Here is a 54520-nt window from a genome sequence, read left to right on the forward strand (position 1 = left end):
GCGCGCCCCGCCGCCCGCGCCCCCCCCCCCCCCCCCCCCCCCCCCCCCCCGCCGCCGCCCCCCCGCCCCCCCCCCCCCCCCCCCCCCCCCCCCCCCCCCCCCCCCCCCGGCTCGGTCGCGATCGGCGACCGGACCGGTCGAGGCCGGCGGCCGGAACGCACCCGTCAGGTACCGGGCTTGCTCCCGTACACGTACACCTCGTCGCCCGTGCGCAGCAGATCCCAATACGCCTGGGCGTCCGCCGGCCGCATGTTGACGCAGCCGTGCGACCCGGGCGGCGAGCCGATCGAACCGTCGATCGCGTGGAACGCGATGCCGCCGTCGAAGAATTGGCTGTACGGCATCGCCACGTCGTAGAGCGTGGACCAGTGGTTCTTCGCGCGGTAGTAGACCTTGTGCAGGCCGGTGCGGGTCTCGAAGCCGTCCCGTCCGGAGCGGATGGCGACCGGTCCGTGGATCCGCTTCGCGCCGTCCTGGATCCAACTGACCTGCCGGCCCAGGTCCACACACGCGATCCGACCGACGTCGGTCGGGCAGCCGCCCTCGCCGCCCTTGCGCCGAAGCGCGCCGTAGGTGACGGGGCCCGCGTAGCCGGCCGCCGGGCGAATGCCGTGCTGCTGTTGGTAGGTCCGGATCGCCCGGCAGTCGGCGGTGGACTGCCGACCGTCCTCCGCGAGCCCCAGCGCCTTCTCGACCTGGCGCTGATACGGCCCGGTCCGCGCGGTACACGCGGCGGGCGCCGCGCTCGCGGGCGCGGCCACGACGACGCTCAGCGGAACCACCACGGCGGCCGCGGCCACCGCCGCACCCGCTCGACGACACACACGCGTGAATACACTCATCGGTCTCCCCTCTGGTCGTACGCTCGCCCGCACGCTCGTGCGGTACGCCCGTACGTCGGTCACCGGCGGGTGCGCAGGCTTCTACGCTCCGTCAGTCTGACGCAGAGTCAACAAGGCCGCACCCCGGTCCGGCGCACCGGTTGGTCACAAACCGACGCGACGGGTCGAAAGAGGCCGATATGTGCGACGCGGCAGCCGAGTTCGCCGACCCGACCGGCGCCGACAGTGACCGACGGCACACCCTTCCCGGCCCGAAGCGCGCTCTGCTGCGACCACCTCGCGACCGGAAAGCCCCTGCTCACCCACCCACTTGGCTTCCCCGCCCACCCGAGGCAAACCCGAAATCCGCGCCGCCGAGAGCAGTTCACGAATCCCCGGGCGAGCACCGGAAGGTGAACCACGCAACACCCGGCGGCTCGCCGTACCCAGGCCCGTCTTCGGTCCCCCACCGAGCACCAGATGCGGGATTGCCGACAGACCTCAGGCCGTGTCCGGCGGATCCTGGTGGGGTCGCGCCGCCTGGCACCGCGCCTCACCGCGCGCCTCGGTGCCCGCCTGCCGGCGGTGGGTGAGCAGGTCGGCCAGTGCGCGGCTGACCGGGTCCGCCCCGGTGCGTCGCTCGATCGCGGCGAACATCGGCGACGGATTGCACTCCAGGAGCGCGAAGCCGCCATCCGCCCGACGCCGGATGTCGATGCCGGTGAACGTCATCGTGCACGCCCGGGCGGCGGCGCGGCACGCGTCGTGTTCGGCCGGGGTGAGTACGGTCGGCAACACGGCGGTCTCCGCGCCCCGATAGTCGATGCGGTCCGCGACGATCTCGTAGCTCGCGGCCACCTCGTCCGCCACGACGTAGACCCGAATGTCGGTCCCGGGAATCTCCTCCTGGAAGAGCACCGGCGCCGAGGCGAGCAATCGCAACCGTTCGGGCCGCAGATCCTCAGCGGTGATCCGGCGGCACAACGCGCCGCCCGCGAGCGGCTTGTAGACGATCGGGCCGTCCAGTTCCCGGGCGAACTCCAGGACCGCGTCGGGGTCGTTGGAGGCCAACGTGCTCGGCACCGGTACCCCGGCGTCGCGCAGCGCCCGGAGTTGCTCCAGTTTCAGGAAGTGCTGGGCGAACGTGCCGGGCGAGTTGACCAGCCGCGCACCGTCCCGCTCCAGCGCCGCCAGGAAGCTGAAGCCGAACGAACGCCGTTCCCGACCGGCGGCATAGGCCACCCGCAACTCGCGGTCCCGCTCCACCGCCGCCTGCGGTCCGCCCTCGCCGGCATCGGCGCCGCGCCCACCACCGCCGGGAAAGAACGGCAGCGGCAACGGCATCGAGCGCACGTACCAGGTCCGCACCCGAGCGAAACCGGCCGGTTTCGGCAACCACGGCACACCGTCCCGCAGCGACAGTGCCGTGCGGGCAGGGAACTTCGACAGATCCAGGTGGACCGGATCGACCCCGCGTTCGCGCAGGCACCGCCGCACGCTCGCGACCTGCTCGTCGCCCGGCCGGCCGACGATCCCGCAGCGGGACTCGACGTCAGTCGTCGTCCTCACCCTCCTCGCCCACCGCGAGCGTGGTCGGGTCGTCCTCCCCGCCCTCCTCGCCCACCGCGAGCGTGGTCGGGTCGTCGGAGGCGTGGCCGGGCGTCGGCGTCGCTATGCCTCGGGTCGGGAGCGGTACGAGGGTGAGCCCGTCGGGCAGATCGGTGATGAACAACTCTATCGATGCCATGGGTTCATCTCCCTTCCTCCTTTCGGTTGTAGCAGGTCCGTAGTCGATGCGTCGCTCAACGTGAATGATCGGTTGCCGCGGGGGACCCGTCTCCGGTCCGCACGCCGCCGATCCTCGCCGGGACCAGCACCAGCGCGACCACCGCCGCCAGCACGAGCAGGCCGCCCGCCGCGCCCAGGGCGACCGCGTACCCGTGCGCGAGTTCCCGCTTCGAGGCGTCGCCGTTCGGGCCGGTGACCGATGCGGCCAGGGTGACCAGCGCGGCCAGGCCGATCGAACCGCCGATCTGCCGCGAGCTGTTGATCAACCCGCCCGCCATCCCCGCCTCGTGCCCGGGCACCCCGGCGGTCGCGGCGGTGCCCAGCGGCACGAAGCACAGGCCGGCGCCGATGCTCGCGACCAGCGACGGGCCCAGGATCGAGCGCGCGAACGTGCCGTCGACGTCGAACGCGAGCCCGAACCAGGCGAAGCCGACCGCCGCGAGCGCCCCGCCCAACCCCAGCAGCCGACCGAGGCCGAGCCGGGCCACCGTCCTGGTGGCCAGCACCGAACCGATCACCACCCCGCCCGAGAACGGCACGAAGGCCGCACCGGCGGCGGCCGGTCCGTAGTCGAGCACCTGCTGGAGGTAGAGCGAGGTGAAGTAGAACGCGGCGAACTGGCCGGAGAACAACAGCATCATGAACAGATTCGCGCCGAGCACGGGCCGATGGGTCAGCAGACCCATCCGCAACAGCGGTTCGGCGGAGCGCAGTTCGACCAGCACGAAGGCCGCGAGCAGGACCGCCGCCGCCGCGAGCGTACCGATCGTCGCGAACGACCCCCAGCCCTGCCGCTCGGCCCGCACCACGCCCAGGACCAGCGTGGTCGCCCCCGCGGTCACCAGCAGCGCACCGGCCGGATCGAGGCCCGGCGCGCGGCCGGGTTCGGGTCGATCGGCCGGCAGCCGCAGCGCGGCGAGCAGCGCGAAGGCCACGATCGGGACGTTGATCAGCATCACCGCCTGCCAACCCACCGACTCGGTGAGCAGCCCACCGATCAGCACCCCGAACGCGCCGCCGGCCGCGGCCGTCGCCCCCCACCACCCGAGCGCCCTGGATCGGGCGGGTCCGGCCGGGAACGTCACCGTGATCAGCGCGAACGCCACCGGCGCGAGCGCGGCGGCGCCGATCCCCTGCACCGCGCGCGCGGCGATCAGCGCACCGGGCGAGGTCGCCAGGCCGCCTGCGAGACCGGCCAGGCCGAACACGGTCAGACCCGCGACGAGCGTACGGCGGCGCCCGATCAGGTCACCGACCCGGCCGCCGAGCATCAGCAGTCCGCCGAAGCTCAGCGCGTACGCGTTCACCACCCACGGCAGCCCGTCGACGCCGAAGCCGAGGTCGTCCCGGATGTCCGGCAGCGCCACGTTGACCACCGACATGTCGAGCGCGACCGTGAACTGCACGGTCAGCACCACGACCAGCAACATCCGGGTGGCGCGCGGCATCGGGACCCGGTCGGCCGCCGCTTCGATCGTGGCGGTCATGCCCGCCCCCGCGAGGTCTCCGTGCGCCCTTCCAGGCGGGTCCCGCGGCGTTGGGCGATCGACATCAGGTCGGCGGGCTCGGCGAGTTCGAGTCGGTGCCACCGCCCCCGCGGCACCACGAACGCGGCCCCCGACCGCAACGTGATCGGCGGCTCCTCGCCGACCCCGTCCGCGGCACGCAGGATCATCCGTACCGCGCCCGTCCACACGCACACCACCTCGTCCGACTCCGGGTGCGTCTCCCATCGGTCGGCGTGCAGGTCGGCATCCGTCCCGACCCGGAAGGCGGCCACCTGCCAGTCGGCCGAGGCACCGTCCATCCGGCGCTCGCCGGCACTGATCCGGCCGCGGTCGGCCAATCGGAGGGCGAATTCGAACAGGTCGACGTGCGTCATCGAAACTCCTTGTCGCATGGGGAAGTCGGGCGCGTTCGGGCGCGCCCGGCAGTCCGGCGAGGGCCGCCGGAATCGCGTTGACGTACTCTGTACGTGAACAGCATCAGTCGAACACGTACGTTGTACGTACGTCAAGGAGGAGCATCGTGCCCGCACCCCGGAAGTTCAGCCGCGAGCAACTGCGCACGGCGGCCCTGACCCTGGTCGACGCCCACGGCCTGGCCGCGCTGACCATGCGCAGCCTCGCGGCGGCGCTGGGCACCGGGGCGATGACGATCTACAACTACGTGGACGGGCGCGAGGGCCTGGAGGGGCTGCTCGTCGAGGCCGTGCTGGCGGATGCGCTGCCGGCGGTCACCGACCACCCCGAGGACGCCGACTGGCGGGTCGAGACCCGCCGGCTCGCCGAGGCGAACTGGCGTGCCGTACGCGCCCATCCGGACGTCATCCCGCTGATCCTCACCCGCCGGATCACCGACCCGGCGACCCTGGCGCACGGCGAGGCACTGCTGCGTGCGCTCGCCCGCAGCGGCCGACGCGGGGCCGACCTGCTGTACGCGTTCCGCGCCGTGACCGGCTTCGTCACCGGCTTCGCCCAGGCCGAACTGGCCGGCCCGCTGTCGATCGCCCCGGACGAGGACGTCCGGGCGATCACCGACCGGGCCCGGGCGCTGCCCGCCGAGCGTTTCCCGTACCTGATCGAGATCGCCGGCGCCGCCGCCGCGAGCACACCCGAGATCGAGTTCCACGCCGGTCTGGACGTGCTGATCGCCGGTCTGGAAAGCCGTGCCGCCACCGGGAACCCGCAACCACCCGCCGGACAAGACAGGGTGTGACCATCACCCCGATATGCGATCGCGAGTTGTGGGAGAGGGCGTGCGCAGGTGATCCCGAGTCGTTCGGGGCCATCTTCGATCGGCACTCCCGCGCGGTCTACAACTTCCTCTGCCGCCGCACCGCTTCCTGGGCCGAGGCCGAGGACCTGACCTCGGCGGTCTTCCTGGAGGCCTGGCGGCATCGAAGCGCCGTCACCCTGGACCGGGACAGCGCGCTGCCGTGGCTGCTGGGCATCGCTCGCAACACCGCCGCCAACGGTGGGCGGGCCCGGCGGCGCTATCAGGCGCTCAAGGAACGCCTGCCCACCCCGTCGCCGGTGCCCGACCACGCCCAGGACGTCGCCGATCGCCTCGACGAGGAGCGCGCCCTGGTCGCGCTGCGCGCGTCCGTCGGCCGACTGCCCGCGCACGAACGCGAGGTGATCGAGCTGTGCGTATGGAGCGGCCTGGACCAACAGGCCGCCGCCACCGCGCTGGGCGTGGCCGTGGGCACCGTCAAATCGCGCCTGCACCGCGCACGCCGCCGACTCGGCCACGACCTGCGCGAATACGCACCGTCCTGCCCCGACCGCCGCGTCATCGCCGAGGAGACCTCGTGATGCCCTCGAACCCGATCCCGGCCGAGCGCGATCTGCCGCACGGCGCCGCTCGCCGCGCCGAGTTGCTCGCCCTCCTCCCGCACGCCGACTCCCCGGCGCCGGCGCCGCCCACGACCCGCCGGCGAACCCTGGGCCGGCTGACACCTCCGCGCCGGGTACTGCTCCCGCTGGCTGCCGCGGCGGCGGTCGCCGGCCTGGTCACCGGGGTCCTGCTCGGGGTCTCCGGTGACGACGGGGCCGCCCGGGTCCCGGGGCCGGCGAACTCGGGGTCGATGCCCACCCTCGCGCCCTCCCTGACGGATCGCCCGCTGCCACTGACGCAGGTGCCGGTCCCGGCCGAGGTCGCGGTGTCCGACGCGGACGCCGCCCGGTTCGTCGCCGCATGCGCCGCCGGCAGGTTCGACCCGGCCACCGCGAGCGGATACCGCCCGTATTTCGCGGTGCGCAGCCCGCGGCCCGCCGAACCCGGGAACATCTTCGCCGTCGCGGTGGACGTGGCCGGACGCAACGCGTTGGAGTGTTCGGGCTCGGACCTGCCCTCGCCGCACCGGGTCCGGGAGGACTTCGATCTGCTCACCGGGGTCGTCCAGGTGGACCACGACGGCGGCACCAAGTCCGGTACGAGCTGGACCGATTACTCCGCGGGCCGCTACAACGCCCCCGTGGCGCGGATCACCATGGATCGGGGCACCGGCGAGCGCCCGGCGATCATGGCGGGCGGGGTCTGGTACGCGGCGGAGAGCGTCGGGTACACCCGCGAGGCGGCCGATGCCTTCCAGGCCGGCGGGGGCCCCCGGATCCGCGGCTACGACGCCGCGGGCAAGCTGGTGTGGGACTCCGCCCGAGACGTGCCGAAGCCGGGGTCGACCGAATGTGTCCGCACCCCCGACGGTCGGGTGCTCGACTACGCGGGTCGTACCGAACCCGATCCCGCCACATGCCGCCCGGCCCTCCCGTGGACCGCCGGCGCCCGGTGAGCATCCGTCGGCCGACCTGATCCCGGCGGCCTGATCCCCGCCGGCCCGGCCCGACCGGTCGGGCCGGGCCGGTAACCGGTCGGGGCGAATCGGCCGGCCGGGGGCTTCGGTCGATCGATTCGAGCGGTCGATCGATTCGAGCGCTATGCCGGGAATGCTTGCCCGGGTTCGCTCGTTGTACCGGACAGTCGGTGAACGGGTGTCCCCGGGCCCAACCTTTGCCGCCGCGAATTACCGTTCGGCTGGAGTCGCGGCGTGCCCCCCGCCGAGAGGTGATCCCGCTCACCGACGCCAAAGCGACGGCGCCGCCCCCTCCCCCCGAGGGCGGCGCCGTCTTCGTCGTGCTCCGACCGCTTCGTCCGCGCCGCCACGGTGCGGCGCGCCTCGTGACGAAGGCCATACCCGGAGCAATCCCCCGCGCTGCAACCATCGTGTGCGGTATGCCGTCCGTTTCCCCTGAGGCTGCCGTTCCGAATGGTCCGCAGCCGGCACATGTACGGTCCGTTCCGGCCGCCCGGTACGGTGTCGAGCCGATCCGCGGCGACGCGGCATCGGTCCGACGACAGCACTCGGGGAGTCGTTTTGAGTTCCGCACCGGAGTCCGGTCGTCGCCGCCGCGCCGACGCGGCGCCGCAATCGCCCGCCTCCGACGCGACTCCGACCACCGCCGCGACCGACACCGGCCCCGAATCCACCGGCCCCGACACTCCCGTGGTGCCGCGCGCCCGTCGGGGCGACGGCGCATCGGGCGGCCGGGCCGCGCGCCGGGCCAAGCGCACCGGTCGCGGCAAGCCGCGTCGGTTCCGCAAGCTCAAGATCACGGCGCTGGTGATGGCGGTCGTGTTCGTCGCGCTCGGCATCACCGGCTATGTGATCTGGGAGAAGCTCAACGCGAACATCAAGCACAGCAAGCTCAACACCAGCGATGTCGACGTGCCCAAGGAGGGGCCCGACGCGTTCGGCCGCACTCCGCTGAACATCCTGATGATCGGCTCGGACGGGCGGAACGACCCGGTCGACTGCAAGCTCGGCGGAGCCTGCGACGGCGGCGCGCCGCGGGCGGACGTACAGATGTTGCTGCATGTGTCCGCGGACCGCAGCAACGCGTCGGTGATCAGCATTCCGCGCGACACGCGCGTGCAGATCCCGGCCTGCACCGACCCCAAGACGAAGCAGAAGTTCGCGCCGATCAACACCACCATCAACGAGAGCCTCGGCCGCGGCGGTCCCGGATGTGTGGTCGGCACCTGGCAGTTGCTCACCAAGATTCACATCGATCACTTCATGATGGTGACCTTCTCCGGCGTGGTGTCGATGGCCGACGCGGTCGGCGGCGTCGAGGTGTGCGTGCAGTCGAACATCCAGGACGAGCGGGTCGAGTACGTCAACGGCGAGCGGCACCTGGTGGGTTCGCACCTCAAGCTGACCGCCGGCAAGCACACCATCCAGGGCGAGGACGCGCTCAAGTGGCTGCGCACGCGGCACGCCTTCGAGGACGGCAGCGACGTCGGGCGCACTCACGCGCAGCACATGTACCTCAACTCGATGGTGCGCACGCTCAAGTCGAACAGCACCATCACCAACCCGATCAAGCTGTTCAAGGTCGCCGACGCGGCAACCAGGTCGCTGACCGTCGACGACGACCTCAACGGTCTGCAGAAGCTGACCTCGCTGGCGACCACGCTGAACAAGGTGAACACCAACCGGATCACCATGACCACGATGCCGCACGACGCGGATCCGCAGGCGCCCGAACAGCACCTGGTCCCGGCCGCGTCCGCCGAGACGTTGTTCAAGATGGTCCGCTCGGATGTCGCCTTCGACAAGAACGGGCCGCCGCCGGGTACCGAGACCACTACCCCCGGCACGACGCAACCGCCGCCGCCCGCGTCGAACGTGGACAAGGCCGCGATCCGGATCACCGTGGTCGGCGCGACCGGGAGCACCCAGTCGGGTGCGGTCGCCGAGGGCCTGGTGGCGCAGGGCTTCACCAAGGCCGCCAAGGGCCCGGCTGCGGCCAAGCGGCAGACCAGCGCGGTGATCTTCCCGGCCAAGGACAAGGACCAGGCCCAGGCGGTCGCCGATGCCCTGGGGCTGCCCGCCACCGCCCTGTCCCCGCAGGCGAACGCAACCCATGTGACGGTGCAGATCGGCACCGACTGGGGTTCCGGCCCGACCTTCAAGGGCGCCGGCAAGAGCGGCGCCACGACGGCTCCCCCGTCCACGCCGCAGGCTCCGCCGGCCGGTCAACTCCCCAGCGGCTCTTCCGCCTTGAACGCGTCGGAGGAGGGTGCCTGCATGAAGGTCTACACCGAGGCCAAGGACCGCAACGGCAAGCCGGTCTACACCTGGTAGTCCGCGACTGCGCACGGCTGCCCGCGACTCCTCTTGGGATGTCCGCGACTCCTCTTGGGATGTCCGCGACTCCTCATGGGATGTCCGCGACTCTCCGAGAAATCCGCGGCTCTTCAGCAAAAGTTCGCGGCTCCACATCCGGCGGCCCGCGACGGCCAACCGCCGTGCGGCGCCTGGGGACGGACCGGCCGGGCCACCCGCCCGCCGGGGTGCCCGGAGGCTCAACTCGGCGGCGAATAAGGCCGTTTCCGACCCAATCGTCCCGACGCCGGGTCGGCGGTGCGTCGGAAAGACGGTAAGGTGGCCCTACCGAAGACATTTCGCACGTCGGCTTCCGCGCCGACGCCGTCCTCGGTGGGCGAGGACGATCGGCCGCGTCGGCCGGGTCCCCAGGATGCGTCGCCGGGCTGCCCGGGACCACCGTTCGCCCACCGACCGAGCGCACCGCGCCACTTGCGCCACCGCCCGTCGTGGGCCGCCACGCCCACGACGAACCCTCGGCCCCACCGGCATCCGCCGGTCCGCTCACCGGCACCCGCCGGCCGAGCGGCTCGGGCGCCGAACTCCCGCCGCCCCGCCGGGGCGTGTCGTCCCAAGTCGGTGCGCGCACGGTCCGACCCGCAGCCGGTCCCCCGGCCGCGGCCCCCAAGACCCGAACCACCGGCGACCGGGCCCAACCCCCGGATCCGGACGACTGGAAACCAGGTGCCCTCGATGACCGCCATCCCCCACCATCGCACCGCCCGCCCGGCGACCCCGGCCGGCCCGCTCACCGTCGCCCAGGCCATGCAACCGGCCGAGCTGCGGATCGACACGAACACCATGGTCGACAAGGCCGTCGACATCATCCACGCGGCCGACGCCGACCACGTGATCCTGCACGCCGAGGACGGCCGCTGCCTCGGCATCGTGCGCCGCGCGCAGCTCGCGCCGTACCGGACCCGCTCGTGGTACACCGCGCGCACGCCGATCGGGAACATCAGGCACGACCAAGGCCCGTTCGCCCGCCCGGAGATGTCCGCCGCCGAGGCGATGGCCACCATGCGCGCCCGAGGCATGCGGGTATGGGCCGTGACCGACGAGGCCGGCCGAGCCGTGGGCCTGCTGACCCCGGACACGCTGCGCACCGCGCTCACCGGCACCGCCGACCCGCTCGACGCCGCGGCCTGAACCCCCGAGTCCTGATCCCGGTCCCTGTCCGGCGCTAGCCGACCTTCGCCGAGGCCGCCGGATAGTCCACGTAGCCACGCGCGCCGCCGCCGTACACGTGTGCCACCGGCGGCGCGGCGAGCGGCAGTGCCTCGGCGATCCGCGCGGGCAGGTCCGGGTTGGTGATGAACAGCCGGCCGAAGGCCACCACGTCGGCGAGTTCGGCGGCGAGCAGTCGCTCGGCCGTCCCCGGGTCGACCGGTGTCGGGCCGTTGTGGTTCGCGATCAACGTGCCGGACCAGCGCGGGCGCAGGTCGGCGAGCGCGTCGTAGTCGCCGCGCTCCAACACGTGCAGATAGGCCAGACCGAGCGGGTCCAGCGCGTCGACCAGCGCCCGGTAGGTCTCGCGCGGGTGCGACTCGCGGATCTGGTTCTCCGGATTGTCCGGCGAGATCCGCAGGCCCACCCGGTCCGCGCCGATCTCGGCGGCGACCGCGGTCACCACCTCCAGCACCAAACGCAGTCGGTTCTCCCGTGAGCCGCCGTAGCGGTCGGTACGCAGATTGGTGTTCTCGGCCAGGAACTGCTGGAACAGGTATCCGTTGGCGCCGTGGATCTCGACCCCGTCGAACCCGGCCTCGATCGCCCGGCCCGCGGCGCGCGCGAACGCGGCGACCACGTCCCGGATCTCGGCGATGGTCAGCGCACGCGGCGTGACGTGCGGCAGCAGGCCCTCGCGGGTGAAGATCGGCGCGTCGGTGATCGGCACCGCCGACGGGGCGGTCGGCGTCGCGCCGTCCAGGGTCACCGGGTGCGTCATCCGGCCGACGTGCCACAGCTGGGCGAAGATCCGGCCGCCCGCGTCGTGCACCGCGGCGGTGATCTCGCGCCAGCGTGCGACCTGTTCGTCGGTCCGCAGGCCCGGGATGCCCGGGCCGGACTTGCCCAGGGGGTGGATCGAGATCCCCTCGGTGATCAGCAGACCGGCGCCGGCCCGCTGGGCGTAGTAGGCGGCGGCGTGTTCGCTCGGTACGCCGGTGGTGTCGTCCGCGCGGCCCCGGGTCATCGGGGCCATCGCGATCCGGTTGGGCAGGTCCAGCACGCCGTGCCGGTACGGGGTCAGCAGCGGATTCGTGGTGGGGGTCAACGCGGCTTCCGTTCGTCGGTGTGGTCGATGTGGTCGGTCGCGCGGGGCGCGGATCGCGCGGTCAGCGGTCGAGTGCGGTGACCTCGACCTCGATCAGCCAGTCCGGCCGGGCGAGCGAGGAGACCTCCAGGAGGGTGTCCGCCGGGTACGGCAGGGACAGGAACTCCTCGCGCAGCACGATCACGTCGTCCAGGTTCTCGGCCATGTTCCGGACGAAGATGCCGACCTTGACCACGTCGGCGAGGGTCGCTCCCGCCTCGGCGAGCACCCGTTCCACGTTGCGGAAGGCCTGCCGGCCCTGTTCCAGGAAGCCGCCCTCGACGGTGCGCCCGTTCTCGTCGAAGCCCGCCTGCCCGGACACGAAGATCAGGCCGCCGGCCCGGATGGCCTGGGAAATCTTGTACGGCTCGTACCAGTCCGGCGTGGTGGCGACCCGGCGGATCGGGGCGGCGGCGTCGAGTGCGGTGGAGATGGTCACGATGGCTCCCGGATTCAAGAGGTGCACACCCTCAAGAAGGTGCATGCACATACATTGTTTGCTTGCGCATGCATAATCTGGCACTACATGTAATCTGCTGTCAACAGCGCTCTCCCGCCATGTCGCTCCGCGGCCGACGGGAGCTCGACCGGGCCGGTCACTCGACCGAACCGCACTGGTTCGACTCGACCGAACCGCACTGGTTCACTCGACCGAACCGCACTGGTTCAATTTGACCGAACCGCGAAAGGGGACGGTGCCATGGACGCCAAGCTCTGGGAGCAGGTCGTCGTGCTGCATGCGCGCGTCGAGCACGACCTCGGCAGGGCCCTGCAACGGCGGCACGGGATAGGGCTGTCCGAGTACCGCGCGCTCTCCCGGCTCGCGGTCGCCCCCGACGGTGAGCTGCGCATGCAGGAGCTCGCCGACTCGATCGGCCTCAACCAGAGTTCGGTCAGCCGGCTCGCGGTCCGCCTGGAAACCGACGGCCTCACCCGACGCGACCTGTGTCCCAAGGACCGCCGAGGGGTGTACAGCGTGATCACCGACGAGGGACGCACCCGGCTGACCGAGGCCGGCGCCACCTACGCGGAAGCACTGACCACCGCACTGGCCAGGGCCGCCGCCGATCCGCAGCTGGCGGACGTCGCGGCGGCCCTGGGCGCGATCCCGGTCGCGGTGTGACAGCGATCGGGCCGGCCCCGGCAGGATCCGCCGGGCCGGGCCCGCTCGCTCAGCGGCCGGCCAGGAAACGGCGCTGGTCGCCGAGATAGCCGGGGGCGAACAGGTCGCGCGGCGCGAAGATCGCCGTGAAGTACGTGTCGAGCTGTGAGTCCTCGATGTCCTTCCGCACCATGGAGTGCGCCGCCCCCGGGTAGTGACGCACCGTCAACTCGGCCCGTCCGCCGAGCAGTCGGCGATACTCCGCCTCCGTCTCCGCAACGTCCACGTTCACGTCGTGCCCGGCCAGCATCAACAGCACCGGCACCCGCACCCGCGCCAGGTCCGCGCTCGCGTCCGCGGCGAAGTTCCTGCACACGAACGCCCACCGGTCCGCCGACATGTCCGCCGCGTCGCCCAGCGCCGCACGGTACTGCTCGTGCGTCGCACCCTCCTGGATCAGCTGCCGGGTGCGGTCACTGCGCCGCACCTCGTCGTCGATCCGGGCCTGCGACGCGTGGTCCGCACGCAGCTCGGCCAGCAGGTTGTAGCGGCCCTGGCGCAGCCAGTTGATCGCGGGCGAGACGGCGATCACGAACCGCACGTCCGGGGTGCGCGCGGCCACCTTCGGCACGACCCAGCCCGCCTGACTGGCTCCCCACAGCCCCACCCGCGCGTGGTCCACGTCCGGCCGGGAGCGGCTCCACGCGATCGCCGCCTCGGCCTCCCGGACCCGGTCGTCCATGCTCTGGTCGAGCCAGTTCCCGGGCGTGCCGTCCACTCCCGGCTTGTTCCAGGAGAGCGTCGCGTAGCCGGCCCGGGCGTAGGCCTCCATCTGCGGCCGATAGAAGCCGTCGTTGGTGGCCTTCATCGCGCCATCGCCGTGCACCAGGACCACCAGCCCGTACGGGCCGTGCCCCCGAGTGGGCTTGGCCAGCACGCCGTCCAGCCGCTGCGCGCCGTCCTGAAAGGCGATCCGCTCCTCGTCGAGGTCGTACGTGTTCGCGTAGTCCGCGTACACCGCCGCGCCCACGCCGACCAGGAGCAGCAGGGCGACGATCGCGGCGCCGATGGTGAGCCCGCGATGCCGTCGCATGATCGATCCGAGCTTCATGCCTTCGTCTCCTTCACACGGCTTCACGCGGCTCGTGCCGCGTCTCTCCGCATACAAAAAACTATCGCGACTGAAACGCCCGTATGTCAAACGAACGTTTAGAGTATGCTTGCTTCCGTCGAGCCCGGCATGATCGCTTCGGAGCCGAGCGAAGCGTCGGCGTGTCCGAGCCGGAACGCCGAGACCGCCCGGACCGACCCCTCACAATCCCCGGAGACAGCGATGGACCACGCAAACGAGCCCGACGCGGGAACAGGTTCGGATCACCCGGCCCCCGGCGCCCCGCACATCCGACGCGGCCTGCCGCCCGACGCGCGCCGCCGGGCGGCAGAGTTGTACTGGCAGGCGTTCGGCCGCAAGCTGGGCGCCGCGCTGGGTCCGCCCGAGACCGGCATCCCCTTCATCGCCGAGCACCTGAACGCGGACCGCGCGATCGCCGCGACCCAGGACGGCGTACTGGTGGGCGTGGCCGGCTACACCCACGCCGGACGCGGCTTCACCGGCGGCTCCGCGCGCGATGTGCTGCGCACGTACGGCCGCCTCGGCGGCCTGCACCGGGTCGCCATCCTGGCCCTGCTCGAACGCCACCCGAAGCCGACCGAGTTGGTGATGGACGGCATCGCCGTCGACCCGGACCGACGCGGCCTGGGCATCGGCAGCCGGCTGCTCGACGAGATCGCCGCGCTGGCCCCCGAACTCGGTTGCCGACACATCCGGCTCGACGTGATCGACGTCAACCCGCGCGCCCGCGCGCTCTACGAACGACACGGCTTCGTGGCGACCAAAACCGAGCACACGCCCTATCTGCGCGGACTGATGGGCTTCGCGGCCGTGACCACGATGATCCGCCCGGTCGGATCCGGCCGCCCGCCCGGCACGCGCGGGTGAGCGCCGTGCGTGCATCGCCCCGCTCGTATGCTCGGGGCATGCCAGGAACACCAGGATCGGGCCCGGTCGAGATCCCGACCCGCACCCTCGTCTACGCCATGGTGCGGCCGGACGGCAGCGTCGACACCGGTGAGCTGTACACCGTCGCGAGCATGCTCGGAATGACCGACCAGCAGGTGCGGCTGTGCATCAAGCGCCTGGTCGCCGAGGGCCGGTTCACCCACCGGGGGCGTGGCCGCAAGGCGGTGCTGAGCGCATCCGAGGACACGTTGCGCACCCTCGAACCCACCGTCGAGTTCGTCCGCTACGCGTTCCGCCAGGATCGCGGCCTGGAACCGTGGGACGGCGTTTGGCGGTTGGTCGCGTTCGCGATCCCGGAGTCCGCGCGCCCCGCGCGCGACGCGCTGCGCGACGCGATCCTGCGCCTGGGCGGCGCACCGTTGCAGGGTGGGCTGTACGTGTCCGCGAACGAATGGACCGAGCTGATCTCGGCCGAGGCGCACCGCCTGGGCGTGACGGACGCGATCACCCTGCTCACCAGCCGGGACCTGCGGATCGGCTCGCTGGACCGGCCGGCGGAGCTGGCCGCACACCTGTGGCCCCTGACCGAGTCGGCCGAGCGCTACCACCGGCTGATCGAAGTCGCCCGACCCCGACTGGCCCGACTGGAATCGGCGGAGGCCTTCGACGACATCGAACTGCTCACCATCGGCGTGGAGTTGACCGTCGAGTTCGATCGCGCGATGGAGCCCGACCCGCTGCTGCCCCCGGAGTTGCTCCCGAACCCGTGGCCCGGCCGCCAGGCCCGCGAACTGGTGTCCCGAGCGTGGGCGGCGGTAGCCGACCGAGACCACACCGGCGCAACCCGGCGGCTGTATCGCATGTACGAGGACGTGGACTTCCGCTGATCCCCGTGCACGCGGGTCGGGCTCGAGCCCGATTCGCGTGCGCTTCGGCCGGCGCCTGCCCTGATTCCGGTCTCCGGGTCCACCCCGCGAGGAATCCGGGTCACCTCGACCACAGAACGGATGCGGGTGCGGGAGCGTGCGGCCGAAGGTGGTGGGCGTCCCACCCCGACCTTCGAAAGGAACGCATGTGCGGCGGCGCGACACGTCGGCCGGACGGAGGGACGGCCGAGCATCGCTCCGAGCGGGAGCCCGGGGCCGAGAACCGTCGATCACCGATCAGCGGGTGATCCGGAAGAAGCGTCCCGGAGTGTCTCCACGAAGTCGCGGACCGTCCCGCGATGGTCGTCCGCCCGCCAGGCGAGTGCCAGTTCGCTCGGGCTCAGTCCGCTCACCGGGATCGCCACCGTCCCGGGCCGCTGGTAGATCGCCGCGTTTCCGGCCGCGATCAGGACGATCCCGCTGCCCTCCTCCACGGCCGCGAAGGTCTCGTCGGCGTTCGACACCGTCGCCCCCACCCGCACCGGCCGCCCCTCCCGCTGGTCGATCGCCAACCAGTAGTCGCGCAGCGGCCCCGCGGCAGGAGGCAGGGCCAGGAACGGCTCGTCCAGGAGTTCCGCGAAGGCGACCTCCGAGCGCCCCGCGAGCGGATGATCCTCGCGCACCACCACGCACCTCGGCTCGGTCGCCACCACCCGCGTCGCGAACACCTCCTGGTTCGGCAGCGGCAACCACACCAGCGCGACGTCCACACGCCCGTCGGCCAGTCCGGCCGTCGCGTCGTCCCAGTCGATCTGCCGAATCTGCAGGCGCCCGTTGGGCCGCCGCACCGCGTACCCCTCCCGCGCCCGCTGCAACAACCCGCGACCCACGCTCGTGGACAGCCCCACCCGCAACGACGCGGCCTCGGCCGCGACCGCGTCGCCCACCACCCGCTGGGCCTCGTCCCAGCAGCGGATCACCTCGCGCGCCGCCGGCAACAGCGCGGCGCCGGCGGTGGTGAGCGTGACGGTTCGGCGATCCCGGTCGAACAGGCGGGCCCGAAGCCCCTCCTCCAACTGGCGTATCTGTTTGCTCAGCGCCGGCTGCGACACGAACAATCGCTCCGCGGCCCGGGTGAAGTTGAGCTCTTCGGCGATCGCCACGAAGTACCTGAGATCTCGCAGGTGCGCGTCCATAGCCTTTGGTTATCACAACCGGTCTTGGACCCGGCGTGGTCGCCCACCCGACGATGGCCGCATTCCCGACGGAGAAGAAGAGGAAGTCCCCATGCGATACCGCTTGTTCGGCAATACCGGCCTGCGCGTCTCCGAGCTGTTCCTGGGCGCGATGACCTTCGGCGGCGAGGACACCGTCGGCGCGGGGCTCGACGAGTGCCGCCGGATGGTCGACGTGTACGCGGACGCCGGCGGCAACGTCGTGGACACCGCGATCAACTACCGCGACGGCGAGAGCGAGCGGATCGTCGGTGAAGTACTCGACGGCCGCCGCGACCGGTTCGTGCTCGCCACCAAGTACACCGTCACCCGCGACCCCGCCGACCCGAACGCCGCCGGCAACCACCGCAAGAACCTGACCCTGTCGCTGGAGACCAGCCTGCGCCGACTGCGCACCGACTACATCGACGTCTACTGGGTGCACCTGTGGGACCGGCACACACCGATCGAGGAGACCATGCGCGCCCTCGACGACGCGGTCCGCGCCGGGAAGATCCTCTACATCGGCATCTCGGACACCCCGGCGTGGGTGGTCAGCCGGGCCAACACCCTGGCCGAGTGGCGCGGTTGGACGCCGTTCGCCGGGCTCCAGGTCCCGTACAACCTGCTCAACCGCGACATCGAGCGCGAACTGCTGCCGATGGCCGAAGACTTCGGCCTCTCGGTGGCCGCGTGGGGGCCACTGGCGAGCGGTGTGTTGTCCGGCAAGTTCACCCGTCCCGGCGGCGCCGAGGCCGGCACCCGGGTCGCGCCCGACTCGCTCGGCGAGCGCGACCACGCCGCCGCCCGCGCGGTCCAGGACGTGGCCGACGAACTCGGCGCGACCCCGTCACAGGTGGCGATCGCCTGGACCCGAGCGCACTCGCGGGCCGTGCATCCGATCATCGGGGCGCGCTCGGTCGGGCAACTGCGCGACAACCTCGGCGCGGTGGACCTCGTGCTGCCCGAGGACGCACTGCGCCGACTCGCGGCTGCGACCGACCACACGGCCGGGTTCCCGACCGACTTCATCGCCGCGACCAGCCCGTGGGTGTTCGGCGACACGTTCGACCGCCTCGACGGGCGTCTCGACGGGCGGCGCTGACCCGATGGCCCACACCACCGAGTCCACGACCGACCAGGGCCGCCCAGCCGCCCCGATCTCGCTGGTCACCGGCGCCAACCGCGGCATCGGGCACGAGGTGGCCCGCCGGTTGGGCCTGCTCGGGCATACGGTGCTGCTCGGCGCCCGCGCGGCCGCGTCCGCCGAGTCCGCCGCACGCGAGCTGCGCGCGGCGGGTCTGGACGCCCATCCGGTGCACCTGGACGTGACCGACCCGGCCGGCGTCCGGCGCGCCGCCACCGAGGTCGAGCAACGCTTCGGCGGCCTGGACACGCTGGTCAACAACGCCGCGATCAGCTACGACACGTGGCAGCGCGCGACCGACGCCGACCTGGCGGTCGTGGTCGAGGCGGGCGAGACCAACCTGTACGGGCCGTGGCGCACGGTACAGGCGTTCCTGCCGCAGCTGCGCCGCTCGGCGCATCCGCGCATCGTCAACGTGAGCAGCGAGGCCGCGTCGCTGACCAACATGGGCGGCGGCACACCCGCGTACACGATCTCCAAGGTCGGTCTCAACGCACTCACCCGCATGCTCGCGGCCGAACTGCGCCCCGACCGAATCCTGGTCAACGCCGTCTGCCCCGGCTGGGTCGCCACCGACATGGGCGGCCCCGGGGGTCGCCCGGTGGAAGCCGGCGCCGCCGGCATCGTCTGGGCAGCCACCCTCCCCGACACCGGCCCCACCGGCGGCTTCTTCCGAGACACCCACCCCCTCCCCTGGTAACCCACCCCAGCCCGCCCGGCACCTGAACACACCCGCCCCCACCCCAGCCCCACCACCATCAGCCCGCCCGGCACCCGAGCACCCCCGAAACGAAACCCACTCGCCCGCCCAGCCCCGGCGCCCCGACCCGACCCACCCCAGCCGGTCCGGCGCTTGAGGACACCCGAAACCCACCCGCCCCACCCAAGCCCCACCAAAATCAGCCAGCGCGGCTCATTGCGCCGTTTGGCGGGCATCTACAACTGTCGATGCTCGCAACAATGCCCCGACTCGTTGGCTGCCCGCCGGCGGGTCGAGGCATTTTCACGTTCCCGAACTGCCTTGCACTACAAGGGAGTTCATGAAGCGGGTGACCCCCGGCGGTCCGAGCATGGCCGGGGGTCGCGCGGAGTGCTTCAGACCGTGCGCAGCGTGGACAGCAACGCCGACCAAGACGTGGGTGCGACGACCAGGTGACCGACGCTCGGATCCTTCGAGTCACGAACCGGGACGGCAGCGAAGCCGGGAGCAACTTCCACGCACGCACCGCCGTCATCGTTGCTGTGCGACGACTTGAACCAACCCGCGTTGCTCAGGTCGGGGGCAGTTCGGATCATGTTCTGTGCTCCTTGATTACCGCCGCGATCAGGTCCGCCGACTGCCCCGGCGTGAGGGCTTCGGCCATGACTCGATCGTAGGTCCGCCGCTGCCGCCGGACGGAGTCCGGGTCTTCCAAAAGTTGGCCGTTAGCCATGCCTTCCAAGTAGGCAATACGTCCATCATCGGGCAGCGTCAAGAGGATCAAGGCGCCACCGAGGGCGCCACGTTCCCCGCGCTCGAACGGCGCGACCTGCAACCGTGATCCGGTCCGATCCATGAACGGCAGCAGGGTTTCGAGTTGTTCGCGCATGACTGCCGGGCCGCCAACCATGCGCCGGATGATCGCTTCGTCAAGCACTGCCGAAAAGAAGGGTGCGTCCTCCCCTTGGAGTCGGTCTTGACGGCTCAAGCGGTCATCGACCTTGGCGTCAATCTTGTGGTCGGGCGCTTCGGGCTTCGCTGCCCTGAACAGCGCTCGTGCATACGCCCTGGTCTGTAGCAAGCCCGGGATTCGGTACGGCGCGTACTCGTTGATCTCGCAAGCGTCATCCTCCAAGCGCATGTAGTCGCGGTATCGGTTGGGGAACCGCTCGTGCTTGACCATCTTCCAGAGGGTTTGAACATCCCTCGGGTACCGAGCGCGTCGTCAAGCTTGCCCGGCAGTTCACGCGGGATCGTACCTCCTGTCTCGTACCGGGCCCACGCCGAAACCGAGTAACCCAGCGGGTCCGCAAGCCGCGCAATCGACAGCCCGGCCAGCTCTCGTTGCTCGCGAATTGCCTCCCCGAACTGGTGTAACCGTCTGTCGCCGGAAGCCGAGGGGGTCGACGCGAACGGCACTTGCCATCACTCCATTTCTCACAGAGACGCGGGACGGATTCCCGCGTGAACGTGGGACATCAGGTCACTCCCAAGTGGACACGCACTCCGTCACGATCGGTGTACACACAGCAGTGAAGCGCGCGAAGTGTGAGGAGCGCAGCCGAAATGCGAGACCCGACACCGGACAACCGAAGCCCGAAACGTCCCGCCGTGAATGGCCGAATATGGCTTGCGGTCTACCACGTCGACCGGTCCGGAACCCGCATGATCAAGACTCCCGAGCTGTTCGCGAGCACCTCGGCATCGTGGCCGTTCGGCGACGGACACATGTCCCCGAACCCGCCATGCAAGTGCTCGCCGGGATGCCGATTCCCGGACCCCTGCAAGCCGCCGCGAGCACTCCCGTAGCTGTCCTGGTGTCGTCCTCTCCTTGCCCGAGTCCCGACACCAGGGCGCCCGATCCCGCCGTGCCGAGCTGGTCACCCCCGCAGCTCGGCGCGGCGGGCACCACCCGACCCAAGGAATGGGCACTTGAGCGAGAAACCCCCCTGCCCGCCCGGGAAGTGCACGCCGGCGCAGAAGGAGCCAACGATCTGCGGGACCCGAATGATGGTGTGCACCAAGTGCGACCGGGTCACCGAAGTAACCGGTATCCAGCGATCCGACAGGGAGCGTGAACGCACATGACAACCGCACTCAAGCCCGTGGGGCTGGACTTCCTCGAACTCGAACTGACGGCGGGCTGTCAACTCGCCTGTACCCACTGCCTTTCGTCGTCATCCCCACAAGGCACGCACGGGGTGATGACACTTGCCGATTGGCGGATGCTCATCACGGATGCCGCGACCCTCGGCATCGAACGGATTCAGCTCATCGGCGGGGAGCCGACCACCTACCCGCACTGGCGCGAGCTGGTCGACTTGGCGCTCTCCCTCGGTCGACAGGTGGAGGTGTACAGCAACCTGTACAAGGTGCTGCCCCTTGCATGGGCGGTGTTCGAGCGCCCCGGGGTCTCGCTCGCCACGTCCTACTACAGCGACGACCCCGCGGAGCACGACACGATCACCACAAGGCCAGGCAGTTACCAGCGGACTCGGGCAAACATTGCCGAGGTCGTGCGCCGGGGCATTCCGCTTCGGGCGGGGATCGTTGACATCCTGCCGGGGCAGCGCATCAAGGAGGCGCGCGCCGAGCTGGTCGGTATGGGTGTGCGCCGCATTCAGACCGACCGAGTACGCGCGGTCGGGCGGGCAGCCGAGACCTCCGCGACTCCCAGCGTGACCGAGCTATGCGGCCGGTGTGGCGACCGGCGCGCGGCGGTGCTCCCGGACGGCAGTCTGAGCCTGTGCGTGCTCAGCCGGTTCATGCCGGTTCTCAACGTCCGGAATCACCGGCTCGCCGACATCGTGGGCAGCCCGGAATGGTGTGCGGCAGTCGAGCGGATTCCCGTTCGGGCGGTTGTGCCGTGCCAGCCCGACGACAGCAACGACTGTGACCCGTCACGGCAGGAAGCGTGCACCCCGAAGTACGACGAATAGAAAGGCCGGTCATGGACTGGGAAAGACATGCCGCCCGACTCGCCGAGGACATCACGGATCCCGTGTCACGATGGCGCGAGCCTGTCGCACGCACCGCCCGGCATGCGCTCGTACCGAAGTGGTGGGAACGGGCCGACTCGGGTTGGCAGGTGCGCGACGGTGCGGCGGACCCGGAAGCGTGGGCCACGGCCGCATACAGCGACACGTCGTTGGTAACCCGGGTCGGTCCCTTGCACGCCGACCACGCCACGCCGGACGACCGCCCGATCGGTCGTGCGACGTCCTCGGCGACAATGCCCGGTTTGGTGGTGCAAATGCTTCGCCATGGTCGGTTGACCGCAGGGGTCGACCTCTTGGACGTCGGGACCGGGGCCGGGGGGCTCACGGCCTATGCCTGCCGTCGACTCGGCGCCGAGCACGTGACGAGTGTCGACGTCGACCCCTATCTGACCGAAGCCGCGCGCGAACGACTCGCAGCGATGGACATGCACCCGACGTTCGAAACAGTCGACGCGACCGGACCCCTTCCGGGCACGTACGACCGAATCATTGCGACCGTCGCCGTTCGCCCCGTTCCCGCATCGTGGCTCGCCGCACTGCGCCCCGGCGGACGACTCGTGACCACGATCGCGAACACGTCACTGATTCTGACCGCATGGAAGGACCCGGACGGCGGGGCGACCGGCCGCATCGAACGCGACTGGGCGGGTTTCATGACGACTCGGCACGGCGACGACTACCCGCCGGGACTCGCCGACCTGGTGACGCTCGCGTGGGTAGCGGGTGGATTGCACGTCACAGCGGGTCGCTTCCCGGTGATGGATATTGCCGAAGCGTGGGAAGTCCGGTCGATGCTTGAAGTCGAAGTACCCGGCGTGGAACTCGACTACCGGCATGAAGGTGACACGCGCTCCGCGGTACTCGTCCACCCGGATGGATCGTGGGCGAGAGCAACCGCCCATCGGTTCGCGGCACCCATCGTTCACGAAGGCGGACCCCGCCGACTCTGGAAGCTGCTCGAACGTATCCGACTACGGCTGAACGTCGAGGGTCGGTTGCCGCTCTACGGCGCGCACGTCCGAATCACCCCCGACGGCGTTTGCCACCTGAAGCGCGGCGGATGGACCGGCATCATCGACTGAGCCGAGATGCCGAGATGCCCCGTCCGTTCGTGACTGCGTGCAGCCGGGCGGGGCATCGGAATCCCTGCACCTACTCCGAGGCGTCGGCCTCGGTGCCCTGGCCGGCCTGTGTGACATAGGTTCCGCGGCGGGGGCGAGTCTCGATTACGCCCCGCTTCGTCAACTCGTCAAGGGCGCGACCGACCGTTACCCGAGCCACGCCGTACTCCTCGGCAAGTACACGTTCGGGCGGCAGCTTTGCCCCGGCAGCCAGGGTTCCGGCCTTGATCGCGGCCAGCAGTCCGGCCACGACCTGCTCGTACGGCCACGCGGGGTCATCGCGATCAATGGACATGCACGAATCGCAGTCAACGCCCCATGCCCACATATAGCGTCAGTCCAGTCCAGTCCAAGCCAGTCCAGAGCAGTCCACAGGGCGTGCATTCGGAGATGGAAAGCCCCGGCGACCGCGCCAACGGTCCCGGGAGTGGCCTCAAGCTTCAGGAGAGCTGAGACATGACAGAGCTCTCTCATTCGGTCCGGCGCTTGAGGACACCCGAAACCCACCCGCCCCACCCAAGCCTCACCAAAATCAGCCCGTCCGGCGTTTGAGGACCCCCACCCCGCCCCAACCTCCGCACGGGACCGCCCCCGACCGTGAAACCATCGTCGTCCCACACGTGTGCGTCGAGGGAGTGATCGTGGAGGTCGAGCAGTTCGCCGTGGTGGTCGCGGAGCGCATGGGGCGCCCCCGCCGCAACGAGCGTCGATCCCGCGGCGAGCGCCTGTTCGACGCACTGCGCGAACTGGTCGAGGGTGGCGACCTGCTCGCCGAGACCAGGCTGCCCTCCGAGCGCGCTCTCGCCGAGGCGCTCGGGTTCAGCCGTGGCACGGTCGCGTCGGCCTATCTCTCGCTGAACCGCGTCGGCCTGATCGAACGCCGCCACGGCAGCGGCTCCTACGTGCGCCCCGGCGGCCGGCCGACCTTCGCCCGCTGGCTGCGCGAGGGCGCCATCGTGGTCGACCTGGCCAAGGCGGCCGTCCCCGACGCGTCGCTGCTGCCGAATACCGCGCTGCGCGTGGAGGATCTGCTCGACGCGCGTCCGCAGGACGGGTACGCGCCGGCCGGCGACCCGCGTCTGCGCGCCCTGATCGCCGCACACGAACTGCCCGCCGGGTTCGCCGCCGACGACGTCGTGGTGACCTCCGGTGCGCAGCAGGCGATCCACCTGGTCGCCGACGCGCTGCTCGGCCCCGGCGACCGGATCCTGGTCGAGCCGACCACCTATCCCGGGATGCTCGCGGCCGGATACCGCTTCGGCGCCGAGGCGATCCCGGTACCGGCCGATCGCCACGGGTTCGACCCGGATGCACTGCGCGCGGCGATCCGTCGACATCGCCCCGCGTACGTGTTCTCGCTGCCGGTGCACAACCCCACCGGCGCGGTCGTGTCGGCCCGGCGCGCGAAGGCGATCGCCGCGGTCGCCGCCGAGGAGGGCGCGCTGCTCGTGGAGGACCGCAGTCTCGCCGACCTCGCCGACGGCCCGGTGGCCTCGGCGGCCGAGCACCTGCCCGAGGGCACGGTCTGCCTGGGCACGTTGTCCAAGACCACGTGGGGCGGCCTGCGGTTGGGCTGGGTCGCCGCGCCGACCGCCGTACGGACCCTGCTGATCGAGGCCAAACAGCGCACCGACCTGGCCTCCTCCACCCTGGACCAGCAGTTCGCCATCCACCTGCTGCGCGACCCGGACCGCGCGAAGCGGGTGCGCGAGTGGTCCGCCACGCTGGCCTGCCGGCGCGACCACTTCGCCGCCGAGCTCACCGAGCACCTGCCCGAGTGGGAATGGACCCTGCCGCGCGGCGGCCTGTCCCTGTGGGCCCGCCTGCCCGGCGTCGACGGCGAGGAGTTCGTCGCAACCGCCCTGCGTCACGGCGTCGCGGTCTCCCCCGGTGCGGTCTTCGCCCCGCTCCCCGACACCGCCGCCGACCGCATCCGCCTCAGCTACGCCTGGCCCGAACCGGTCCTGTCCCAGGCAATCGAACTCCTCGTCAAGGCCTGGCACGAATCCCGCTAGACGCCATCCGCCGACCGCGACCCACCCCAACTCCCCGGCCCCGCAAGCCACCCCGACCCCGCTCGCGCCCCCGCGCCACCCCCTCGCCAAGCGGCACACCGCCATGTCCGCATGCCGGATCGGCACTAGTGGCCCAATACCGATAGGGCTAATGTGCCACTCACCAAGTGGCTCATCGAGTCGTTCATCAGTGATCCACTTGCCCGGCAGACCCGACCGGCGCCGCCGCAGGGCGCGAGCGCCGGACGCGACCACGCACGCGAGCACACGAGGGCGGGAGCAGCGATGGCACTGACCGAAGCGGACTGGATCTGGATGGGCGGCACGCTCGTGCCGTGGGCGGACGCGAAGGTGCACGTCCTGACCCACGGACTGCACTACGGCACCGGCGTCCTGGAGGGCACCCGGGTGCACCTCACCCCGCGCGGCCCCGCGGTGTTCCGGCTCGACGAACACCTGCGCCGGTTCCGCGACAGCGCACGCATCGTGGGCTTCGAGGTGCCCTACGAGTTGCCCGCGCTGCGCGCCGCGACGGTGGAACTGGTCGCCGCCAACGGGCACTCCGAGTGCTACCTGCGCCACCTCGCGCACATCGGCTACGGCGAGATGGGCCCGGCCTTCCGGCCCGAGATGGCCGTCGAGGTGAGCATCGCGGGCTGGGAGTGGAACGCCTACCTCGGCGACGAGTCGGCCGAGCGCGGCATCCGCCTGGCGACGAGTTCGTGGCGGCGCAACGACCCGAACGCACTGCCGCCCGCGGCCAAGGCCACCGCCGGCTACCTCAACTCGGCGCTGGCCAAGACCGCGGCACTACAGGCCGGTTACGACGAGGCGCTGCTGCTCAACGCGGACGGCTACGTCAGCGAGTGCAGTGCGGCCAACGTCTTCGCGGTGCGCGACGGCATCCTGTACACCCCGCCCGCGAGCGCCGGCGCACTGCGCGGGATCACCCAGGACACCGTGCTCACGCTGGCCGCCGATCTGGGTCTGCCGGTGCGCGTCGAGAACCTGCTCCGCTCGGACCTGTACACCGCGGACGAGGTCCTGGTCAGCGGCACCGCCGCGGGCGTGGTGCCGGTGGCGTCGCTGGACGACCGCAAGGTGGGCACCGGTCCGATCACCCGCAAGCTCCAGGCCGCCTACACGGCGGCGGTCACCGGTACGGACGAGCGGTACGCGCACTGGCTCACCCACGTGCACGGGTGACAACGGGCCGAACGGGTCGTAACGGGTGCGCAATATGCCCCTAATGGGCGAACTTACCCATATTGATGTGGTTTTCCGGATATCTGTATCGACGTCCTGCACAACCCCACTTCATGGGAGATGAACATGCGCATCCGCACCTCGCTGATCGCCGTTGCCGGCGCTGCCCTCTTCGCCATCGCCGGTGCCGGTACCGCCAGCGCCGGTGGTCACGGTCACGACGACGGGCTGCTGGTCGCTCACCGCACCGGCGCCGGGGTCAACTTCTCGGACTGCGACGACGACGACGATGACAAGGGCCACCACGGCGACAAGGGCCACCACAGCGACAAGAGCCACCACGGCAACAAGCGTCACCACGGCGACAAGGGCCGCCACGGCGACAACTTCGCGGTGTGGCACGTCAGCGAGTCGATCGTCGTGATCCACTGACGTTCGCGATCCGCACCACGGCGGCCCGCCCACCCCTCGGGGTGGGCGGGCCGTCGCGCTGTGTACGGTTCCGAACGGGCCGCCGACGGCCCGAGGGCATCGGCATGTCCCGACCGTCGACCTTGACCTCAAGTCGACTTGAAGTTCTACGGTTTCGGCGTGCCGCCCGAAAGAACGTCGACGGGCCGCGTTCGGCAACCTTGGACCGCACTCGGGGAGAACCGTCATGCACATCCCTTCGACCACCGCCGGGCCGGGCCGGCGCCGGTGGGGCAGTGGGCACAATCCGATCGACCGCCCCCTCGCGGGGCACTACCGTCGAGGGCAGGACCCGCCTTTGCGCCACGCCCTCGGCCCGCACCCCGAGCCGGCGCCCCGCACGAGGCCGCTCCCGCGTCCGTGTACGGCTTGTGCCCCAGGTCGGCTGTACTCCCCCGCCCCGAAGAGGACCTCGTGCTGATCCGACTGCTCCGCGCACATCTGCGCCCCTACGCCAAACCGATCGGCCTGGTGGTGCTGCTGCAACTGGTGCAGACCCTGGCCACCCTGTACCTGCCGACCCTGAACGCCGACCTGATCAACAACGGTGTGGTCAAGGGTGACACCGGCTACATCCTGCGGGTCGGCGCCGCGATGATCGGGGTCACCCTGGTCCAGATCGTGTGCGCCGCGATCGCGGTGTACTTCGGCGCCCGGATCGCGATGGGCGTGGGCCGCGACATCCGTGCCGCCGTGTTCGACCGGGTGCAGACCTTCTCCGCGCGTGAGGTCGGCGAGTTCGGCGCCCCGTCGTTGATCACCCGCACCACCAACGACGTGCAGCAGATCCAGATGCTGGCCCTGCTCGCGCTCACGCTGATGGTGTCCGCGCCGATCATGTGCTTCGGCGGCATCCTGATGGCGGTCAACCAGGACGTCCCGATGTCCCTGTTGTTCCTGATCATCGTGCCCGTGTTGGTCCTCGCCGTCGGCTGGATCGTGCGCGCGATGCCGCCGCTGTTCCGCGTGCTCCAGGGCCGGATCGACAACGTGAACCGGATCATGCGCGAACAGATCACCGGCATCCGGGTGATCCGTGCGTTCGGCCGGGACACCCACGAACAGGACCGGTACGCGGACGCCAACGCGGAGATCCGCGACGTGTCGCTCTCGCTCGGCCGCCTGCTGGCCTACATGTACCCCTCGGTCCTGCTCGTGTGGGAGACCTCGGCGATCGTGATCGTGTGGATCGGCGGCCACCGGATCGGCTCCGACGCGATGGACATCGGCGCGCTGGTCGCCTTCCTCAGCTACCTGATGCAGATCCTGGCGTCGGTGATGATGGCCACCTTCATGACCATGATGATCCCGCGCGCGGCGGTCTGCGCCGACCGGATCACCGAGGTGCTGGACACCGAGACCAGCCTGACCGTGTCCAAGGCACCGGTCACCGCGCTGCACGCGCACGGCCGGCTCGAACTGCGCGACGTGAGCTTTTGCTATCCCGGCGCCGAGGAGCCGGTGCTGCGCGGCATCGACCTGATCGCCCGACCCGGCGAGACCACCGCGGTGATCGGCAGCACCGGGGCGGGCAAGACCACGTTGCTGAGTCTGATCCCGCGGCTGCTGGACGTGACCGCCGGCGCGGTCCTGGTCGGCGGCGTGGACACCCGCGAACTCGACCCCGCGCTGTTGTCGCGCACGGTGGGCCTGGTCCCGCAGAAGCCGTACCTGTTCTCCGGCACCATCGCCTCCAACCTGCGCTACGGCAATCCGGACGCCACCGACGAGGACCTGTGGCGAGCCCTGGAGATCGCCCAGGCCCGCTCGTTCGTCGAGGCGCTGCCGGAACGGCTGGACGCGCCGATCGCCCAGGGCGGCGGCAACGTCTCCGGCGGCCAACGGCAACGCCTGGCGATCGCCCGGCTGTTGGTGGTCAAACCGGAGATCTACCTGTTCGACGACTCGTTCTCCGCGCTCGACTACTCCACCGACGCGGCCCTGCGCGCGGCCCTGCTCGCCGAGACCGCGGAGGCCACCGTGGTGATCGTCGCGCAGCGCGTGGCCACCATCCGGCATGCGGATCGCATCGTGGTGCTGGACGAGGGCCGTGTGGTCGGCACCGGCACGCACCGCGAGTTGATGGCCGACAACGACACCTACCGCGAGATCGTGCTGTCCCAGCTCACCGAGGAGGAGGCGGCGTGACCACCACCGACGAGACCACCGAGTCCGGCGACCGGGTCGAGGCCGCCGTCCCCGAACGCCGTCCCGGCCCGCAGGTCGGCGGCGGACCCGCGGCACGCATGATGGGCGGCGCGCCGACCGAGAAGTCGATGCACTTCAAGGCCTCCGGACGCCGCCTGCTGGGCATGATGGCCCCCGAACGGGCCCGCCTGTACGCGCTGCTCGCATGCGGGATAGCGGGGGTCGGCCTCGCGGTGCTCACCCCCCGGTTGCTCGGCAAGGCCACCGACGCGATCTTCACCGGTGTCGCCGGCGGCAAGGGCATCGACTTCGACCACGTGCGGACCATCCTGTTGACCACGTTCGCCGTGGTCGTCGGCTCGGTGCTGTTCTCCTTCGCCCAGGGCCGGCTGACCGCGACCATCGTCCAGCGCACCACCTACCGGCTGCGCGAGGACGCCGAGACCAAGTTGTCCCGGCTGCCGCTGAACTACTTCGACAAGCAGCCGCGCGGCGAGGTGCTCTCGCGCACCACGAACGACATCGACAACATCGCGCAGACGCTCCAGCAGGCGATGGGTCAGATCGTGCGCTCGGTGCTGACCATCGTCGGCGTGCTGGTGATGATGTTCTGGATCTCGCCGCTGCTCGCGCTCGTCGCCCTGGTCAGCGTGCCGACCTCGATCCTGGTCACCATGGCGATCGGCAAGCGTGCCCAGCCGCAGTTCATCAAGCAGTGGTCGAGCACCGGCAAGCTCAACGCGCACATCGAGGAGATGTACACCGGACACGCGCTGGTCAAGGTGTTCGGTCGGCAGAAGGAATCCGCCGAGGTCTTCGACCGGCACAACGAGGCGCTGTACGCGGCCGGCTTCAAGGCCCAGTTCATCTCCGGCCTGATCCAGCCCGCGATGGCCTTCGTCGGCAACCTCAACTACGTACTCGTCGCGGTGATCGGCGGACTGCGGGTGTCCTCGGGCGCGATGACGCTGGGCGACATCCAGGCGTTCGTCCAGTACTCGTACGAGTTCAACGGACCCGTCACCCAGGTCGCCTCGATGTCCAACCTGCTCCAGTCCGGTGTCGCCTCGGCCGAGCGGGTGTTCGCCCTGCTCGACGCCAAGGAGCAGTCCCCCGACCCGGACCCGCCCGCCCGGATCGAGAAGGTGACCGGGCATGTCGCCTTCGAGAAGGTCTCCTTCCGGTACGACCCGGCCAAGCCGCTGATCGAGGACCTGGACCTGGAGGTGCACCCGGGCCAGACGGTCGCCATCGTCGGACCCACCGGCGCGGGCAAGACCACCCTGGTCAACCTGCTGATGCGGTTCTACGAGGTGACCGGCGGCCGGATCACCGTGGACGGCGTGGACATCGCCGGGATGGCCCGCGAGGACCTGCGCGCACCGATCGGCATGGTGCTCCAGGACACGTGGTTGATCGGCGGCACGATCGCGGAGAACATCGCGTACGGCGTCGGCGAGGTCTCCCGCGAGCGGGTGGTCGCCGCGGCCAGGGCCACCCACGCGGACCGCTTCGTCCGCACCCTGCCGGACGGGTACGACACCGTGCTCGACGACGAGGCGGGCAATCTCAGCGCGGGCGAGAAGCAACTGCTGACCATCGCCCGGGCGTTCCTGACCGAGCCGCAGATCCTGGTGCTGGACGAGGCGACCAGTTCGGTGGACACCCGCACCGAGGTGCTGATCCAAAAGGCGATGAACTCGCTGCGCCGGGGCCGGACCAGCTTCGTGATCGCCCACCGGTTGTCCACGATCCGGGACGCCGACGTGATCCTGGTGATGGAGTCCGGCTCGATCGCCGAACAGGGCACGCACGACGCGCTGTTGGCGGCCGAGGGCGCCTATGCGCGGTTGTACGCCTCGCAGTTCGCCCAGCCCGCGGCGGAGATCGAGTAGTGCGACCGGTGTGCCCCGGGGCCGCCCGCCTCGGGGCACACCCGCGTGCGGTCACGCGCGGCGGGGGCACGCCGGCCGCGCGCACCTCGGCCCGAAGTCGCGTGCGGTCACGCGCGCGCGGCGGGCGCCTGCTTCGGCTCGGGCGTGCCGCCCGCGCCCCGGTTGCCGGACAGGACCAGGCCGACCAGGAGTTGGCCGACGGCGGTGACCACGAGCGCGGCCATCGGCAGCGTCCAGCCGCCGGTGGCGCCGTGCATCAGGCCGAGCGCGAACGGACCGGTCGCGGCGACCGCGTAGCCCAGCGACTGGGCCAGGGTGGACAGCGCGGTCGTCTCGGCGGCGCCGGTGCCGCTGCTCCCGATCACGGACAACACCAGCGGGAACGAGCAGAAGCCCAGGCCCACCGCGGCGGCCCACAGCACCGGCAGCGCGACCGGCGCGAACAACAGGCCGGCGAAGCCGATCAGCATGCTCGCCGAGACCACCACGAACGCGGGCCGCAGCCGCCCGGTGGCGCGCACGAAGGCGAGCAGCGCGAACGTGGCCGGAATGCCCGCTCCCTGGGTGACGGCCAGCATCGCGCCCGCCCCGCCGCGGCTCATCCCCTGGTCGGAGAGCAGCGTCGGCAGCCAGCCCACCAGTGCGTAGCAGTTCAGCGCCTGGAGGGCGAAGTACGCCGTGACGAGCCTGCCCAGCCGGGTGCGCGCCATCGTCCACGGCGATACGTACGCGGTCGGGCCGCCGCCGGCGGTGAGCGCGTGCGGCGCCCGGACCAGGGACCACACCAGCAGCGCGGCCACGGCCGGCAGCGCCCACACGGCCAGGCCCAGCGACGGCGAGTCGAGCCCGTTCGCGACCGGCACGGCCACCGCGGCGGCCAGTGTCGCGCCCAGCGCCATCACCGTGGTGTAGACGCCGGTGAGCACCGACACACGGTGCGGGAAGTGCGCGCGCAGCAGCGCGGGCAGCAGCACGTTGCCCACGGCCAGGCCGGACATGCCCAGGACGGTGCCGGTCAGCAACGCCCACGTGGCCGGCACGACCCGCAGGCCCAGACCCGCGGCGAGCGCGAACAGCGCCACCAGGACGGCCCGTTCGGTGCCGAATCGGCGGGCCAGGGGCGCGGCGGTCAAGCCGGCGGCGGCAAAGCACAACGTCGGCAGGGTCGGCAGCAGCGACGCGGTCACCGGGCCGAAGCCGAGCGTGTCGCGCAGCGCCTCCAGGAGCGCGGCGGCGCTGCTGATGCCCAGGCGCAGGTTGAAGGCGATCAGCACGATGCCCACGCCGGCCAGCCATGCGGCTCGGGTGCGACCGGCCGAAGCACCGACCGACGCCGGGAGCGTGCCGGTGACGGGGGCTGCGGAAGTCATGGCCCAAAGGTAAGACGTCTGATGAATTCTGTCCAGTCAGTGGCTTGTCACTCCGCGTGACGTCGAATCATCAGATGTATCCTGGGATCCTCTTCCATCCTCATCTCTCGTTCGATGTCCCAGGTCAGGAGCCCGCGCGCATGAGCAGCCTGGAATCGGTGCGCCGGCCGGCGCTGTCCGCCGAGGTGATCGCCCGGCTGCGCGAGCGGATCACCTCCGGCGATTGGCCGGTGGGCAGCCGCATCCCGCCCGAGCCGGAGCTGATGGCGCAGCTCCGGGTGGCCCGCGGCACCGTCCGCGAGGCGGTCCGCGCGCTCGCCCACGCGGGTCTCCTGGACGTACGACAGGGCGACGGCACCTACGTCCGCGCGGTCAGCGAACTCTCCGGCGCGGTCGAACGGTTGTACGGCGGCAGTGACATCGGCCTGGTCCTGGAGGTCCGCCAGGCGCTCGACCTCCAGGCCGCCCGGCTCGCCGCGCTGCGCGCCGAGGAGGCCGACCTGGCCGGCCTCGACGACGCGCTGCGCCGGCGCCGGGTCGCGTGGGACGAGCGGGACTTCGACGCGTGGATCGCCGCCGACTGGGAGTTCCACCTCGGCATCGCCGACGCGGCGCACAATCCGCTGCTGGCCGAGCTGTACCGCAACCTGTCCGGACCGGTGCGCGAGTCGGTGGCGGGCTCCTGGACCGATCCCGACTATCAGGGTGCCGACCCGGCCGGCCACGAAGACCTGCTGCGCGCGCTGCGCGAGCGCGACCCGGCCGAGGCCGCCCGCCAGGCGGACGCCAACCTGACCGACACCCACGACTGGCACGCGGCGCGCGCACCGCGGTGACCGCGGCGCACGCCGGAGCGGGGCGTGCGCACGACGATCCGGACGCATAGGCTCGGCGGACATGATCTCGGATGACACCGCGAACCCGCCCGGCCGGGCAGCCTCGCTGGCCACGATGCAGCGCTCGATGGGCGATCCCGCGATCACGTACCCGCTGTGGCCACCGCTGGTGTCCGGCTGCCCGCGGACCGGCACCGACAAGATCGCCTACCCGGTCGAGGTGGACTACGCGTACGACCGGGTCGACCCGGGGTTGTTCGCGCCGACCGGGCCGCGGGCCGGACTGGAGCGCTGGGCCCCGCTGTTGCCACCGCTGTCGGCGCCCGGACTGGGCGAGGGCGACACACCGTTGATCGATCTCGGCGACGGGGTGTACGTCAAGGACGAGTCGCGCAATCCGACCTGGAGCCACAAGGACCGGATCAACCGCTGCACCGTCTCCGCCGCGGTCGGAGTCGGCGCGCCGGGCGTCGTGGTGTCCTCCTCCGGCAACCACGGCGCGTCGGCCGCGGCCTACGCGGCGCGGGCCGGGCTGCCCGCCGTGGTGTTGGCCTCGACGGGTGCGCCGCCGGCCGTCGAGTCGTTCCTGCGCGCGTATGGCGCGACGGTGCTCTCGGTACCGGCCGAGACGCGGTGGGGCCTGATGCGCGAGATCGTCGACCGCCTGGGATTCCACCCGCTGAGCAACCTCACCACCACGCACACCGGCCATGCCTTCGGCCCCGAGGGTTACAAGACCATCGCCTATGAGATCCACGCCGAACTCGGCGTGCCTGCGGCGGTGTTCGTCCCGACCGGCTACGGCGAACTGTTGTTCGGCGTCTGGAAGGGCTTCGCCGAACTGCGCCGGCTCGATCTGACCGACCGCATCCCGCGGATGTTCGCCTGCGAGCCGGCGGCGGGCGGACCGCTGGCGAAGGCGATGCGCGACGGCATACCGGCAGCACACGTCCGGGTCGACACCACCGCCGCCTACGCGATCGACTGCTCCGTGAGCGGCTACCGGGGCGTGCACGCGCTGCGCGCCTCCGGGGGCCGGGCGCTGCTCGTGACCGATGCCCAACTGGCGGCGGCTCGCGCCGAGTTGGCCGGACAGGGCCTGTGGGCGGAGACCTCCGCCGCGGCCGGCCTCGCGGGCCTGCGCGCCCACGGCCCCCTCGACGACGGGCCGGTGGTCTGTATCGCCACCTCCAGTGGCTTCAAGGACCTGGACACCGGCACCCACCCTCCGGACCCGGTCGCCCCGACCTGGCCGGCCATCGAACACCGCCTGCGGGCGGCGGGGATGGTTGCATAGCACCGGGGTCGCCTCCGACGCACCGACCCTCATCCGCGCGGCACCTGCCCAAGTCCTCCCGACAGCCCACGTCGTCCGGTTTCCCGGCGACCCCTGCCGACAACACCACCCGCCCGGTCCGCTTCGCCCGCGACACGCCGCCGGCACCCCTACGGGGTGGTGCCGGCGGCGCAGGCAGGAGCGGGTTCGGGGCGTGCGGGGCGACCGGAGCAACATGACGGTGCCCCGCACGCACGGGGGATCCGGGTCAGGCCGCCCCGGCAACGGCGGTCGCCGCGGCGGTGATCCGTCGGATGTCGTCGTCCGTGGTGACGTACGGCGGCATCGTGTAGACGAGGTCACGGAACGGGCGGAGCCAGACGCCGTGTTCGACCGCAACCCGGGTGGCCGTCGCCATGTCGACCTCGTGGTCGAGTTGCACGACGCCGATGGCGCCCAGGACCCGGACGTCCGCGACACCCGGGAGCGCGCGGGCGGGAGCCAGTCCCTCGACGAGCCCGGTTTCGATCCGGGCGATGTTCGTCCGCCAGTCCTGCTCAAGGAGCAGGCCCAGTGCGGCGTTCGCGGCGGCAGCGGCCAGCGGGTTGCCCATGAAGGTCGGACCGTGTGCCAGTACGGGCGACTCGCCGGCGGCGATGCCGGCCGCCACCTCCGCCGTACACAGGGTCGCGGCCATGCTCAGGTAGCCACCGGTCAACGCCTTGCCGACGCACATCACGTCGGGGCTCACACCGGCGTGGTCGGCGGCGAACAGCTCGCCGGTACGACCGAAGCCGGTCGCGATCTCGTCGAAGATCAGCAGCACGTCGTGGGCGGTGCACAGGTCGCGCAGCGCACGCAGGTACCGCGGGGAGTGGAAGCGCATGCCGCCCGCGTTCTGCACGATCGGCTCGACGATCACCGCGGCCGTCTCGTCCCGGTGCCGGGTGAGGAGCGCATCCAGGTGCTCGACGTACGCCGGGTCGAACTCGCGCGGCGGCGCGTCGGCGAACACCTGCTCGGCCAGCCTCCCCTGCCACAGCCGGTGCATCCCGCCCTCCGGGTCGCACACCGACATCGGATGCCACGTATCGCCGTGGTAGCCGCCGCGCCACGTGAACATCCGCCGCTTGTCGCCGCGTCCGAGAGCCCGCCAGTACTGGAGGCACATCTTCATCGCGACCTCGACCGAGATCGACCCGGAGTCGGCCAGGAAGACGTGTCGCAGCGGTTCCGGCGTGATCTCGACCAGGGTGCGGGCCAGCCGGATCGCGGGTTCGTGCGTGAGCCCGCCGAACATGACGTGGCTCATCCGGCCCATCTGTTCGCGGATCGCCGCATCGATCACCGGATGGGCGTAGCCGTGCACCGCCGCCCACCAGGACGACATGCCATCCACCAACTCCCGCACATCACCGACCGGTTCGGCCAGCCGCAGGCGCACTCCCGCGGCCGACTCGATGAGCAGCGGTCGTGTCGTACCGGGCATCGGTGCGTACGGATGCCACACGTGTTCGCGGTCCAGGTCGAGCAGCCGGCTCGGGGACGATTCCGCGCCCCCGGTCCGGGACGACGCTCCCTCGTGGCCGCCGTATCCCGGCGGCGGGCCGACTCCGGCCCGGCCTTCGGCCCTCATGCGTTGGGCGGGAGGTCGCTGCCCGCGCCCCGGCGGCGGATCGCCACCAGGTCGTGTCGGGCGTCCGGCAGGGTCTGTTCGTCGGTCCCCTCGATCACGAAGCCGGCGTCGGCGATCATCTCCCGGTCGTCCGCGCCGGGTTGGCCCTCGCTGGTGAGGTAGTCGCCCAGGAACATCGAGTTGGCCAGGTGCAACGCGAGCGGCTGCATGCTGCGCAGGTGGATCTCGCGTCCGCCGGCCAGCCGGACTTCGACGTCCGGGAAGAAGAACCGGAACAACGCCAGGATCCGCAGGCAACGCTCGGGTGTCAGCTCCCAGTTCTTCGCCAGCGGCGTGCCCTCGAACGGGATGAGGAAGTTGACCGGCACCGAATCCGGATCCAACTCCCGCAGGGCGAACGCCAGATCGACGATGTCCGAGTCCGATTCGCCCATCCCGAAGATGGCCCCTGAGCACGGCGACAGTCCCGCGGCACCGGCCCGACGCAGGGTGTCCGTGCGGTCCGTGAAGGTGTGTGTGGAGCAGATGTCGGAGTAACGCGCCTCGCTGGTATTGAGGTTGTGGCTGTACGCATGCGCACCGGCCGCCGCGAGGCGTTCGGCCTGGCCGTCGGCGAGCAGGCCCAGGCAGACGCAGATCTCCACGTCCGGGCTGCCCTCCTTCACCGCGGCGATGGTGTCCTCGATCCGGGTGATGTCCCGATTGCCGGGCCCGCGCCCGCTCGCGACCAGGCACACCCGCTTCGCCCCGGCCCGGACCGCCTGATCGGCCGTGTTCGCGGCCTCCTCCGGGGTGATCCACGAGTACTTGAGAATGTCCGCCGCCGAGCCGAGTCGCTGCGAGCAGTACGAGCAATCCTCCGGGCACAGCCCGCTCTTCATATTGATGATGGTGTTCAGCTTCACCCGTCGGCCGAAGTAGTGCCGCCGCACGCGGCCTGCGGCGGCCACCAGGTCGAGCAGTTCCTCCGCGCCCCCGAGAACCGCCATCGCCTCGTCCCGGGACGGCACTTCCCGTCGGATCGCCTTCGCTGCCAAAGCTTCCAGATCCAAGTCCATACCCGGCAGCCTCGCCGAACCCCGACCCCGCCCCACAGCCACTCGGCACACAAAGATCACCCCCGCCTCTTTGTTCCGAATCCCACAAACCCCGAGCCCCCACTCCTGCTATACGGGCGCACAGCACGCCCGGACCGACGCGGCGGCCAAGATGCGGGGATGGCTGCCGGTGACCCGGCGTCCGCGTGGCGTGGGCGGAGGTGGCGGGGGTTCAGGGGGTCAGGGTGTGCTCGGCGGCTCGGAGGACGGTGAAGACGTGGTCGACCGTGGCCTTCTTCTCGCCGACGGGAGCCACGTAGTCGATCGCGGCGCGGGCCCGGGCCTCGCCGAGGGTGCGGGTGATGGTCCAGGCGGCCAGGTACTGGGAGGCCAGGCAGCCGCCGGCCGTGGCGATGTTGCCGGCCGCGTGGAACGGGGCGTCCAGGACCTCGACTCCGGCCGCCTCGACCCAGGGGCGGGAGGTCGCGTCGGTGCAGGCGGGCAGGCCGGTCAGAAGGCCGAGCCGGGCCAGGACCAGCGCTCCCGAGCACTGCGAGCCGATCAGTTGGCGGGCGGGGTCCAGCGGCAGGGCCGCCAGGAGGCTGTCGTCGGCGACGACGTCGCGGGTCCTGATGCCGCTGCCGATCAGCACGACGTCGGCTTCGGGGATGAAGTCGAAGTCGCGTTGGCCGGTGATCTCGACACCGTTCATCGAAGTGACGGTCGGCGCGGGCGTGGTGATGTACGCCGTGAGGCCGTCCGCGCGGCAGCGGTTGACGATGGCCGCCGCCACGAAGCTGTCCAACTCGTTGAAGCCGTCGAAGGTGACCACGGCAACCTGGGTCATGGGTTCGTCCCCGTTCGGATCGGTGCTCCGGCACTGTCCCGGTCGGATCGGTGCTCCGGCACTGTCCCGGCAGGCTATGCCCCGACGGCCGAACCGCGTCGGGCGTGGCCACCGAACGGGCACACGCGGCCCCCTACACCGTCCCCATGCGCCTGGTCACCGCGATCTCGATCACCACACGTTCCGGATTGACCCGAGGCTCGCGGTAGCGCTCGGTGTAGCGCCGGACCGCCTCGGCGACGGCCTCGGGGTCGCGGTTGATCGTCGCGATGCCCTCCAGCGTGGACCAGCGGCTTCCGGCGACCTGGGAGATCGCGACGCGCGCGCCCGACCCCGCCGCGAGCACGTTGCGGACCTTCTTGCTGGCCCCGTGCGAGATGACCCGGGCGATCCCGGTCGCGGCGTCGTACGTGGCGCCGACGGGCACCAGGTGCGGCGTGCCGTCGGGACGGTGGGTGACCAGCAGACACAGGTGTCGTTCCTGCCAGAAGGCCTGGAAATCCGGGGTGGTGCTCGGCGGAACGTGCAGCGTCATCGAGATCAGGTCTTTCACGATCGGGCCTGCCGGGTCGGGCGGGACCGTCACCGGCCCGCCGACCAGCAGTATGACGTCCACCGCCGCCGACCCACGCACCCCGGCCACCGTCCCGGCCCACCCGCCCCCTCCGACCCTCACTCGGCCCGATAGACCTCCGACATCGCCTGCGCCTGCGCGTACGTCGGCGCACCGCCCGGCGCAGCCTCCTCGTCGTGCGCGACGGCCCACGCGAGATCCACCGCGTTTTGCACCGCGACCCGGAACAGCAGCGACCCGGTGCTGATCCGCCGCACGCCCAGCTTCGCGAGTCGGGCGCGGGACAGGCCGGTGGGGCTGTACAGGATGTTCAGCGGCGCGTCGGTGGCCCCGACCAGGGTCTCGATCGTGGCCTCGTCCTGGGTGCCCGGCACGAACACGCCGTCCGCGCCCGCCGCCCGATACGCCCGGATCCGCCGCACCGTCTCGTCGAGCGAGGCGGTCGGGCCGCCCACCCAGTAGGTGTCCGTGCGCGCATTGACGAACAGCGTCGGCGCGGCTTCCTTGACGGCGGCGATCACCGCGACCTGGTGGTCCGCGTCGGTCAGCGTGCCGTCCGCACGCCCGTCCTCGATGTTGACGCCGGCCACCCCGGCCCGCACCAGTTCGGCGCCCAACGCCGCGACGTCCTCCGGGCGCTCCGCGAATCCGCCCTCGATGTCGACGCTGACCGGCACCGGCAGCCGCGCGATGCCGACCCCCAGGCGCAGCGTCTCCTCGCGCGTCCCGCCGACCCCGTCCGGCTTGCCCGCCGCGATCGCGACGCCCAGGCTCGTCGTCCCGATCGCCGGGAACCCGCGCTCGACCAGCGCCGCCGCCGAGGCGTGGTCCCACGCGTTGGGCAGCAGCAGCGGTGCCCCGGCTCGATGCAGAGCCCGAAATTCCGCGAAACGATCGGCATTGACGGCCTGGTTCGTGCTGCTCATCGAGCGTGCCCTTCGGATCGACGACGACCGCGCCGAACGCGGCCGAACCCTGCCGATCCTGCCCCACTCCCCCGCGCCCCGGCATCCGGTTTGCCGCCCCTACCGCCGAAGCGCCGAACCCGAGCGCCGAACCCGAGCGAAAGCCGCGAAACATCTCTTTTCCGGCCCGGGGCAAACGCCGATCACCCGGCGCAACCATGGGACTACCGCCCCGGGAAACCGCCGATCACCAACGCGAGACAGCCCCCGATCACCGACGCGGGACAACCACCGATTTCCGACCACGGGCGCCCGCCGAACACGGAACCGATCACCCCTTCGAGGCCCTCCCCCGACCCTGCGGTAGCGTCCCCGCGAGAACGAGGGAGGCCCGATGCTGCTGCACGAGATCCTGGTCGACGCGGCTCGGGATGTACCCGACCGCACCGCCCTGATCGTCCCCGCGCACACCCCGCGCAGGCTCACCGAGCCTCGCACGGCAGACCCCACCACGGCCGAACCTCACCCGACCGGGCCCACCGTCTGGACCTTCGCCGAGTTGGCCGGCCACGCCCGCGCGCTCGCCGCCACGGTCGCGCGACGGACCTCGCCCGGCGCCCGGGTCGGGATCCTCGCGCACAATCGGGCCGAGTACGTGGCGGCCTACTACGGCGTCCCGTGGGCCGGCCGGGTGCTGGTCCCGCTCAACCCCCGATTGCACCCGCGCGAGTGGGCCGACCAGTTGGCCCGCTCGGGCGCGGAACTGCTGCTCGGCGACGCCGAACCGATGGCCCGGCTCGGCCGGCCCGATTTCCCGAGCCTGGAGTTGGCCGAGGCCCTCGCCGAATCCGCCGGAGCCGAGCCCGAGTTCACCCCGGCCACCGACGAAACCGCGCTGACCTGGCTGCTGTTCACCTCGGGCACCACCGGCCGACCCAAGGGCGTCCGGCTCACCCACCGCAGCCTGATCGCCTCCATGCGCACGTCGCTCGCCTGCCGCCCGGTCGACCCCGACACGGTCGTGCTGACCCCCTTCCCGCTCGCGCACGTGGCCGGCTACCAGGTGCCGGCCCACCACCTGATGCGCCGCCCCGTGGTGGTCCTGCGCCGCTACGAACCGGCCGAACTGGCACAGGTGGTTCGCGAGTTCGATGTCACCAACCTGTCCCTCGCGCCGACCATGATCGATGCGCTGCTCGACCACGTGCACGAGGGCGACGGGCTGCGCGAGCGGATCCGCTCGATCAGCTACGGCGCCTCGCCGATCACGCCCGACCTGATCCGCCGGGTCGACCGGCTGCTCGGCTGCGCACTGGGGCAGGGCTACGGCATGACCGAACTCTCCGGCAACGCGGTGTTCCTGAGTGCCGCCGACCACCGCCCCGAGTTGTACGCGGCGGCCGGCCGACCCGGCCCGGGCGTCGAGATCCGCATCGTCGACGACGCGGGCCGGCCGCTGCCGACCGGCGCCACCGGCGAGATCTCGGTGCGCTCCGAGCAGGTCGCGGACGGCTACTGGCAGGCGGACACCGGCGAGTTCGCGGCCGGCTGGTTCCGCACGGGCGACCTGGGCCGCGTCGACGCCGACGGCTACCTGTACGTCCTGGACCGCAGGAAGGACGTGATCATCACCGGCGGCGAGAACGTCAGCGCCCGCGAGGTGGAGGCGGTGTTGCGCGACCACCCGGACGTCCGCGACGTCGCGGTGGTCGGCGAACCCGACCCGCGCTGGGGCGAACGCGTGGTCGCGGTGGTCGTCCCGGCATCGGGTCGGTCCGTCGACCCCGACACGCTCGTCGCCCTGTGCCGCGCGCACCTGGCCGGCTTCAAGGTCCCGCGCCGCGTCGTGTTCACCGACGCCCTTCCGGTCACCGGCACCGGCAAGGTCAGCAAGCCCGCCCTGCGCGAACGACTCGCGAGCGAGGCCCCGGCCGGCTCGTGACCCGGCTCGGCGAGCCCGGGCCGGTCGCCGGCCGTCCGGCCGGCCGGACGCCCATCGCAAGCCTCGGGCCCGGGCGCGCGCCGCCGGCAACCGCCGCGCAGGCGCTCGACCCGCCTACCCGTCGCCTGCCCCCGGCTCGCCGGGATCGGCCGCCACCGGTCGGATCTCATAGGCGCAGTGCGGCGCTCCGGCCACCATGTGACTGACCCGCCGCACCTCGGTGTCCGGCAACGCCTCGCGCAGGAAGGCCAGTTCCGAGGAGCACGCGGTGCCGCACCGGATCGCCACGTCGAAGATCGCGCAGTTCTGTTCGACGATCAGCCACCCGCCGCCGTCGGCCAACGGTTCCGCGGCGGCCAGGTAGCCGTCCTCGTCCAGGATCGCGGCTATCGCGGCCACCCGATCGGCCAGTCCCGGCGCGGTCGTCCGGGCCCGGGCCCGTTCCAGGCGCCGCTCGCGCCGGCGGTCGAACAGCCGGTCCACGAATCCGGGCTCCTCGGCCTGCGCGGTCTCCAGCAGGTCGCCGACCAGGTCGCCGTAGCGCCGGGGGAACAGGTTCTCCCCGGCCGCGGTCAACCGATACACGTGCTTGGGCCGGCCCGGCCCGAGTCGGGCCTGCCGATGGGTCACATAGCCCTCGGCGACCAGCCCGGCCAGTTGCTGGCGCATGCCGCTCGCGGTCATCCCGACCGCATCGGCGAGTTCCTCCGCGCGCAGTTCGCCCGCGCCCTTGAGGCGCCGCAATATCTCGCGCCGGGTCTCGGGCAACAGTGCGAACGCGTCCTGCTCGGTCACCGCTCGCCCCTTTCTTCGACCCCGAGTCTCCCGAGTGCGTACTCGTGTGTGTCCACCGGCGCCGGCATGCCCGCCAACGCGCTCCAGGGCCGCACGGGAAGCACCCGCACGGCCCTGGACCGAACGCCGTTCCTCAGGCGCCCTTGGCAGCCGCGAGGCGGGTGGCGACGTCGTCCCAGTTGAAGACGTTCCACACGGCCTTGAAGAAGTCCGCCTTGACGTTCTTGTACTGCAGGTAGAAGGCGTGCTCCCACGCGTCGATCGCGAGCAGCGGCACGGTGCCCTGCGGGATGTTGCCCTGGTGGTCGTAGACCTGGGTGACCACGATGCGCTGCGAGAGCGGCTCCCACGCGGCGACGGACCAGCCCGAACCCTGCACGGTCATCGCGGTCTGCGTCATGTGCGCGCGGAACTGCTCGAAGCCGCCGAAGTCGACGCCGATCTGCTCGGCGAGGTCACCGGTGGGCTCGCCGTTGCCGGTCGGGCCGAGGTTGGTCCAGAACAGGCTGTGCAGCACGTGGCCCGAGACGTGGAAGGCCAGGTCCTTCTCCAGCTTGGAGATGGTGCCGTAGGCCTCCTTGTCGCGGGCGTCCGCGAGCTGCTCCAGGGCGGTGTTGGCACCGGCCACGTACGCCGCGTGGTGCTTGTCGTGGTGCAGCTCCATGATCGCGCCGCTGATGTGCGGCTCCAGGGCGGCGTAGTCGTAGGTGAGGTCGGGGAGCGTGTAGACCGTGTCGGCCACGGGAGTTCCTCCTGCGCAGTGGTTGCGGTGACGTATTGGACCCTATGCTTCCGACCGGAGGCCAAGCAAGTTGGGAAAGACTCAACTGTCCTAACCCGAGGCCCCGATCCACCCGAGCACCGAAGGAGTCGACGATGCATCAGCAAGCCGCCGAAACCTTGGACGAAGCGTTCGAACGTCTACATCGCACCGGTTCCGAATTCGACGACAAGCTGTCCAATCACGGACCGATGGCCGTCGAGGCGCTCGTGCACTCGGGCCGGTGGGAAGCCGTGCCCGCTTGGCTGGACGTTTACACCCGGCGGCTGGAACCACCGACCCGCCCGACCGAACGCATCGCCCGGGACGCGTGGCGCGAGGCACTGGGCGACCGCGCCCGGGACGGGGACTGGATCGCGCTGTTCACCGACGAGATCGCCGAGCGGCCGTGGCGAGAGGTGCTCGCGCTGTGGTGGCCACGCCTGCTCCCGGGCCTGCCCGGCGGTGCCACGCACGGCGTGATCCGGGTCGGACACGCGGTCCGCGCGCTGCTGGAGGCGGGCGAGAGCCCGGTCCGGCTGGCCGAGTTCGCGCACGCGATGGCGTATTTCGCCTCCAGCAACCAGGCTCTGCCCGAACTGCCTCGGCTCGCGGGGGGCCGCACGCCGTTCGACGCGCTGGAGGCCGTACCGCCGCTGCCGGTCGGCGAAAAGGGCCACATCAGCGGGCGGCTCGACTTCCTGGCCGGTTGGGATCGCTGGTTGACCGCGACCCTGTCCGTGCGCACCGCCGAGACCCCCGAGGAGGCGCAATCGCTGCTCGCGGACACGGTGCACGCGGCCACCCTGCGCTATCTGAGCCGCGGGCACGGCAACGCCGTGATGAACGTGCACGGCGTGACCGCCCCCAGTGCGGTGCTGCGCGTGCTGCCCGCGTTGCCGCCCGAGTTGTGGATCCCCTCGTACACGGCCGCGTGGGCCACGAGCAGCGCGGTCTTCGCGGTGTACATGGCGCGCGAGGACGCACCGAAGACGCCCGCCCCGGCGGCCGATCCCGGCGCCGCGATGGAGAGCGCGCACGCCCACGGCGACGAGCACGTGATCAAGCTGGTGGACAGCGCGGCGGACGTGTACGCCCGCTCCGGCGACGCCCGGGCGTTGTCCGCCGGCGTGCTCGCGGCCGACCTGGTGCCGCCGCTGCGGGGGTGATCGAGCGGGGCGAGTCGCGCGACACGCCCTCGTCCGAGTGAGGTTCCCCCACTCGGCGGATCGGATTCCGTTCGCTGGTGCCGTAGGACGACCCGCACGGACACCCCGTACGGGCACCGACGAACGGAGATCCGATGCGCGTCACCGCACTTCTCGCCGCCGCGGCCACCGGCACCCTGCTCGCCCTGGCCCCGGCCGCGCCCGCGCTCGCCGACGGCCGCGCGGACACCCTGACCAGCGAAACCGGCCGGTTCGGGCAGATCGACGAGGACGACGTGCTCGCGGAGCTGCGGCCCGCCGTGGTGGGCGTCCACCAGGGCATCTCCGGCGGCTTCGTCGAGGTCCCGCCGCCGCACGTGCAGGCACCGCAGATGCCGCCGCTGCCCGACCTGTGACCGGGCCGCATCCGCGGATCGGGCCGCCGGCTCTCACTGACGCACCGTCAGATATCTCTGGATCTCGGCCGCCCATCGCACTAACGTCCGCCCATGACCGAGACATCGAAGGACCCGAGCGAGACATCGGAGCACCGGACCGCAGTGTCCCGTGACCTCGAAGGCCGCAGGCGCACCGTCGAGAACTTCTGGCAGGGCGTGGACACCCACGACTGGGACCTGGTGGCGTCCACGCTCGCCGACGACTTCGTGCGCGTCGGGATGCGGGACAACGCCGAGGACACGTGCGAGGGCAAGGAGGCGTACCTGCGGTTCGTCTCCACCGTCACCGGCCGGATGGCGCAGCACGAACTGCGCTCGCGTTTCACCTTCCTCAGCGAGGACGGCCGGTATGCGTTCAACGAGGCGGTCGAGTCGATCCGGCCGACGCCGACGGACGACCTCCTGGTGATGCGGTTCGCGAACTACCTCGAACTGAACGACGAGGGCCTGATCGTGCGACTCGACATCTTCTGGAAGACGCCGCCGTACATGCCGCCGGACTGGATCACCGTGGACGCGACCCTGGAGCGCGAACCGCGGGGCGACTGAACGCACGCGCCCGGGGCGGCCGAGAATGGAGCCATGATCGAACCCGACGGCCCCCGCCCGGTGCACCGATGGTGAGCGCCCGCCCCCTCACCCCGGCCGCCCTGGTGGACGAACTCGTCGCCGCGATCACCGCCCGCGCGGATGGACGCCGGTGGACCCGGGTCGCCGTGGACGGCGCGGACGCGGCCGAACCCGGCGCCGTCGCCGACGCGCTGGTGGCCCCGCTGCGGCTGCTGGGGCATCCGGTGTTGCGGGTGCGGGCGCGCGATTTCCTGCGTCCCGCGTCGGTGCGCCTGGAGTACGGGCACACCGACGCGGAGTCGTACCTGTGGGGCTGGCTGGACGAGGCCGGTTTGCGTCGGGAGGTGCTGGAGCCGCTCGGCCCGGACGGCACCGGCCGGGTGCTGCCCAGCCTGTGGGACACCGCCCGGGACCGGGCCACCCGCGCCGCGTACACCACCCTGCCCGAGGGCGGGGTCCTGCTCCTGGACGGGCCGCTCCTGCTCGGCAAGGGGCTGTCGTTGGAGCTGAGCGTGCACCTGTGGTTGTCCCCGGGCGCGCTGCGCAGACGTACGCCGGCCGAGGACGCCTGGACGCTGGAGGCGCTGACCCGCTACGCGGACGAGGTCGGGCCGGCGACCGAGGCCGATCTGCTGGTGCGCTACGACCACCCCGCGCACCCGGCACTGGTCGAGCCGGAACACCGCCGAACCTGAAGCCGCGCCGGATCCGCCGAACCGGGCAGACACGACCTAGTTGAGGGTGTCCGGGTCCGGGCCGAGCCGTCCGCCGCGGTCCAGGGCGTTGATCGCGTCCAGCTCCTGTGCGGTCAGTTCGAAGTCGAACACCTCGAAGTTCTCCCGGATCCGGGACGGGGTCACCGACTTGGGGATCACGATGTTGCCCAGCTGAAGGTGCCAGCGCAGCACCACCTGGGCGGCCGTCCGGCCGTGTGCGCGGGCCGCCTCGGCGATCACCGGGTCCGCCAGCAGTTCGCCGCCCTGGCCCAGCGGGCTCCACGCCTCGGTCGCGATCGAGTGCGCGCGGTCGTACCCGCGCACCTTGCCCTGCTGGAGGTAGGGGTGCAGCTCGACCTGGTTGACCGAGGGCACCACGGCGGTGTGTTCGAGCAGCCGGGTCAGGTGGTCGGGCTGGAAGTTGGACACGCCGATCGTGCGCACCCGGCCGTCCGTGAGCAGCTTCTCGAACGCCCGCCAGGTGTCCAGGTAGCGGTCCCGGTTCGGGGTCGGCCAGTGGATCAGGTACATGTCCACGTAGTCCAGGCCGAGCCGGTCCACGCTCTCGTCGAACGCGATCAGCGTCGAGTCGTAGCCCTGGGCGGTGTTCCACAGCTTGGTCGTCACGAACAGTTCCTCCCGCGGCACCGAGGAAGCGGCCAGCGCCCGACCGACGCCCGCCTCGTTGCCGTAGACGGCGGCGGTGTCGATGCTGCGGTAGCCGACCTCCAGCGCGGTCGCCACGGCGGTGGTCGCCTCGTCGTTCTCGACCTGGAAGACCCCGAAGCCCAGCTGCGGGATGGTGACGCCGTTGTTGAGGGTGATGTCGGGTACGGGGGTGGAGCTCATGGTCGGGATCGTCCTTCGTCGTGGGGGTCGGATGGTGCGGGCCGGCGTCAGCCGAGGAGCCGAGCGGGCCGCTCGGCCGACTCCGGCGCGCCGGAGTCGCCCTGCCCGCTCTGCCCGCTGAGCACGGTCCGCACACCGGGGGTGTGCGCCGCCACGACGCGCGAGCGGTTCAGCGCGCGTCGTTCCAGGCCGTGGGCGAGCACCGCGAGCACCAGCGCGCTCAGCGCCAGGGCCGCGCCGACCCAGTTGGCCGACTCGTAGCCGTGTCCGGCGTCGATCACCAGGCCGCCCAACCACGCGGCGATCGCGTTGCCCAGGTTGAACGCGCCGATGTTGACCGCGGCGGCCAGCGTCGGCGCGCCCGCGGCGTTGTCCATCACCCGCTTCTGCAACGGCGGCACGGTGGCGAAGCCGAGGGCACCGATCAGGAACAGCGTGATCACCGACGCGGTCTTGTCGTGCGCGGTCACGGTGAACAGCGCCAACACCCCCGCGAGCGCGAGCAGCGAGCCGTACAGCAGCGGCATCAGGTGCCGGTCGGCCAGCCTGCCGCCGACCGCGTTGCCCACCAGCATGCCCAGGCCGACCACGGCGAGCAGCCAGGTGACCGCGCCCTCGGAGAAGCCGGCGACGTCGGTCATCATCGGCTTGACGTAGGTGAGTGCGGCGAACACGCCGCCGAAGCCGAGCACCGTCATGCCCATCGCGAGCAGGACCTGGACGTTGCGGAACACCGCGAGTTCGTGGCGCAGACGCACACCCTCGGGCTTGGGCTGTTCGGGCACGAGCCTGGCGATGCCCACCGCGCCGAGCACGCCGAGGGCCGCGACGAGCAGGAAGGTCAGCCGCCAGCTCACCGACTGGCCGATCAGCGTGCCCAGCGGCACGCCGAGCACGTTGGCCAGGGTCAGGCCGGCGAACATCGTGGAGATCGCCGCGGCCTTCTTCTCCGGCGCGACCAGGTCGGCGGCCACCACCGAGCCGATCCCGAAGAAGGCGCCGTGGGTGAAGGAGGCGACCACGCGCCCGAGCAGGATCACGCCGAACGCCGGGGCCAGCGCGGTCAGCGCGTTGCCCAGCACGAACAGTCCCATCAGCAGGATCAGCATGCGCTTGCGCGAGACGCGGGTGCCCAGGACGGTCATCAGCGGGGCACCCAGCAGCACGCCGACCGCGTAGCCGCTGACCAGGAGCCCGGCGGTGGTGATCGAGACGTCGAAGGTGCCCGCGACCTCGGGCAGCAGGCCGAGGATGACGAACTCGGTGGTCCCGATGCCGAAGGCCCCGATGGCGAGGGCCAACAGTGCGAGAGGCACGGAGTACCCCTTTCGAGGAGTGGTGGAGAGGGTGCTCGACACGCGCCCGGGCATGGCATGCACACACCGCTTACAGGCGTCGACAATATTTGCAGACGCCGATCAATGCAAACGCGGGCTATTTCGCTTCGGAGGTATCCTGAGCGCATGGGACAACAGAGGCAGGCCATCGAACCGCCGCTCGCGCAGGGCTGGTGCGCGCTCGCGGCGCTGCACAATCGCATCGAGGCGCACATCGAACGCGCGCTCCAGAGCGAACACGACCTGAGCGTGCGCGAGTTCTCGGTCCTGGACGTGCTGAACCGGCAGGACGGCTACCACCTGCGGATGAACGAACTCTCCGACGCGGTCGTGCTGAGCCAGAGCGCCACCACGCGCCTGGTCACCCGCCTGGAGGAGCGCGGCCTGCTCTCGCGCTACCTGTGCGACACCGACCGCCGGGGCATCTACACGGAGGTCACCACGACCGGCTGCAACCTCCTCGCCGTCGCCCGCCCCACCCACGACAAGGCCCTGCGCGAATCCCTCGCGGACGCCGAACAGCGCCCCGACCTCGCCCCCCTGGTCGAGGCGGTCAAGTCCCTGGGCCTGTAGCCGATCGCATCGGCGAACGCCGGACGAGCCCGTTCGGCCCGTCCGGCGCCCGAGGACCGCCGTCCTCTACACCAGAATGCTCGTCGGGCTCCCCGTCGAAAGCACGACTCCCAGCGCCGTCAGTCGCCCCGACGCCGGATCACATCGGAAGCCGGTGACCGTGTCCCCACGCTGGTTCGCCACGTACAGCAGGTCCCCCACCAGCGCCAGATCCCGCGGCCAGGCCCCGCCCACCGGCACCTCCTCGACGAGAGCCAGTTCCGCGCCGTCCACCGCGAGCACCGAGACGGTGTCCGGACCCCGGTTCGCCACGTAGACGAAGCGCCCGTCCGCCGCCGCGACGATCCCCGACGGCGCACCCTCGCCGCCGGAGAGCACGAACGGCTTGCCCGCCACCGTGAGCGCCCCCGTGCGCGGGTCGCTGCGCAGCGGCGTCACCGTCGTGTTCAACTCCCCCGCGAGCCATGCGAGATCGTTCGGCCCGTAGGCGATGTGCCGGGGCCCGGTGCCCGGCGGGAGGGTCACCTTCGGCCCCTCCGCGATCGTGCCCGCCTCGGCGTCGAAGCTCAGGTGGTACACGGTGTCCGAGCCCAGGTCGCACACCACGAGCCACTCGCCGCCGGCCGCGAACGTCACCTGGTGGGCGTGCGAGGACGCCTGTCGGTCCTTCACCGGCCCGGACCCGGTCAGCCGCACGTGCGTGGCCGCCTCGCCGAGCGTCCCGTCGTCGGCGATCGGGTGCACGGTGACGCTGCCGCCGCCGTAGTTGGCAACCACCACGAACCGCCCGGTGGGATCGGCCGCGAGGTGGCACGGCCCCGCCCCGAGCGTGGACACCTCGCCCAGCGGCACCAGCCGTTCGTCCTGCACCGAGTACGCGCCGACCGCGCCCTCGCCGCCGCGCTCGCTCACCGCGTAGAGGAAACGACCCGAGGGGTGCCGGGCCACGTACGAGGGCGAGATCGCCGGAATCACCGCGGACGGCGTGCCGAGCAGCCCGGTCTGCGGGTCCTGCCGGCACACCGTGATGCCGCTGCCGTGACCCTCCATGTCGGGGGTGTACGCACCCACGTACACGAGCGGTCCGCGTCGGTCGGAAGCATTTGGTGAGGTCACACGGTTCTCCTGTTGTCTGGCCTGTGGCGGACGACCGTCGATCGACTCATGATCCATCGGCCGAGCATCCATCGGTCGAGCCGACGGCGCCGACCACGCAGATCATCGCGGATCGATCGCCCCTTCGCCGCCGATGTCATGCTCCTCCCCGACCCGGCCGCCGGCACACCAGCCGGCCGAGCCGGGTCACGGCCGCACGCGAACCGCGTAGCCCAACACCTCGGCGCTCAACAGCGATTCGACCGCGTCCAGTTGCGCCAACGCGTAGGCGACCGCCGCGTCCACCCCGCTGCCGGCCGCGATCCGTCGGCCGATGCCCCGGAAGACGGCCTGTTGGATCCCGGCGAGTTGCCCGGCGATCAGCGCCGGCACCGGGTCGTCCGGGGCCGCGCCCGCCTCCTCGGCCAGGGTTGCGCCGAGCGCGTCCGCGCCCAGTTGCTGCATCCGCCACAGACGAGCCATCAGCGCCGGCGACCCGTGCATGACGTTCATGAAACGCTCGTAGCCCTCGACCAGGCCCACGTACGGCGACCGCACCTCGACGTCCCGGCGCAGCGCGTCCAGCACCGCGCGCGCCGCGGATTGACCCACCGCGCGCTCGCGCACGATCCGGCTCGGCCGATCGACCACCTCGGCCTCGCGGTCGAAGAACAGGTCCTCCTTGGTCGGGAAGTAGTTGTAGACGGTGTTCACGGACACCTCGGCCGCATCGGCGATCTGCGCGATGGTCACCGCGTCGAACCCGCGGTCCAGGAAAAGGCCGGTCGCGATGTCCGAGATGTGCGTCCGGGTGCGGCGCTTCTTGCGCTCGCGCAGCCCTTCGGCGGGTTCCGACTCCGTCATGACCTCATCCTAGCCTTCATGGGGTCATTTTAATTTTGGGGTCGTTGCAAAATTTTAATCACTATGTTTCGGTAGTCACATGACACCGGTCATCCACACCTCCGGGCTCGCCCGGACCTTCACGACCAAGCGCGGCACCGTCGAGGCCGTCCGCGGCATCGACCTGACCGTCCCGGCGGGCGAGATCCTGGGCTTCCTGGGTCCCAACGGCGCCGGCAAGACCACCACCCTGCGCATGCTCACCACGCTGCTCGCCCCCACCGGCGGCAGCGCCACCGTGGCCGGCCACGACCTCGTGCGCGACCCGGCGGGCGTGCGCAGGCGCATCGGCTACGTCGCCCAGTCCGGCGGCGTCGACCCCGCCGTGTCGGTGCGCGAGGAACTGACCACCCAGGCCCGGCTGTACCGCCTGGACAAGGCGGACGCCCGGGCCCGAACCGCCGAGTTGGCCGCCGACCTGGACCTGCCGGACCTGCTGGACCGCCCGTGCGCGGCCCTGTCCGGCGGTCAACGACGCCGGCTCGACATCGCGATGGGCCTGGTCCACCACCCCGACGTGCTCTTCCTGGACGAGCCCACCACCGGCCTGGATCCGGGCAGTCGCGTGGACCTGTGGGACCTGATCCGGCGGATCCGCGACGAGTGGGGCACCACCGTTTTCCTCACCACGCACTACCTGGACGAGGCCGACGCGCTCGCGGACCGGCTCGTGGTGGTCGACCACGGCCGCGTCGTGGCCCAGGGCACCGCGCACGCGCTCAAGACCGAGTACGCCGGCTCCCCGAACGCCTCGCTCCAGGACGCGTTCATCGCCATCACCGGTCGGCGCACCCCCGCGCCGAACGAGACCCCGATCGCCGTCTGACCCGGCAGAGGTAGCCATGTCCACGTCATCCACACCGTCGACACCCGCCGTGCGAACCACCCGAGTCGCGCCGCCCGCACGACCGGTTCCGTCCGCATCCTCCGCCCTCGTGTCCGACACCCTCCTGATCTTCGGCCGCTACCTGCGCCAGACCGTGTCCGCCAAGATCGGCCTGATCTTCGGCATCATCCAGCCGCTGCTGTTCCTGATCCTGTTCGGCCCGCTCCTGCGCGACGTCCCGCTCGGCGGCGACGGCGACTCCTGGCAGACCCTGGTTCCCGGCCTGCTGGTCCAACTCGGGCTCTTCAGCGCCGCGTTCGCGGGCTTCGGAATCCTGATCGAGAAGCAGCACGGCGTGGTGGAGCGCATGCGGGTGACTCCGGTGAGCCGACTCGCGCTCCTGCTCGGGCGCGTGCTCAAGGACATCGTGCAGATGCTCGTGCAGTCCGTGGTGCTCGTCGTGGTCGGCGTGGCGTTCGGGCTGCGCGCGCCGCTGCTCGGCGTGCTGATCGGATTCGGCTTCGTCGCGCTGATGACCGCCTCGCTCGCGTCCCTGTCCTACGCCCTGGCGATGCGGGTGGACAGCCCGCAGGAGTTCGCCCCGGTGGTGAACTCGGTGAACCTGCCGGTGATGCTGCTGTCCGGCATCCTGCTGCCGATGTCGCTGGCCCCGGGCTGGCTGGATGGCATCTCCCGGGGCAACCCGCTGCGCTACCAGGTGCAGGCGGTGCGGTCCGCGTTCGTCGGCGACTACGGCGGCCCGGTCGGCATCGGCGTGCTGACCTCGCTCGCATTGGTCGCGGTGTCGGTGCTGTTGGGCGTCCGCGTGTTCCGCCGGGCCGGCGCATAGGTCCCGTCCGGGCACGTCGGTCCACCGCCACGGCGGCGCGGGCGCTACGCGTACCGCGCCGCCGTCGCCCGCGCGGCGGCGGCCAGTTCCGCGCGCAGCTCGGGTGGGCCCAGGACCTCGACCTCCGGGCCGAGCCGCAGCAGTTCCGACACGGCCGTCTCGATCGACTCGATCGGGAAATCGGCCCGGACCCGACCGTCCGGCAGCGGCTCTCCCGCGCTCGCCTCGACGGTGTCCGCCACGTACGCCCCGAACAGTTGTCGGACCACCCGGCGGGCGTCCTCGCTCAGCAGCACCTCGCTGCGGATCGGGCGCAGCTGTTCGACGAAGTCCCGGGACCAAGCCTGCCAGTAGGCCGCCAGGTCGAAGGTCGGATCACGCTCGAACACCTCGTCGAGCACGTCCAGCTCCTCGATCCGCACCACCCGATACGTACGGTCGCGATGCTCGCTCGCCTGCACCGTACGGGCCACCAGGTACCACGCCCCGGCCTTGAGCACGAGGCCGTACGGCTCCAGGTCCCGGGTGACCTCGCCCGTCCAGCGCCGGTAGTGCACCCGGATCCGCCGGTCGGTCCACACGGCGGCGGCGATCCGGGCGAGTTCCGGCGAATGGTCCGCCTCGCGATGCCACCCCGGCGCGTCCAGATGGAAGCGCAGCTGCGCACGGCCCACCCGCTCGCGCAGCTCGGCGGGCAGCCCCGCCTGCACCTTGAGCTGCGCGGACGCGACCACCGCGCCCAGTCCCAGTTCGGCCGCGGGCCCCGGCAACCCGGCCAGGAACAGCGCGTCCGCCTCGTCGTGGGTGAGCCCGTTGATCCGCGTGCGAAAGCCTTCCAGCAGCCGATATCCACCGGCCGGCCCGCGCTCGGCGTACACCGGCACACCCGCCGCGCCGAGCGCCTCGACGTCGCGGTAGACGGTGCGGACCGACACCTCCAGCTGCTCGGCCAGTTCGGTCGCGGTGACCAGACCCCGGGTTTGCAGCGTCATCAGGATGGTCAGCAGTCGGCTCGCGCGCATGATCGCCAGTGTCGCGCATACCTGACGGGTATTGACAGGTACTCGAACGAGACTGGACACCGCACCGCACCAGGAGGGCAGGACCATGAGCGAGACCACCGGCCGGACGCAGGACGCGGGTTATCAGATCGGCGTCTCCAAGACGCTCCCGTATCCCGTCGAGCAGGTGTGGGAGTTGATCACCTCCGCCGCCGGCCTGGCCCTGTGGCTGGGCGAGGACGTGGACCTGACGCCGACCCGGGGTGCGCCGTACACCACCGCGGACGGCGGCACCGGCGAGGTGCGCGGGTGGCGCGAGTTGGACCGGGTTCGGGTGACGAGCCGGTTGCCGGGCTGGGATCACGACACGACCGTGCAGGTCACGACGGGCGCGAGCGGGCCGGGACGAACGGTGCTGCGGTTCCACCAGGAGTGGCTGGCCGACCCCGGGGAGCGGGCCCGGCAGCGGACCCACTGGCAGGGCGTGATGGCGGCGGTCGAACGGGCGCTGGCGGCGCCGAACGGGTGAAATGCGTGGCCGAACCGGTGCACTTCCGTTCGGGATCTTCGCTTCCGTGCCATTCGTTGATCGAACATCGTGGGATGTCGGCAGGAACCTCGACGGCCGAAGTCTCGATACGGCAGTGGATCTCGGTACGGCAGCGATGTCCGTCCGAAATGGGAACGGAGAACGGCGCGATGAGCGGCTTCCTCGACAAGGCCAAGAAGATGGCCGAAGACACCGTGAACACCGGCAAGCACAAGGTCGAGGAGGTCCAGGTGACCCGCGAGGCGGGCACGTTGCTCAAGCAACTGGGCACCGCCTACTGGAGGGAGCAGCGCAGCGGGGGCTCGCACGAGGAGGTCACCCGGGCGCTGGCCGCGCTGGACGAGCACGTGGCCAAACACGGCGACACGGGTCTGCGCGGCTGAACCGACGGTCGGCGACCGACCTCACGGCGCCCGGCACGAGGAGGCCGGGTCCCACCCGCCTCGCCCCGTCGCGTCTCGTGCGACACGTGTCGTACGCCCTGCGCAGTACGCCCCGTCCCACCCGGCCGGCCCGGGGCCACGCGCAAGGATCGATCGGCGGCAGTCGGGCGACGGCCGGCGATCAATCAGGCGGCGCTGTCCTCCCGGACCGCCACCGTCGCGCCCGCGAAGTCTTGCCGAGAACCCGCGGCCGCGGCCGCCGCGGGGTCCCCGAACGCCGAGGAACGGTTCTCCTCGGCCTTGCGGCGCCGACGCCGCCGCACGTAGGTGACGATGCCGGCGACGATACCGATCGCGACGATTGCGGCCCCTATCCAACCGGGGACGCTCGCCGCCGACGGGTACGCGCTGCCCGCGAGTCGGCCCAGCATGATCGAGCCCGGCACCCAGACCAGGATGCCGACCGCGTTCCACGGTGCGAAACGCCGATAGGGCATGCCCGCGGCACCGGCGAGCCGGGGCAGCAGGGTCCGGGCGAAGGCGACCCAACGACCCAGCATCACGGTCACGCCGCCCGCGCCGCGGCCGCGGGTGAACATCTCCTCGGCCCGTTCCCAGCGATGCTCGCCCACCCGGCGCCCCAGGCGGCCGGTCCTTATCCGTTCACTGCGATGTCTGCCCGCGAGGTAGCCCAGGGTGTCCCCGACCACCGCGGCGGTGGTGGCGATGATCAACACCGGAATCAGTGCCAGGTGACCGGTGGAGGTGAGCAGGCCGCCCAGCAGG

Annotated in this window: 55 protein-coding genes and 1 pseudogene (1 of these 56 cut by a window edge); 29 read left to right on the forward strand and 27 right to left on the reverse strand. The window is 71.4% G+C overall.

What is annotated here, in order from left to right:
- Positions 1 to 164: 164 nt before the first annotated feature.
- From ACIBM5_RS35060 to ACIBM5_RS35080, 5 genes are all read right to left on the reverse strand, one after another.
- Positions 165 to 842, reverse strand: coding sequence for a L,D-transpeptidase family protein (locus ACIBM5_RS35060; protein ID WP_396010721.1), 678 nt, complete (start codon positions 840 to 842; stop codon positions 165 to 167).
- A gap of 480 nt (positions 843 to 1322) precedes the next feature.
- On the reverse strand, positions 1323 to 2390 hold the full coding sequence (locus tag ACIBM5_RS35065) for a RimK family alpha-L-glutamate ligase (protein WP_396010722.1): 1068 nt from the start codon (positions 2388 to 2390) through the stop codon (positions 1323 to 1325).
- Positions 2374 to 2568, reverse strand: a complete 195-nt coding sequence (locus ACIBM5_RS35070; RefSeq protein WP_396010723.1) for a hypothetical protein — start codon at positions 2566 to 2568, stop codon at positions 2374 to 2376. Before ACIBM5_RS35070 ends, ACIBM5_RS35065 begins: the two co-directional genes overlap by 17 nt.
- A 55-nt stretch (positions 2569 to 2623) precedes the next feature.
- Positions 2624 to 4096 (reverse strand): MFS transporter, encoded by a 1473-nt coding sequence (locus tag ACIBM5_RS35075; RefSeq protein WP_396010724.1) that lies wholly within the window; start codon positions 4094 to 4096, stop codon positions 2624 to 2626.
- Entirely contained in the window at positions 4093 to 4491 is a 399-nt protein-coding gene (locus ACIBM5_RS35080; RefSeq protein ID WP_396010725.1) for a cupin, read from the reverse strand. The genes ACIBM5_RS35075 and ACIBM5_RS35080 overlap by 4 nt, the downstream gene beginning before the upstream one ends.
- A gap of 146 nt (positions 4492 to 4637) precedes the next feature.
- Between ACIBM5_RS35080 and ACIBM5_RS35085 the strand changes: the two genes are divergently transcribed.
- From ACIBM5_RS35085 to ACIBM5_RS35105, 5 genes are all read left to right on the forward strand, one after another.
- Positions 4638 to 5327, forward strand: a complete 690-nt coding sequence (locus ACIBM5_RS35085; RefSeq protein WP_396010726.1) for a TetR/AcrR family transcriptional regulator — start codon at positions 4638 to 4640, stop codon at positions 5325 to 5327.
- Positions 5324 to 5926, forward strand: coding sequence for an RNA polymerase sigma factor (locus ACIBM5_RS35090; protein WP_396010727.1), 603 nt, complete (start codon positions 5324 to 5326; stop codon positions 5924 to 5926). The genes ACIBM5_RS35085 and ACIBM5_RS35090 overlap by 4 nt, the downstream gene beginning before the upstream one ends.
- Positions 5926 to 6903, forward strand: coding sequence for a hypothetical protein (locus ACIBM5_RS35095; protein WP_396010728.1), 978 nt, complete (start codon positions 5926 to 5928; stop codon positions 6901 to 6903). The genes ACIBM5_RS35090 and ACIBM5_RS35095 overlap by 1 nt, the downstream gene beginning before the upstream one ends.
- A gap of 582 nt (positions 6904 to 7485) precedes the next feature.
- Positions 7486 to 9258: an LCP family protein gene (locus ACIBM5_RS35100; RefSeq protein WP_396010729.1), complete on the forward strand. Its 1773-nt coding sequence runs from the start codon at positions 7486 to 7488 to the stop codon at positions 9256 to 9258.
- Positions 9259 to 9972: 714 nt separating this feature from the next.
- Positions 9973 to 10428: a CBS domain-containing protein gene (locus ACIBM5_RS35105; RefSeq protein ID WP_396010730.1), complete on the forward strand. Its 456-nt coding sequence runs from the start codon at positions 9973 to 9975 to the stop codon at positions 10426 to 10428.
- Between the two features lie 34 nt (positions 10429 to 10462).
- On the opposite strand, the gene ACIBM5_RS35110 is transcribed toward ACIBM5_RS35105, so the two are convergent.
- Positions 10463 to 11554, reverse strand: a complete 1092-nt coding sequence (locus ACIBM5_RS35110; RefSeq protein WP_396010731.1) for an alkene reductase — start codon at positions 11552 to 11554, stop codon at positions 10463 to 10465.
- A 61-nt stretch (positions 11555 to 11615) separates the two neighbouring features.
- Complete coding sequence (locus ACIBM5_RS35115) at positions 11616 to 12077, reverse strand: RidA family protein (RefSeq protein ID WP_396010732.1); 462 nt, start codon at positions 12075 to 12077, stop codon at positions 11616 to 11618.
- A gap of 216 nt (positions 12078 to 12293) precedes the next feature.
- Here ACIBM5_RS35115 and ACIBM5_RS35120 point away from each other — a divergent pair, with 216 nt between their 5' ends.
- On the forward strand, positions 12294 to 12716 hold the full coding sequence (locus ACIBM5_RS35120) for a MarR family winged helix-turn-helix transcriptional regulator (RefSeq protein ID WP_396010733.1): 423 nt from the start codon (positions 12294 to 12296) through the stop codon (positions 12714 to 12716).
- Positions 12717 to 12765: 49 nt separating this feature from the next.
- Here ACIBM5_RS35120 and ACIBM5_RS35125 read toward each other — a convergent pair whose 3' ends face one another.
- The gene (locus ACIBM5_RS35125; protein WP_396010734.1) at positions 12766 to 13806 is read right to left on the reverse strand and encodes an alpha/beta hydrolase family protein; all 1041 of its coding nucleotides are present in this window, start codon (positions 13804 to 13806) and stop codon (positions 12766 to 12768) included.
- A gap of 222 nt (positions 13807 to 14028) precedes the next feature.
- Here ACIBM5_RS35125 and ACIBM5_RS35130 point away from each other — a divergent pair, with 222 nt between their 5' ends.
- The gene (locus ACIBM5_RS35130; RefSeq protein ID WP_396010735.1) at positions 14029 to 14694 is read left to right on the forward strand and encodes a GNAT family N-acetyltransferase; all 666 of its coding nucleotides are present in this window, start codon (positions 14029 to 14031) and stop codon (positions 14692 to 14694) included.
- A gap of 38 nt (positions 14695 to 14732) precedes the next feature.
- A complete protein-coding gene (locus tag ACIBM5_RS35135; RefSeq protein ID WP_396010736.1) occupies positions 14733 to 15602 on the forward strand; it encodes a PaaX family transcriptional regulator C-terminal domain-containing protein in 870 nt (289 codons plus the stop codon).
- 269 nt (positions 15603 to 15871) lie between these two features.
- Here the strand turns inward: ACIBM5_RS35135 and ACIBM5_RS35140 are convergent, their stop codons facing one another.
- On the reverse strand, positions 15872 to 16777 hold the full coding sequence (locus ACIBM5_RS35140) for a LysR family transcriptional regulator (RefSeq protein ID WP_396010737.1): 906 nt from the start codon (positions 16775 to 16777) through the stop codon (positions 15872 to 15874).
- 91 nt (positions 16778 to 16868) lie between these two features.
- Between ACIBM5_RS35140 and ACIBM5_RS35145 the strand changes: the two genes are divergently transcribed.
- Positions 16869 to 17900, forward strand: coding sequence for an aldo/keto reductase (locus ACIBM5_RS35145; RefSeq protein ID WP_396010738.1), 1032 nt, complete (start codon positions 16869 to 16871; stop codon positions 17898 to 17900).
- A 4-nt stretch (positions 17901 to 17904) separates the two neighbouring features.
- Positions 17905 to 18642 (forward strand): SDR family NAD(P)-dependent oxidoreductase, encoded by a 738-nt coding sequence (locus tag ACIBM5_RS35150; protein WP_396010739.1) that lies wholly within the window; start codon positions 17905 to 17907, stop codon positions 18640 to 18642.
- A gap of 395 nt (positions 18643 to 19037) precedes the next feature.
- Here the strand turns inward: ACIBM5_RS35150 and ACIBM5_RS35155 are convergent, their stop codons facing one another.
- From ACIBM5_RS35155 to ACIBM5_RS35165, 3 genes and pseudogenes are all read right to left on the reverse strand, one after another.
- Positions 19038 to 19238, reverse strand: a complete 201-nt coding sequence (locus tag ACIBM5_RS35155) for a DUF397 domain-containing protein (protein ID WP_396010741.1) — start codon at positions 19236 to 19238, stop codon at positions 19038 to 19040.
- A complete protein-coding gene (locus tag ACIBM5_RS35160; protein WP_396010743.1) occupies positions 19235 to 19825 on the reverse strand; it encodes a DUF5753 domain-containing protein in 591 nt (196 codons plus the stop codon). Before ACIBM5_RS35160 ends, ACIBM5_RS35155 begins: the two co-directional genes overlap by 4 nt.
- 38 nt (positions 19826 to 19863) lie before the next feature.
- Positions 19864 to 20061, reverse strand: a pseudogene (locus ACIBM5_RS35165) (multiprotein-bridging factor 1 family protein); the annotation flags it as partial.
- 665 nt (positions 20062 to 20726) lie between these two features.
- Here ACIBM5_RS35165 and ACIBM5_RS35170 point away from each other — a divergent pair.
- Both ACIBM5_RS35170 and ACIBM5_RS35175 read left to right on the forward strand, forming a co-directional pair.
- Entirely contained in the window at positions 20727 to 21581 is an 855-nt protein-coding gene (locus ACIBM5_RS35170; protein ID WP_396010744.1) for a radical SAM protein, read from the forward strand.
- 11 nt (positions 21582 to 21592) lie between these two features.
- The gene (locus ACIBM5_RS35175; protein WP_396010747.1) at positions 21593 to 22723 is read left to right on the forward strand and encodes a methyltransferase domain-containing protein; all 1131 of its coding nucleotides are present in this window, start codon (positions 21593 to 21595) and stop codon (positions 22721 to 22723) included.
- Between the two features lie 70 nt (positions 22724 to 22793).
- Here the strand turns inward: ACIBM5_RS35175 and ACIBM5_RS35180 are convergent, their stop codons facing one another.
- Complete coding sequence (locus ACIBM5_RS35180) at positions 22794 to 23057, reverse strand: GntR family transcriptional regulator (RefSeq protein ID WP_396010748.1); 264 nt, start codon at positions 23055 to 23057, stop codon at positions 22794 to 22796.
- 346 nt (positions 23058 to 23403) lie between these two features.
- Between ACIBM5_RS35180 and ACIBM5_RS35185 the strand changes: the two genes are divergently transcribed.
- The 5 genes from ACIBM5_RS35185 to ACIBM5_RS35205 all read left to right on the forward strand — a co-directional run bounded on the left by ACIBM5_RS35185 (position 23404) and on the right by ACIBM5_RS35205 (position 30497).
- Complete coding sequence (locus ACIBM5_RS35185) at positions 23404 to 24777, forward strand: PLP-dependent aminotransferase family protein (RefSeq protein WP_396010749.1); 1374 nt, start codon at positions 23404 to 23406, stop codon at positions 24775 to 24777.
- 285 nt (positions 24778 to 25062) lie between these two features.
- Positions 25063 to 25983: a branched-chain amino acid transaminase gene (locus tag ACIBM5_RS35190; protein ID WP_396010750.1), complete on the forward strand. Its 921-nt coding sequence runs from the start codon at positions 25063 to 25065 to the stop codon at positions 25981 to 25983.
- A gap of 126 nt (positions 25984 to 26109) precedes the next feature.
- Positions 26110 to 26415 (forward strand): hypothetical protein, encoded by a 306-nt coding sequence (locus tag ACIBM5_RS35195; protein WP_396010751.1) that lies wholly within the window; start codon positions 26110 to 26112, stop codon positions 26413 to 26415.
- 453 nt (positions 26416 to 26868) lie between these two features.
- Positions 26869 to 28602 carry an ABC transporter ATP-binding protein gene (locus ACIBM5_RS35200; protein WP_396010752.1) on the forward strand — a complete coding sequence of 578 codons (1734 nt, stop codon included), beginning with the start codon at positions 26869 to 26871 and terminating at the stop codon, positions 28600 to 28602.
- Entirely contained in the window at positions 28599 to 30497 is a 1899-nt protein-coding gene (locus ACIBM5_RS35205) for an ABC transporter ATP-binding protein (protein ID WP_396010753.1), read from the forward strand. The genes ACIBM5_RS35200 and ACIBM5_RS35205 overlap by 4 nt, the downstream gene beginning before the upstream one ends.
- Positions 30498 to 30604: 107 nt before the next feature.
- Here ACIBM5_RS35205 and ACIBM5_RS35210 read toward each other — a convergent pair whose 3' ends face one another.
- The gene (locus ACIBM5_RS35210) at positions 30605 to 31867 is read right to left on the reverse strand and encodes an MFS transporter (RefSeq protein WP_396010755.1); all 1263 of its coding nucleotides are present in this window, start codon (positions 31865 to 31867) and stop codon (positions 30605 to 30607) included.
- 140 nt (positions 31868 to 32007) lie between these two features.
- Here ACIBM5_RS35210 and ACIBM5_RS35215 point away from each other — a divergent pair, with 140 nt between their 5' ends.
- Both ACIBM5_RS35215 and ACIBM5_RS35220 read left to right on the forward strand, forming a co-directional pair.
- A complete protein-coding gene (locus ACIBM5_RS35215; RefSeq protein ID WP_396010756.1) occupies positions 32008 to 32703 on the forward strand; it encodes a FadR/GntR family transcriptional regulator in 696 nt (231 codons plus the stop codon).
- Between the two features lie 61 nt (positions 32704 to 32764).
- Entirely contained in the window at positions 32765 to 34000 is a 1236-nt protein-coding gene (locus ACIBM5_RS35220) for a pyridoxal-phosphate dependent enzyme (protein ID WP_396010757.1), read from the forward strand.
- A gap of 247 nt (positions 34001 to 34247) precedes the next feature.
- Here ACIBM5_RS35220 and ACIBM5_RS35225 read toward each other — a convergent pair whose 3' ends face one another.
- The 5 genes from ACIBM5_RS35225 to ACIBM5_RS35245 all read right to left on the reverse strand — a co-directional run bounded on the left by ACIBM5_RS35225 (position 34248) and on the right by ACIBM5_RS35245 (position 38999).
- Positions 34248 to 35468, reverse strand: a complete 1221-nt coding sequence (locus ACIBM5_RS35225) for an adenosylmethionine--8-amino-7-oxononanoate transaminase (protein WP_396010878.1) — start codon at positions 35466 to 35468, stop codon at positions 34248 to 34250.
- A gap of 143 nt (positions 35469 to 35611) precedes the next feature.
- Entirely contained in the window at positions 35612 to 36673 is a 1062-nt protein-coding gene (bioB, locus tag ACIBM5_RS35230; RefSeq protein ID WP_396010758.1) for a biotin synthase BioB, read from the reverse strand.
- 211 nt (positions 36674 to 36884) lie between these two features.
- A complete protein-coding gene (locus tag ACIBM5_RS35235; protein WP_396010760.1) occupies positions 36885 to 37499 on the reverse strand; it encodes a DJ-1/PfpI family protein in 615 nt (204 codons plus the stop codon).
- 133 nt (positions 37500 to 37632) lie between these two features.
- A complete protein-coding gene (locus tag ACIBM5_RS35240; RefSeq protein WP_396010879.1) occupies positions 37633 to 38034 on the reverse strand; it encodes a pyridoxamine 5'-phosphate oxidase family protein in 402 nt (133 codons plus the stop codon).
- Between the two features lie 137 nt (positions 38035 to 38171).
- Positions 38172 to 38999: an isocitrate lyase/phosphoenolpyruvate mutase family protein gene (locus tag ACIBM5_RS35245; protein WP_396010761.1), complete on the reverse strand. Its 828-nt coding sequence runs from the start codon at positions 38997 to 38999 to the stop codon at positions 38172 to 38174.
- A 373-nt stretch (positions 39000 to 39372) separates the two neighbouring features.
- Between ACIBM5_RS35245 and ACIBM5_RS35250 the strand changes: the two genes are divergently transcribed.
- A complete protein-coding gene (locus ACIBM5_RS35250) occupies positions 39373 to 40920 on the forward strand; it encodes a class I adenylate-forming enzyme family protein (RefSeq protein WP_396010764.1) in 1548 nt (515 codons plus the stop codon).
- A 114-nt stretch (positions 40921 to 41034) separates the two neighbouring features.
- Here the strand turns inward: ACIBM5_RS35250 and ACIBM5_RS35255 are convergent, their stop codons facing one another.
- A complete protein-coding gene (locus tag ACIBM5_RS35255; RefSeq protein ID WP_396010767.1) occupies positions 41035 to 41715 on the reverse strand; it encodes a helix-turn-helix transcriptional regulator in 681 nt (226 codons plus the stop codon).
- A gap of 133 nt (positions 41716 to 41848) precedes the next feature.
- Positions 41849 to 42457: a superoxide dismutase gene (locus tag ACIBM5_RS35260; RefSeq protein ID WP_391586089.1), complete on the reverse strand. Its 609-nt coding sequence runs from the start codon at positions 42455 to 42457 to the stop codon at positions 41849 to 41851.
- A gap of 134 nt (positions 42458 to 42591) precedes the next feature.
- On the opposite strand from ACIBM5_RS35260, the gene ACIBM5_RS35265 reads away from it, so the two are divergent.
- The 4 genes from ACIBM5_RS35265 to ACIBM5_RS35280 all read left to right on the forward strand — a co-directional run bounded on the left by ACIBM5_RS35265 (position 42592) and on the right by ACIBM5_RS35280 (position 45346).
- Complete coding sequence (locus ACIBM5_RS35265; protein ID WP_396010769.1) at positions 42592 to 43644, forward strand: questin oxidase family protein; 1053 nt, start codon at positions 42592 to 42594, stop codon at positions 43642 to 43644.
- Between the two features lie 134 nt (positions 43645 to 43778).
- Positions 43779 to 44039, forward strand: a complete 261-nt coding sequence (locus tag ACIBM5_RS35270) for a hypothetical protein (protein WP_396010770.1) — start codon at positions 43779 to 43781, stop codon at positions 44037 to 44039.
- Positions 44040 to 44132: 93 nt separating this feature from the next.
- Entirely contained in the window at positions 44133 to 44630 is a 498-nt protein-coding gene (locus tag ACIBM5_RS35275; RefSeq protein WP_396010771.1) for a nuclear transport factor 2 family protein, read from the forward strand.
- Positions 44631 to 44698: 68 nt separating this feature from the next.
- A complete protein-coding gene (locus ACIBM5_RS35280) occupies positions 44699 to 45346 on the forward strand; it encodes a uridine kinase (RefSeq protein WP_396010772.1) in 648 nt (215 codons plus the stop codon).
- Positions 45347 to 45382: 36 nt separating this feature from the next.
- On the opposite strand, the gene ACIBM5_RS35285 is transcribed toward ACIBM5_RS35280, so the two are convergent.
- Both ACIBM5_RS35285 and ACIBM5_RS35290 read right to left on the reverse strand, forming a co-directional pair.
- Positions 45383 to 46216 (reverse strand): aldo/keto reductase, encoded by an 834-nt coding sequence (locus ACIBM5_RS35285; protein ID WP_396010773.1) that lies wholly within the window; start codon positions 46214 to 46216, stop codon positions 45383 to 45385.
- Positions 46217 to 46263: 47 nt separating this feature from the next.
- Positions 46264 to 47532, reverse strand: coding sequence for an MFS transporter (locus ACIBM5_RS35290; RefSeq protein ID WP_396010774.1), 1269 nt, complete (start codon positions 47530 to 47532; stop codon positions 46264 to 46266).
- 147 nt (positions 47533 to 47679) lie between these two features.
- Between ACIBM5_RS35290 and ACIBM5_RS35295 the strand changes: the two genes are divergently transcribed.
- Entirely contained in the window at positions 47680 to 48126 is a 447-nt protein-coding gene (locus ACIBM5_RS35295) for a MarR family winged helix-turn-helix transcriptional regulator (RefSeq protein WP_396010775.1), read from the forward strand.
- 66 nt (positions 48127 to 48192) lie between these two features.
- Here ACIBM5_RS35295 and ACIBM5_RS35300 read toward each other — a convergent pair whose 3' ends face one another.
- Both ACIBM5_RS35300 and ACIBM5_RS35305 read right to left on the reverse strand, forming a co-directional pair.
- Positions 48193 to 49242: a lactonase family protein gene (locus ACIBM5_RS35300; RefSeq protein ID WP_391586097.1), complete on the reverse strand. Its 1050-nt coding sequence runs from the start codon at positions 49240 to 49242 to the stop codon at positions 48193 to 48195.
- Between the two features lie 186 nt (positions 49243 to 49428).
- Entirely contained in the window at positions 49429 to 50085 is a 657-nt protein-coding gene (locus tag ACIBM5_RS35305; protein WP_396010777.1) for a TetR/AcrR family transcriptional regulator, read from the reverse strand.
- Positions 50086 to 50164: 79 nt separating this feature from the next.
- Between ACIBM5_RS35305 and ACIBM5_RS35310 the strand changes: the two genes are divergently transcribed.
- Together ACIBM5_RS35310 and ACIBM5_RS35315 are read left to right on the forward strand one after the other, a co-directional pair.
- On the forward strand, positions 50165 to 50950 hold the full coding sequence (locus ACIBM5_RS35310; protein WP_396010778.1) for an ABC transporter ATP-binding protein: 786 nt from the start codon (positions 50165 to 50167) through the stop codon (positions 50948 to 50950).
- A gap of 109 nt (positions 50951 to 51059) precedes the next feature.
- Positions 51060 to 51800 carry an ABC transporter permease gene (locus ACIBM5_RS35315; RefSeq protein ID WP_396010780.1) on the forward strand — a complete coding sequence of 247 codons (741 nt, stop codon included), beginning with the start codon at positions 51060 to 51062 and terminating at the stop codon, positions 51798 to 51800.
- Positions 51801 to 51844: 44 nt separating this feature from the next.
- Here ACIBM5_RS35315 and ACIBM5_RS35320 read toward each other — a convergent pair whose 3' ends face one another.
- Complete coding sequence (locus tag ACIBM5_RS35320) at positions 51845 to 52822, reverse strand: helix-turn-helix transcriptional regulator (protein ID WP_396010781.1); 978 nt, start codon at positions 52820 to 52822, stop codon at positions 51845 to 51847.
- Positions 52823 to 52907: 85 nt separating this feature from the next.
- On the opposite strand from ACIBM5_RS35320, the gene ACIBM5_RS35325 reads away from it, so the two are divergent.
- Together ACIBM5_RS35325 and ACIBM5_RS35330 are read left to right on the forward strand one after the other, a co-directional pair.
- Positions 52908 to 53330, forward strand: coding sequence for an SRPBCC domain-containing protein (locus ACIBM5_RS35325; protein WP_391586103.1), 423 nt, complete (start codon positions 52908 to 52910; stop codon positions 53328 to 53330).
- Between the two features lie 170 nt (positions 53331 to 53500).
- On the forward strand, positions 53501 to 53734 hold the full coding sequence (locus ACIBM5_RS35330; RefSeq protein ID WP_396010783.1) for a hypothetical protein: 234 nt from the start codon (positions 53501 to 53503) through the stop codon (positions 53732 to 53734).
- A 185-nt stretch (positions 53735 to 53919) separates the two neighbouring features.
- On the opposite strand, the gene ACIBM5_RS35335 is transcribed toward ACIBM5_RS35330, so the two are convergent.
- Positions 53920 to 54520: the 3' portion of a DedA family protein gene (locus ACIBM5_RS35335; protein WP_396010784.1), read on the reverse strand. It continues 134 nt past the right edge of the window; the window shows 601 of its 735 coding nt (coding positions 135–735); the start codon falls outside the window, past its right edge — the gene reads right to left on this strand; the stop codon is at positions 53920 to 53922.

The organism is Embleya sp. NPDC050493, from assembly GCF_044458105.1.
In the GTDB taxonomy this organism is placed as follows: Bacteria; Actinomycetota; Actinomycetes; order Streptomycetales; family Streptomycetaceae; genus Embleya.

What these genes read in the sequence shown, in the direction of transcription:
- ACIBM5_RS35220 (WP_396010757.1), top strand. Translation starts at nt 32,765, where the DNA reads ATGATCTCGGATGACACCGCGAACCCGCCCGGCCGGGCAGCCTCGCTG.
- ACIBM5_RS35270 (WP_396010770.1), top strand. Translation starts at nt 43,779, where the DNA reads ATGCGCGTCACCGCACTTCTCGCCGCCGCGGCCACCGGCACCCTGCTC.
- ACIBM5_RS35140 (WP_396010737.1), bottom strand. Translation starts at nt 16,777, where the DNA reads ATGGACGCGCACCTGCGAGATCTCAGGTACTTCGTGGCGATCGCCGAA.
- ACIBM5_RS35190 (WP_396010750.1), top strand. Translation starts at nt 25,063, where the DNA reads ATGGCACTGACCGAAGCGGACTGGATCTGGATGGGCGGCACGCTCGTG.
- ACIBM5_RS35245 (WP_396010761.1), bottom strand. Translation starts at nt 38,999, where the DNA reads ATGAGCAGCACGAACCAGGCCGTCAATGCCGATCGTTTCGCGGAATTT.
- bioB (WP_396010758.1), bottom strand. Translation starts at nt 36,673, where the DNA reads ATGGACTTGGATCTGGAAGCTTTGGCAGCGAAGGCGATCCGACGGGAA.
- ACIBM5_RS35265 (WP_396010769.1), top strand. Translation starts at nt 42,592, where the DNA reads ATGCATCAGCAAGCCGCCGAAACCTTGGACGAAGCGTTCGAACGTCTA.
- ACIBM5_RS35070 (WP_396010723.1), bottom strand. Translation starts at nt 2,568, where the DNA reads ATGGCATCGATAGAGTTGTTCATCACCGATCTGCCCGACGGGCTCACC.
- ACIBM5_RS35105 (WP_396010730.1), top strand. Translation starts at nt 9,973, where the DNA reads ATGACCGCCATCCCCCACCATCGCACCGCCCGCCCGGCGACCCCGGCC.
- ACIBM5_RS35115 (WP_396010732.1), bottom strand. Translation starts at nt 12,077, where the DNA reads ATGCACCTTCTTGAGGGTGTGCACCTCTTGAATCCGGGAGCCATCGTG.
- ACIBM5_RS35250 (WP_396010764.1), top strand. Translation starts at nt 39,373, where the DNA reads ATGCTGCTGCACGAGATCCTGGTCGACGCGGCTCGGGATGTACCCGAC.
- ACIBM5_RS35135 (WP_396010736.1), top strand. Translation starts at nt 14,733, where the DNA reads ATGCCAGGAACACCAGGATCGGGCCCGGTCGAGATCCCGACCCGCACC.
- ACIBM5_RS35130 (WP_396010735.1), top strand. Translation starts at nt 14,029, where the DNA reads ATGGACCACGCAAACGAGCCCGACGCGGGAACAGGTTCGGATCACCCG.
- ACIBM5_RS35075 (WP_396010724.1), bottom strand. Translation starts at nt 4,096, where the DNA reads ATGACCGCCACGATCGAAGCGGCGGCCGACCGGGTCCCGATGCCGCGC.
- ACIBM5_RS35080 (WP_396010725.1), bottom strand. Translation starts at nt 4,491, where the DNA reads ATGACGCACGTCGACCTGTTCGAATTCGCCCTCCGATTGGCCGACCGC.
- ACIBM5_RS35235 (WP_396010760.1), bottom strand. Translation starts at nt 37,499, where the DNA reads ATGACCCAGGTTGCCGTGGTCACCTTCGACGGCTTCAACGAGTTGGAC.
- ACIBM5_RS35240 (WP_396010879.1), bottom strand. Translation starts at nt 38,034, where the DNA reads ATGACGCTGCACGTTCCGCCGAGCACCACCCCGGATTTCCAGGCCTTC.
- ACIBM5_RS35285 (WP_396010773.1), bottom strand. Translation starts at nt 46,216, where the DNA reads ATGAGCTCCACCCCCGTACCCGACATCACCCTCAACAACGGCGTCACC.
- ACIBM5_RS35125 (WP_396010734.1), bottom strand. Translation starts at nt 13,806, where the DNA reads ATGAAGCTCGGATCGATCATGCGACGGCATCGCGGGCTCACCATCGGC.
- ACIBM5_RS35305 (WP_396010777.1), bottom strand. Translation starts at nt 50,085, where the DNA reads ATGACGGAGTCGGAACCCGCCGAAGGGCTGCGCGAGCGCAAGAAGCGC.
- ACIBM5_RS35145 (WP_396010738.1), top strand. Translation starts at nt 16,869, where the DNA reads ATGCGATACCGCTTGTTCGGCAATACCGGCCTGCGCGTCTCCGAGCTG.
- ACIBM5_RS35320 (WP_396010781.1), bottom strand. Translation starts at nt 52,822, where the DNA reads ATGCGCGCGAGCCGACTGCTGACCATCCTGATGACGCTGCAAACCCGG.
- ACIBM5_RS35150 (WP_396010739.1), top strand. Translation starts at nt 17,905, where the DNA reads ATGGCCCACACCACCGAGTCCACGACCGACCAGGGCCGCCCAGCCGCC.
- ACIBM5_RS35175 (WP_396010747.1), top strand. Translation starts at nt 21,593, where the DNA reads ATGGACTGGGAAAGACATGCCGCCCGACTCGCCGAGGACATCACGGAT.
- ACIBM5_RS35225 (WP_396010878.1), bottom strand. Translation starts at nt 35,468, where the DNA reads ATGCCCGGTACGACACGACCGCTGCTCATCGAGTCGGCCGCGGGAGTG.
- ACIBM5_RS35215 (WP_396010756.1), top strand. Translation starts at nt 32,008, where the DNA reads ATGAGCAGCCTGGAATCGGTGCGCCGGCCGGCGCTGTCCGCCGAGGTG.
- ACIBM5_RS35170 (WP_396010744.1), top strand. Translation starts at nt 20,727, where the DNA reads ATGACAACCGCACTCAAGCCCGTGGGGCTGGACTTCCTCGAACTCGAA.
- ACIBM5_RS35095 (WP_396010728.1), top strand. Translation starts at nt 5,926, where the DNA reads ATGCCCTCGAACCCGATCCCGGCCGAGCGCGATCTGCCGCACGGCGCC.
- ACIBM5_RS35325 (WP_391586103.1), top strand. Translation starts at nt 52,908, where the DNA reads ATGAGCGAGACCACCGGCCGGACGCAGGACGCGGGTTATCAGATCGGC.
- ACIBM5_RS35155 (WP_396010741.1), bottom strand. Translation starts at nt 19,238, where the DNA reads ATGATCCGAACTGCCCCCGACCTGAGCAACGCGGGTTGGTTCAAGTCG.
- ACIBM5_RS35195 (WP_396010751.1), top strand. Translation starts at nt 26,110, where the DNA reads ATGCGCATCCGCACCTCGCTGATCGCCGTTGCCGGCGCTGCCCTCTTC.
- ACIBM5_RS35160 (WP_396010743.1), bottom strand. Translation starts at nt 19,825, where the DNA reads ATGGTCAAGCACGAGCGGTTCCCCAACCGATACCGCGACTACATGCGC.
- ACIBM5_RS35060 (WP_396010721.1), bottom strand. Translation starts at nt 842, where the DNA reads ATGAGTGTATTCACGCGTGTGTGTCGTCGAGCGGGTGCGGCGGTGGCC.
- ACIBM5_RS35280 (WP_396010772.1), top strand. Translation starts at nt 44,699, where the DNA reads ATGGTGAGCGCCCGCCCCCTCACCCCGGCCGCCCTGGTGGACGAACTC.
- ACIBM5_RS35275 (WP_396010771.1), top strand. Translation starts at nt 44,133, where the DNA reads ATGACCGAGACATCGAAGGACCCGAGCGAGACATCGGAGCACCGGACC.
- ACIBM5_RS35295 (WP_396010775.1), top strand. Translation starts at nt 47,680, where the DNA reads ATGGGACAACAGAGGCAGGCCATCGAACCGCCGCTCGCGCAGGGCTGG.
- ACIBM5_RS35120 (WP_396010733.1), top strand. Translation starts at nt 12,294, where the DNA reads ATGGACGCCAAGCTCTGGGAGCAGGTCGTCGTGCTGCATGCGCGCGTC.
- ACIBM5_RS35210 (WP_396010755.1), bottom strand. Translation starts at nt 31,867, where the DNA reads ATGACTTCCGCAGCCCCCGTCACCGGCACGCTCCCGGCGTCGGTCGGT.
- ACIBM5_RS35310 (WP_396010778.1), top strand. Translation starts at nt 50,165, where the DNA reads ATGACACCGGTCATCCACACCTCCGGGCTCGCCCGGACCTTCACGACC.
- ACIBM5_RS35330 (WP_396010783.1), top strand. Translation starts at nt 53,501, where the DNA reads ATGAGCGGCTTCCTCGACAAGGCCAAGAAGATGGCCGAAGACACCGTG.
- ACIBM5_RS35180 (WP_396010748.1), bottom strand. Translation starts at nt 23,057, where the DNA reads ATGTCCATTGATCGCGATGACCCCGCGTGGCCGTACGAGCAGGTCGTG.